The sequence below is a fragment of the Streptomyces sp. NPDC050448 genome (assembly GCF_040655295.1).
Taxonomy (GTDB): Bacteria; Actinomycetota; Actinomycetes; order Streptomycetales; family Streptomycetaceae; genus Streptomyces.
This window is the reverse complement of sequence record NZ_JBFAJR010000003.1, coordinates 72,126-125,776: the sequence shown is the minus strand read 5'-3', so window position 1 is coordinate 125,776 and position 53,651 is coordinate 72,126. Positions and strand designations below refer to the sequence as shown.

Sequence of the window (53,651 nt, the reverse complement as noted above, 5' to 3'; positions counted from 1 at the left end):
TCGCGACGACCGTCGTCCACGGCCGCGAGGACATCGTGGTCCCGCCGTCGGTGGCCGAGTCGTACGTGGCCGCGGCGGCCAAGGCCGGGGAGACCGTGGGGCTGACCCTGCTGGACGACGTCGGTCACTTCCCGTTGATCGACCCGGCGGCGGACGCCTGCGCGGTGGTGGCCGAGGAGATCTCGCAACTGGCCTGGTAGACAAGGCCGACGCGGTACAGCAACAGGGCGTGCACGAAGCGGTCCTCCCGCGTCGGCGGACACCGCCAGGCCAGCGGCCAGGCGCCGTCGAGGGCCGGGACGGGGATGTACGTGGTCCGGCGCGGCCCCGAGGTGAGCCGCGTGAAGCCCGGTGGCCAGACCCGGTACGCGGCGCTCCCGACCGGGATCAGGAAGTACACGGGCCGCCGCCCGTTGGCCTGGACGACGATCGGCCCGGGGTCACCGCCAGTGAGCGTGCCGAGGAGATCGGCCAGGTCGCGTCCCATGTCACCGTCCACACGTACTGCGTCAAATAGCACGCCAGCCTTGCGGATTCCGATACCGGCGGCCGGAATCCAGCTGGGCGTACGGGAGTTGGGCGCGTGACTTTCTGTGTTCATGGCCCAAGCGTGATGGGTCAGGTCTACCGTTTTCTACGTCTCGGACTTGATAGGTGAGAAGTCTGGGGTGGCTGTGCCATGTCGTGGAGACCGTTTGAGTTCGTTTGATTTCGGGGGTGTTCGCAATGCCGAAGGCAGACGCCAACAAGGACAAGGAAAAGGACCGAAGCAGGGACGATGAGCGGCCGACGTCGCAGTACGTCGCCGAGATCGCGCGCATCATCCGCCTCGAGAAAGGCCTGACCCAGGAGGCCCTGGGGAAGATGATCGACTACACGGGTTCGGCGATCAGCGCCATGGAGACGGGCGCGCAGCCGGTGAGCGACCAGATGCTGGAGCGTCTGGAGCCGACCCTCGGCGAGGGGCGCGGCTTCTTCGAGGTGGCGCGTAAGTACGTGCTGATGGAGAAGTATCCCGTCCGCTTCCGGAAGTTCTCGCAGGTGGAAGCGTCGGCCTTCATGCTCTCCTCGTACCAGACGGTGGTGATGGACGGCCTGTTCCAGACCGAGTCGTACGCCCGGGCGGTGTTCAAGGGCAGCTATCCGCCGGTGTCGGACGCGAGGGCGGAGGAGCTCGTGGAGGCCCGGATGGCCCGCAAGGCGCTGTTCGATCGCGACCCGATGGCGATGATCGAACTGATCGTCGAAGAAGGGGTCCTGGAGCGCCCGTTCGGGAGTTGGGACGTCCAGCGGGGCCAGCTTTTGTCGCTCGCGGACGATGCACAACGCGACAACGTATCGGTGCAGGTCCTGTCCAAGCACCGGGGCCTGAAGGGCTCTCATGCCGGGGAGCGCGGCCCGATGAAAGTGGTGGAGACCGGGGATCATCATCACGTCGTCTACATGGAAATCAACGACGAGGGCATCCTCATCAGCAACCCGGCAAAGGTGTCCCGACTCGCCCAGCGGTATGCGAAGATCCGCTCACAGGCACTGGGCCCCGATGAATCTCTGGAACTCATCCAGCGGTTGGCAGGAGAACGGAAATGAGCACCAACACCCTGCAGTGGTTCAAGTCCAGTTACAGCGATGGTGGTGGTGGCGACTGCGTCGAGGTGGCCTACGGCTGGCGCAAGTCGAGCTACAGCGACGGCGGTGGCGGGGACTGCGTCGAGGTGGCGCAGTGCCCCCACGCCGTCCACGTCCGGGACTCCAAGCACCTCACCGGCTCCACCTTCACCGTGGCCCCCACGGCCTGGGCCGACTTCGCCGGCTGGGCCGCGCGCTGAGCGCACGGCCCGGCCAGGGCCCGTCAGGGCAACCTGGCCGCCGGTCGTACGGCACCGGCTCGGGCCCCGGCTCGGCGGCCTACTGGTCGGCGCCGGCCAGGCGGGTGGCGAAGGTGGCGAGGCGCTCGCCCTGGTAGCGGGCCGCGATCAGGGTCTCCTCGCTGACGGCGCCGCTGCTGGCCGGGTGAGAGGTGCCGTACGGGTTGCCGCCGGCACCGAAGACGACCGGGTTGGTGAAGCCGGGCGAGACGATGACCGAGCCCCAGTGGTGGAAGGTGTTGTAGAGGGCGAGCAGCGTGGACTCGTTGCCGCCGTGCGTGTTGTGGGCGCTGGTGAAGCCGGTGGCCGGCTTGTCGGCGAGGGCGCCCTGCTGCCAGAGGCCGCCGGTGGTGTCGAGGAACTGCTTCAGCTGGCCCGCGATGTTGCCGTACCGGGTCGGCGAGCCGATCGCGTACGCGTTCGCCCAGGCGAGGTCGTCCAGCGTGGCGACCTCGACGTCCTTGGTGTCCTCGACGTGCCGGCGCCAGGCCGGGTTGGAGTCGATGGCCGCGTCGGGGGCGAGCTCGGGCACCCGGCGCAGGCGGACCTCGGCGCCCGCCTTCTCGGCGCCCTCTGCCACGGCCTTGGCGAGCTCGTGGACGTTTCCGGTGGACGAGTAGTAGATGACCGCGACCTTGGCACTCATGGTGAGGACTCCCTGCGTAAGCGGATTGCTATCCGGTTCGATGGGTGAGAGTAAATCGGATAGTCATCCGCTTTGCAAGAGTGTCCGGTAGCCTCGGGGTATGAGCCGCATCGAACTCCCCGTCACCGGACAGGCCCCGCCCGAGCGCGCGGACGCCGCCAGGAACAGGCGGAAGATCCTGGACGCGGCGGCGCGGCTGGTCGCCGAGCAGGGGCCGGACACCGTGACCATGAACGCCGTCGCCCATGCCGCGGGCATGGGGGTCGGGACGGTCTACCGCCGCTTCGGCGACGTGAGCAGCCTGCTGTTCGCGCTGCTCGACGATGACGAGCGGCGCTTTCAGGAGGCGTTCATGACGGGGCCGGCTCCGCTCGGCCCCGAGGCGCCGCCCGCCGTCCGGCTGCGCGCCTTCCTGCACACCCTGGCCGAACGGCTCGTCGAGCAGCGCGCCGTGATGGCCGCGGCCGAGGCCGCGTCGCCGGGTGCCCGGTACGCCAGCGGTGCGTACCTGACCATGCACACGCACGTCGCCGTGCTGGTGCGCCAGACGCGCCCGGAGGTCGATGCGGCGGTCCTGGCGCATCTGCTGCTCGCCCCCTTCGTGCCGAGCCTGTTCGAACACCTCACGGCGCGGGACGTGCCGATCGGGCAGATCAAGGACGGAATCGACGCGCTGCTCATGCCCTGAAATGCCGCGGGGCGCCGATACTGGAGCGGATCGAGGACCGGCAGGGCTGAGGCTGAGGGGGACGAATGACCAGGTGGGGGCTGCTCGTCGAGCAGAACCTCGGGTCGGGCAGGACGCACCGGGTGTGGTCGGTGGGCATGATGGGGCACGTTGAGGGCACCCGTGAGGAGGCCCTGGCGGAACTGCGCCGCCGGGTCGAGACGTTCGAGCCGATGCATCCGCACAAGGTGCGACGCCGGGCGGTCTACCGGACCGGGGACGGCTTCCTGATGGTGCTGGAGGGGTCCTGGCAGGAGTTCCACTGCCGGTTCTCGGTGGCCGAGCAGCTCTACGACAGCGCGCCTCCTCCGGAACCGCCCGCCGAGCGCCGTCCCGAGTCCGAGTCCGAGCCGTGGGTCGCGCCCGCTCCCTGGACGGCGCGGGCGAACCCGAAGCCCCCGGCGCCGCCTGCCGCGCCGCCGAAGGCATGGGACGCGGACGTGCCGGCCTCCCCGTCGTGGCTCGACCGGGAAGACCCGGCCTGAGCAGCGGTTTTGCGAATCCCGCCCTGGAGGTCGGCCGGGGTCGGCACTCTGTACCCCGACCTGGATTTCGAACCTGATCAAGGTGGCGGTCCCGTTCCGGCCCGCGGCTACATGCACATGGCGATCTCCCGACCTGTTCGGCTACTACGAGTCCAAGTAGCCGACGGGCCGCCGGTCTGATCCACCGGCGGGTACGACGAAGGGGCGGTGCGCCGTACGGCGCACCGCCCCTTCGCACCACCGCCTAGAGGAACGAGTTGATCTCGATCGTCTCGGTACGGCCGGGGCCGACGCCGATCGCGGAGATCGGGGCGCCCGACATCTCCTCGAGGGCCTTCACGTACGCCTGGGCGTTCTTCGGGAGGTCCGCGAACGTCTTGGCCTTGGTGATGTCCTCGGACCAGCCGGGGAGGTTTTCGTAGATCGGCTTCGCGTGGTGGAAGTCCGTCTGCGAGTACGGGAGCTCCTCGACGCGCTTGCCGTCGATCTCGTACGCGACGCAGACCGGGATCTGCTCCCAGCCGGTCAGCACGTCCAGCTTGGTGAGGAAGAAGTCCGTCAGACCGTTCACGCGGGTGGCGTAACGGGCGATCGGCGCGTCGAACCAGCCGCAGCGGCGGTCGCGGCCGGTGGTCACGCCGCGCTCGCCGCCGATGCGGCGCAGGTCCTCGCCGTCCTGGTCGAACAGCTCGGTCGGGAACGGGCCGGCGCCGACGCGGGTCGTGTAGGCCTTCAGGATGCCGATGACGCGGCTGATCTTCGTCGGGCCCACGCCGGTGCCGGTGCAGGCGCCGCCGGCGGTCGGGTTCGAGGAGGTGACGAAGGGGTACGTGCCGTGGTCGACGTCGAGCAGGGTGCCCTGGCCGCCCTCGAACAGCACGACCTTGTCCTCGTCGAGCGCGTTGTTGAGGATCAGGGTGGTGTCGGCGACGTACGGCTTGATCTGCTCCGCGTACTGGAGCATCTCCTCCACGATCGCGGCGGCCTCGATGGCGCGGCGGTTGTAGAGCTTCGCGAGGAGCTGGTTCTTGCCCTCGAGCGCCGCTTCGACCTTCTGGATGAGGATCGACTCGTCGTACAGGTCCTGGACGCGGATGCCGATGCGGTTGATCTTGTCCGCGTACGTCGGGCCGATGCCGCGGCCGGTCGTACCGATCTTGCGCTTGCCGAGAAAACGCTCGCCGACCTTGTCCAGCGTCACGTTGTACGGCGTAATGAGGTGCGCGTTACCGCTGATGAGCAGCTTGGAGGTGTCGATTCCGCGCTCGTTGAGCCCACGGAGCTCCGACAGCAGTACGGCCGGGTCGACGACGACGCCGTTGCCGATGACCGGGGTGCATCCCGGGGACAGGATGCCGGAAGGGAGAAGGTGCAGCGCGTACTTCTGGTCGCCTACGACGACCGTGTGGCCGGCGTTGTTGCCGCCCTGGTAGCGCACCACATAGTCAACGGATCCACCGAGCAGGTCGGTGGCCTTTCCCTTGCCCTCGTCACCCCACTGAGCTCCGAGCAGCACAAGAGCGGGCACAGGCGTACACCTCTTCCGGATGGGGCATGTCCAAGGTCAGGGGGCGTACGACGATGTACACCGCAGGCTGAGCCGTCGGACCGGTACCCCGGAATAGACGAAGGCCCTGGCGCAATAGCGCAAGGGCCTCTTGCACAAAGATGCTACCCGAGGAAGGACCGAGGTGTCGGCTCCAGAGCCCACCATGAGCCATGCGGGCGCGCCGGTAGGCGGCCTTCTCATGCTCGTCGACCCGGTCGCCCGCCGTCTTGACGGCGAGTCCGTGCGGATCGCGAAGGATGTTCTGTCAGCGGGAGCGGCGGCGAAAATCTGCCTCCCGGATTCGCAGGAGGAGTTTGCGCGGGCACTTGCCCGCCGGGGTCATCGGCAGCCGGTGATCGTGGGCGACGACCGTGCCCTGGTACGGGCCGTCGGGCTGCTGCACCGGGAGCGGGGGTTGGGGGACGGGGCCGTTTCGCTGATTCCGGTGGGGCAGGTGGGCTCGCTGGGGCTGGCCCGGTCCCTGGGCGTTCCGCTGTCCGCGGTGGCGGCGGCGCGGTCGGTGCTGGACGGGTCCGTCCGGGTGCGCGACCTGCTGGTGGACGACAGCGACGGGGTGGTGCTCGGCGATCTGCGGATTCCACCCGTCCGGGCGGTACCGAGGCCGTCCGGGCCGTCGGTGTGGAGCGCGTACCGCTCGCTGGTCCGGACGCTGGTCCCGGTGGGGGCTTCGCTGGGCCACCCGGTGGGCCACCGGCTGCGGGTGGAGGCGGACGGGCAGGTCCTGGTGGACGTGGACCGGCCGGTGGAGGACCTCCGGGTGGTGCCGGGGCAGGACGGCCTGGCGGAGGTGACGGTCCGGGCGGCCGGCGGCCCGGTGGTCCGGGTGCGGGCGGGTTCGGTGACCGTGTCGGGCTCGGACTTCCGCTACCGGGCGGACGCGGTGGTGGCGGGCCCGGTCCGCCGCCGCACGTGGACCGTCCGTCCGGCGGCCTGGTCGCTGACGCTCCCCCACTGATCCCCTGGCCGGGGGAGGTGCCGGGTCCCGGGGCCGGTGGCGGCGGCCCCGGCCCGGGGCTACGGGAGGGGCAGGGTTGCCCGGTGGGCCCGCCAGCGGTCCATCATTCCGAGCATCTCCCCTTGCAGGAACTCGAAGAACGCCGCCGTCTCCGCCATCCGCGCCCCCGCCGGGGTGTCCGCGCCGAGCCCGGCCACGCCGTCGCGCAGGGTCTGCTCGAACAGCGTCAGCACCTGGTCCCGGCGGGTGAACGTCTCGTACCAGAGCTCGTTGTGCAGCACGTACCGGTCCCGCCGCGAGCCCGGCTCCCGCTCCCGGCTGACCATGGTCACCCGCGTCAGGTACGCCACCGCCCCCGACACCGCCGCCGGACTGATCTGCAGTGCCTCGCTCAACTCCGCCGACGTCATCGCCCCGCTGTCGCTCGCGAGCAGCTGCGCGAAGACCCGCGCGGCCATCCGCTGCATTCCCGCCTCGGTGAGCTGCGCGGCGAACCGCTCCACGAAGCGGGAGACCGCTTCCTCGCTCCGTACGTCTCGCACATCCATGTCGTCCGCCACCCTCCCGACTTTACGCGATTTCTTATCTTCATAATTTTGTGAAAGTAGCGTACGTTCAGAAACATGACGAAGGCAATCAGCATCGCCGGACTCCACAAGGCGTTCGGCCGCACCCGCGCACTGGACGGGCTCGACCTCTGCGTCGCCACCGGCGAGGTCCACGGCTTCCTCGGCCCCAACGGCGCCGGCAAGTCCACCACCATCCGGGTCCTGCTGGGCCTGCTGCGCGCCGACTCCGGAACCGCCGAGCTGCTCGGCGGCGACCCCTGGGCCGACGCCGTGGAACTGCACCGCCGCGTCGCCTACGTCCCCGGCGACGTCACCCTGTGGCGCAACCTGTCCGGCGGCGAGGTCATCGACCTCTACGGGCGGCTCCGCGGAGGCCTGGACCGGGCCCGGCGCGCCGAGCTCCTCGAGCGGTTCGAGCTGGACCCCACCAAGAAGGGGCGTACGTACTCCAAGGGCAACCGGCAGAAGGTCGCGCTCGTCGCGGCCTTCGCCTCCGAGGCCGAGCTGCTCATCCTCGACGAGCCCACCTCCGGGCTGGACCCGCTGATGGAGGAGGTCTTCCAGGGATGTGTCGCCGAGGCGCGCGCCGCCGGGCGGACCATCCTGCTCAGCTCGCACATCCTCAGCGAGGTCGAGGCCCTCTGCGACCGGGTCAGCATCATCCGCAAGGGCCGCACGGTGGAGACGGGCACGCTGGCCGATCTGCGGCACCTGACGCGTACGTCGATCAGCGCCGAGCTCGCCGGCCCGCCGAACGGCATCGCGCACCTGCCGGGCGTGTACGACGTGGAGGTGCAGGGGCTGAAGGTCCGCCTCCAGGCCGAAACGGACAAGCTGGACGCCGTGCTGCGCTCGCTCGCCGAGGCCGGTGTGCGCTCGCTGACCTCGACCCCGCCCACGCTCGAGGAGCTCTTCCTGCGCCACTACTCGGACGACGTCAAGGCAGGCGTGTCGCGATGAAGAACCAACTGGCCGGTACCGGGTCGCTGCTGCGGCTGGCGCTCCGCCGGGACCGCGTGATGATGCCGGTCTGGATCACGGTCGTGGCGATGCTGGTGCTCAGCCTGCCCGCCTCGCTCGAGTCGGTGTACGGGACGGCCGCCGAACGGGCCCGCCTGCTCGGCACCATGAACACCAACGGCTCGCTGCGCGCCCTGTACGGGCCGGTCTTCGGCGACTCGATCGGCGCCCTGACCGCATGGCGGGGCGGGGTCTTCGCCGGGGTGCTCGCCGGGATCATGAGCCTGGTCATCGTGGTCCGGCACACCCGCGAGGAGGAGGAGACGGGCCGTCAGGAACTGCTCTCCGCCGCGATGGTGGGGCGCCGGGCGCCGCTGACGGCCGCGCTGCTGGCGGCCCTGACGGCCAATGCGTCGGCCGCGCTCCTGGTGACGGGCGGACTCGCCGGGCGCGGTGCGGGCGGCGCGCCGGCCCTCGGGCTGGGCATCGGTGCCACCGGGATGCTGTTCGCGGCCCTGGCCGCCATCGCCGCGCAGCTCACCGAGAGCGCGCGGCTCGCGAAGGGGCTCACGGGTGCACTGATCGGCGCGGCGTTCGTGCTGCGCGCCGCCGGCGACGCGGGGAGCGCCGGGGGTTCGAGCGTGCTGACCTGGGTGTCGCCGCTGGGCTGGCTGGAGCACGTACGGGCCTTCGCGGCCGAACGCTGGTGGGTGCTCGGCCTGTTCGCGGCGGCCGTGGCGGTGCAGGTGGCGGCGGCGTACGCGCTGGCCGGCCGCCGTGACCTCGGCATGAGCTTCCTGCCGGCCCGGCCGGGCCCGGCGGAGGGCCGGCTCGGCAGCGCGGGGGCGCTGGCCTGGCGGCTCCAGCGGGGGAGTCTGCTCGGGTGGAGCCTCGGGTTCCTGGTGGCCGGGGCGGTCTTCGGCGGGATGACCGACGGGGCCACGCAGTTGGTCGGCGACAACGAGCGGACCCGCGAGATCATCGAGCGGATGGGCGGCCAGAGCGGGATCGCCGATGCCTTCCTCGCGACGATGACCGGGATGCTCGGCATGGTCGCCGCCCTGTACATCGTCTCGGCGGTGCTGCGGCTGAGCGGCGAGGAGTCGGGGCAGCGCGCCGAACCGCTGCTCGCGAACGCGGTCGGCCGGCTGCGGTGGGCCGGCGGCCACCTGGCCGTGGCGTTCGGCGGCTCGGCGCTGATCCTGCTGCTGGCGGGGCTCGGCCTGGGCATCGGGCACGGCCGGGGCCTCGAGGACACGGCGGCGGTGGTGGGTGCGACGCTCGCCCAACTCCCGGCGGTGTGGGTGATCGGGGCCCTGGCTGCCCTCCTGCACGGCGCCGCCCCGAGGTACGCGGCGGCCGCCTGGGCGGTGGCCGGGGGCGCGCTGGTGCTGGGCTGGATCGGCCCGGCGCTGAACCTCCCGCAAGCCGTCCTGAACCTCTCGCCCTTCGCCCACCTGCCCAAGCTGCCGGGCGCGCAGACCCTGGCCTGGGCCCCGCTGCTGGTGCTGACCGCGCTGGCGGCGGCTCTGCTGGCGGCCGGCCTGACCGCACTGCGCCGCCGGGACCTGGCCGCCTAGAACCTCGCCTTCGCCTAGAACTCCACGAGGAGTTCGTCCAGGCCGCGGATGACGTACCCGTCCCGCCACCGAGGCTCCCGTACGAGCTTCAGGGGCGGGACGCCGTCTGCCAGCAGGGCCCCGAACGAGGCGGTCAGCTCCCGCCGCGCGAGCGGAGCGCCCAGGCAGTAGTGGATCCCGGCTCCGAAGCTGAGATGCGGATTGTCGGCCCGTACGAGGTCCAGGGCGTCGGGGTTCTCGAAGCGGGCGGGATCCCGGTTCGCGGACCCGAAGAGCAGCGCGACCTCGGCTCCGCGCGGGATGACCGTGCCGCCGACCTCGATGTCGTCCAGCACCCAGCGCTCGAACATCTGGAGGGGGGTGTCGTAGCGCATGAGTTCATCCACAGCTGTGGACAACTTTTCGGAATCGAGCGAGGCGCGCTGCTCGGGGTGGCGGAAGAGGGTCCACCAGCCGTTGACGGTGGTGTTCACGGTGGCCTCGTGGCCGGCGTTCAGCAGGAGCACGCAGGTGGAGATCATCTCCTGCTCGCTGAGCCGGCCCTCCTCATCGTGGGCGGCGATCAAGCCGGAGATCAAATCCTCGCCGGGCTCCTTGCGCCGCTCGGCGATCAGCTCGCGCAGATAGGCGCTGAACTCCACGCTCGCCCGTACCGCCCGCCGCGCGGTCGCCTCGTCCGGGCGGAGCTCGAACATCCCGCAGATGTCCGCCGACCAGGGCCGCAGCAGCGCCCGGTCCGCCTCGGGCACCCCGAGCAGCTCGGCGATCACCGCCACGGGCAGGGGCTCGGCGACGACGGTGAGCAGGTCCCCGCCCCCGTCGGCGAGGAGCCGCCCCACCAGTTCCCGGGCGAGACGCTCCACGGCGGGCGCGAGCTGCTCCACGGTCCGCGGGGTGAACGCCTTGGACACCAGCCGCCGCACGCGTGCGTGGGCGGGATCCTCCAGGTCCAACAGGCCGTTCCCGTTGAGGACGTGGAAGGGCTCGTGCTCCGGGGGCGGGGCCTCGCGCCCGAACTCCTCGTGCGAGAAGCGGTGCAGGTAGGTCCGGCCCAGCCGGCGGTCGCGCAGCAGCGCGCTCACGTCGGCGTAGTGCGGCACGAGCCACTGCCCGGTGGCCTCCCACCACAGGGCGCGGCCCTGCTCACGCAGCTCGCGGTAGGCGGGGTACGGATCGGCGACAAACGCGGCATCCCACGGATCAAAGCCCATTGCTTCACTGTAGGAGAACGAGCCGGGCGCGGCCGGAAGTCGCCTTGCGGGGGCGGCGCGCCGGGAGTCTGATGAGGCTTCGTTTTGATGCGGTTCCATCTCAGGGGGAAGTGTGGACGCGACAGGGTCACCGACGCCGCAGCAGCCACCGCGGCCGTGGCAGCGGCCGCCGGCACCGCCGACGGCGCAGCCGCCGGCTCCGCAGCACCCGCCGGGTCCGCTCCCGGCCACCGCGTCCGCGCTGCCGGGCAGTCTGGATCTGAGCGTCACCAAGCGGCTGTTGTGGGTGGGCGGGGCGGTCTATCCGCTCCAGAACGTCGCCCGTGTGTACACGTTCGTCCTCCATCCACGCCGCAAGGAAGCGGTGCTGACCTTCCTGAAGCGGATGGCGCTCACGCTCCTGACGGCGATGGGGTTCACCCTGTTCGCCACCATCGCGAACTTCCTCACTCGGGAGAGCGAGAGCTTCGACGGCTTCCTCCAATTCATCTGGATCGCCGGTGCGGTCGGCGCGATCTACTTCTTCGCGGACATGATGTCGGTGCTGACCGCGTCCTCCCACTTCGTGCTGGCCGTCGAGTCGAACGGACAGTCGACCGCCCTGGTCACCGGGGAGACCGGCCACCTGAACCGGCTCGTCCACCAGATCGCCCACGCGATCGAGAACCCGGATACGGAACTCCGCGTGCAGGTGGAGAGGCTGACGATCAGCAACCCGAGCAACTACTACTTCGGCGACGCCGTGAACATGTACGGAGGCTCGAACAACGTGGGGATGGCAGCCGCATGAGCGGGGACAGCTACTACTTCGGCAAGACCGTCAACATGCACGGCGGTACGCGCAACACCGGCATGGTCAACCACGGCTCGGAGCCCGCCGCTGCCCAGCCGGCCGATCCCGCCCTCGCGGAGGCCGTCCGCGAACTGACCGCCCTGCTGCGGGAACTGCGCCAGAACGTGTCCCCGCTGACCGCGCAGTCCATCGACGACTCCCTTCCGGCCATCTCGGCCGACCCGGGCGCGGGGCGGCCGGAGGAGCGGCACCGGGCCCTGATGGCCGTCGCGGGCATCGCCGCCACGGCCGGGGCGATCGGCCAGCCCGTCCTCGACGCCGTACGGGCCGTCCTCGAACTCCTCGCGGTCTAAGGGCCGTCCCGTCATACCCGGCGGGCCGTGGACTACGCCGGAGTGACCAGCCGGGTCTCGTAGGCGAAGACCGCGGCCTGGGTGCGGTCGCGCAGGCCCAGTTTCACCAGGATCCGGCTCACGTGCGTCTTGATCGTGGACTCCGCGACGATGAGCCGGTCCGCTATCTCCGCGTTCGAGAGCCCCTGCGCGATCAGCACCAGCACCTCCGTCTCCCGCTCCGTCAGCTCCCCGACCCCCGCCGGATCCGCGAGCTTCGGCGGGGTCGAGAGCTTCGAGAACTCCAGGATCAGCCGCTTGGTGACCGTGGGCGCCAGCAGCGCCTCACCGGATGCCACCACCCGCACCCCGTCGGCCAGCTGCCGGGCCGAGGCGTCCTTGAGCAGGAACCCGGAGGCCCCGGCCCGCAGGGCCTGGTACACGTACTCGTCGAGGTCGAAGGTCGTCAGGACCAGCACCTTCGCGTCCGTGTCGGCGGCCACGATCTCCCGCGTGGCCTCCAGCCCGTTCATCACCGGCATCCGGATGTCCATCAGCACCACGTCCGGCCGCAGCGCCGCCACCTGGGCGATGGCCTCGCGGCCGTCCACCGCCTCGCCGACCACCTCGATGCCGTCCATCGCGTTCAGCAGGACGGAGAAGCCCTCCCGGACCATCATCTGGTCGTCGACGACCAGAACCCTGATCGTCATGCCGTCTCCTGCGCCTTCTCCTGCGCCCCGTCCTGCCGTCCGCGCACCGGTATGAACACCGCCACCTCGTACCCGCCCGCCGCGGTCTCCCCGGCCGTCATCTCCCCCTCCAGCATGGCCACCCGCTCCCGCATCCCGGTGATCCCGTGCCCGGCGCCCGGCGAGGGCCGCACATCCCCGGTCGCCGCCGCATTGACGACCCGTATGCCCAACCCGCCCAGCACATACGAGACTTCCACCGACGCCGTCGCCCCCGGCGCATGGCGCAAGGTGTTGCTCAGCGCCTCCTGGATGATCCGGTACGCCGACAGCTCGACGCCCGGCGGCAGCTCCCGCACCGCACCCGTGACCGTCTTCTCCGCACTCAGCCCGGCCTCCCGCACATTGGCCAGCAGCCCGTCCAGCGAGGCCAGCGTCGGCTGCGGGGCGTCCGGCGCCTCATAGTCCGCGGAGCGCACCACACCCAGCACCCGGCGCAGCTCCGTCAGCGCCGCCACCGCGTTCTCCCGGATGGTGACGAACGCCGCCTCCAGCTCCGGCGGCGGATTCTTCACCCGGTACGGCGCGGCCTCCGCCTGGATCGCCACCACCGACATGTGGTGGGCCACCACGTCGTGCAGCTCCCGCGCGATCGTCGTCCGCTCCTCCAGCAGCGTCCGCCGGTCCCGCTCGACGGCCGTGACCTCCTGCTGCGCGGTGACCTCCTGCTCCGCCTCCTTGCGTATGTTGCGGACCGTGACCACCAGCAGGGAGACCGCCAGGAGGAAGGCCATGGGAATCACGTCGACCGGCCGCCCCCGGTCGAACAGCACGGGCACCGTGATCCCGGTCCCCAGGGTGATCAGCCACATCCAGCCGGCCGCCCGAGGCCGGATCCGCATCGCGGCGATGGTCACCGTGACGAGGTAGGAGGCGAAGGCGCCCGGCGACCAGGGCCACACGTCATTGGTCTGGGAACCGACCACCGCGAGCACCCCGATGGCGGCCACGGCCGCCCAGAACGCCCCCACGGGGCGCACCAGGGTCATCAGCACCGGGGTGGCCGCGATCAGCCCCATCACGAGCGAGCTGCTCGGCGCGACGAACTCGCCGCTGCTGGTGGACGTGGCCATCGCCACGAGGAACGCCAGGAACCCCACGACCGCATGAGGCAGGTAGGCCATCTGCAGCCGTATCCGCTGCGGGAGCCGCCGCGTCACCGGCCCGTCGGTGTGCATCGGCGGCAGCGGCCGGTACGCGAAGGCGTCCGTGATCAGATCCCGGCGCAGGCTCTCGAACAGGCCGGAGGCCATCCGGAACTCGGGTGTCCGGGGGGTCGCCCCAGAGGTCGTCTCGGTCATACACACACCGTAGGTCGGCCGTCCCCTCGTCCGCGTCGCCGCTGAAGGGGATATCCCGGCATCCCTCTCAGGTACTACCCGGGGCTCTCAGTAGCCCGTCGGACGGACCAGACCCGTCTCGTACGCGAACACCGCGGCCTGGGTGCGGTCCCGCAGGCCCAGCTTCACCAGGATCCGCCCCACATGGGTCTTCACGGTCTGCTCGGCCACGACCAGGTGCCCGGCGATCTCCGCGTTGGACAGGCCCTGCGCGATCAGCGACAGCACCTCGGTCTCCCGCTCCGTCAGCTCGTCGATCCGGGCCTTCGAGGGCGCCCGCGGCGCCCCCATCCGGGAGAACTCGGTGATCAGCCGCTTGGTGATGTTCGGCGAGAGCAGCGCCTCGCCGGCCGCCACCACCCGGACCGCTTCCGCGAGCTGGTCGGCCGAGGCGTCCTTGAGCAGGAACCCGGAGGCCCCGGCCCGCAGCGCCTCGTACACGTACTCGTCGAGGTCGAAGGTGGTCAGCACGAGCACCTTCACCGTGGCGCCCGGGGCGGAGGTGATGACGGAGGTGGCCTCGATGCCGCCCATCCCGGGCATGCGGATGTCCATCAGGACCACGTCCGGGCCGAGTACGGCGACCTTCGCCACCGCGTCGGCGCCGTCCACGGCCTGGCCGACGACCTCGATGTCGGGCTGGGCGTTGAGGAGGACGGTGAAGCCCTGCCGGACCATCATCTGGTCGTCGGCGATCATCACCTTGATCGGGTCGGCCGGAGTGCTCATGCTGCCTCTTCAGTCCTTCTTCGTCTCGGGATCCATGGGGAGCACGGCGCTCACCTCATACCCGCCGCCGGGGCGCGGGCCGGCGGCGAGCTCGCCCCCCAGCATGCCCGCCCGCTCCCGCATCCCCAGCAGACCGTGCCCGGCGCCGTGCGAGGGCGGGGCCGGCCGGGTCGGGGCACTGTTGGCGATGCACAGGTGCAGCTCGCGCGGCCCGTACGCGATGCCGACCTCCACCCGCGAACCGGGCGCATGGCGCAGACAGTTGCTCAGCGCCTCCTGCACGATCCGGTACGCGGTGAGCTCGACGCCCGGGGTGAGCGGCCGCCGGACGCCCGCGATCTCGGTGGTGACGGCGAGCCCGGCGCTGCGCACGTTGTCCACGAGGCCGTCCAGTTCGGCGAGGGTGGGCTGCGGATGGTGCGGGTTCGCCGGATCGTCCGGCTGCTTGGAGCGCAGCACGCCCAGCACCCGGCGCAGTTCCGTCAGGGCCTCCAGCGCGTTCTCCCGGATGCCCGTCAGGTTCTCCTTGAGCTCCTCGGAGGGGTTCTCGACCAGGTGCGGGGCGACCTGTGCCTGGATGGAGATCACCGACATGTGGTGGGCGACGACGTCGTGCAGCTCGCGGGCGATGCGGTTGCGCTCCTCCAGCAGGGTGCGCTGGGCCCGCTCCTCCTCGGTGAGCGTCTCCTGCTCGACGAGCTTGCCGCTGGCCAGGCGCGAGGCACGCAGGGCGTACCCCGTCAGTCCGACGAGGCCGTACAGGAGGAGTGCCGGGAGGACGATGCTCTGGGCGTGCTCCGGCATCCAGAAGACCTCGGCCAGCCCGGTGAGGACGACGGGGACACCGACGGCCGCGATGGTCACCCGCGGCGGCACGCGCAGGGCGACCAGCAGCAGCACCGGTGCGAGGGCGATCAGCCCTCCGGCCGTCCACGGCCAGGTCTGTCCCGCGCCGACATGGCCATAGATCTGCCAGGCGGTCAGGCCGCCGGCCAGCAGGCCGAGCCACCAGCCGGCCATCGGCCGGAACATCGCGAACAGGATCGAGGCGCCGGTCAGGAGCGCCGCCAGCAGCGGCTGACCGCCGCTGACGTGGTAGTGGGAGCCCATCTGTTCCGTGGTGAGGAAGCAGAAGAAGACGGCGACATAGCCGACCGCGACGTGCGGCAGCCGGTTCAGCCGACGCGGCCGGGACATCTTCGGCAGCGGATCCCACTCCAGGGTGAGCAGCTCCCGGCCCAGGGCCAGCAGCCCCCCGCTCCGGGGCGCCGAGGCCCGGCCCGGGCGCGGGACTGGCGCCGGCACCGGGATCGCGGCCGGACTCCGGCCCTGGGCTGCGGACTTGGCCGGGGGCGTGCTCTGCTCGTTCACACCGCCAGCCTAGGCATGGGTGATCTCCTGCGCCGGTACGAGCGGGGAGCGGGCCGCCGGGAGGGAGCCCGGGGCCGTCCGGGAGGAAGCGCTCCGCTTCGGCCGCCGGGCCTGCTCGTGCGTGCGGAACGCGGCCCAGCAGACGCCCAACGCGGCGGCGAACACCGGCAGCCACAGCAGCCGGGCGGCTATCCACTGCGCGGAGTCGGGCACGGTGTGCAGCCCGGGCAGATCGGCGGGGGCCAGCAGCCCGAGGGCGGTGACGGCCATCATCGCGGTCTGGTGCCACAGGAAGATCGTCATCGCGGACAGGTTCATCAGCGCCACCTTCGCCCAGACCCGGGGCCGCCGCATGGCCCGCTCCAGCGGCCCGCGGAGCAGCAGGGCCAGCCCGCACTGGGCCAGGCCGAACGCGACGGCGGCCAGCGTCGGCGGGTTCAGGTTCGATATCGGGGCCCCGGGGACACCGACCATGGACGCCGGATACCCGCCCCACAGCACCAGCGCGGCGGTGGCGGCCCCACCCGCCCCCAGCAGCAACGCGGCCGGGGTGCGCCGGGCGAACGCCCCGCGGGACCAGGCGGCGCCCAGGGTGTAGGGGACGAGCCAGCCGGCGGCCACATTGACCCAGCCGATCCACTCGGGCCCGCCGAGGCCGAACCGCCACACGTCCACGCCCGCCACCACGGCCAGCGGCCACAGCGGGTTGACCCGGGCCACGAGCGGGGTGGCGGCAGTGAGCACGGCGAAGACGAGGAGGAACCAGAGAGGGGAGAGGACGAGTTTGACCAGCGTCCGGACGGTGCTCAGCTCGGCCCCGCCGAGCAGCATTCCGCCCGCCGTCACGGCCCAGAGGGCGAGCACCGCGGCAACCGGCCCGAACAGCCGGGACAGCCGCTGGCCGACCCACGCCCCGTACGGGACCCCGCGCTCCCGGGCCGATGCCTGGCTGCGGGCGGCTACATGGCCGCCGACGAGGAAGAACACGGCGAGCGTCTGGAACAGCCAGGACACCGGTGTCAGCCAGGGCAGGTGGGCCAGCGGACTGGTGGTGCTCAGGCCCCCGTTGGCGGTGGTCATGGCGGTCACCAGCCAGTGGCCCAGCACTACGCCGAGGATGGCGAAGGACCGCAGCGCGTCCACGGTCCGGTCCCGGTCGGCGGGTGTGCCGGCGTCGATGCGGTCCGCGAGGACGGACCAGCGGGCGCGGAGCCTACGCATGGGGGACCTCCGGGGTGGTCGGGGCGGTGCCGAGGACGATGCGGGTCAGGCTGTCGAGGGATGCGGTGCCGGGCTTGAGGTAGTCGCTGTGCCCGCCGGGGCCGGCTTCGAAGGGGCGGGCCCCGAAGGCGGGGTCGACGGGGTCGGTGCCGAAGCCGATCCCGCCCAGGCGGACATGGGGGACATGGCCGATCCAGTCGGCGCCGCCGCGCCCGGCCCAGACCCGGGCGCCGGTCGGCAGCTCGGCGGCGGAGCCGGCGCCCGTTCCCGGACTGCCGAACAGGGCCATGTCGGCGACCTCGGGACCGGTGGCGGTCCGGGCGCAGACCACGGAGCCGTACGAGTGGCACAGCAGGGAGAGCCGGGCGTCGGGTGCGGCGGCCCGCCCCAAACGGTCGAGGAAGGGGCCCAGTTCCGCGGCCGCCGCGTCCGCCCGGTCCGCGGTCAGCACGGTCGTGCTGACCGTGCCGGGGGTGTCGTACCCGAGCCAGGCGACCACGGCGGAGCGCGGATGCTCGGCCTGGAGGCGCTGCTGCAGGGCGACTGCCCCGGCACGGAATCTCTGGTAGGTGTCCAGCGTGGTGTCGGAACCGGGCACCAGGACACCGATCCGGTCGGCGGTCTCCAGATCGCCGAGCACTTCGACGGCCCGCCCCTTGCCACGGCCGTCGAAGGCGAGGAACCGGGCCGTCCCGTCCGCCTCCATGGCGCGCAGCTTCGCAGCGCGGCCGGTGCGGCCGGCGTCCTGCGCCATGCGGGCCGCCTCGGCGAGATTGGCCCGGTTGGCGGCGTACTGGGCCGGGAGCGCGGTGTGTTCGGCGAACGCGACCGGCGCCGGGGCGGGGACGTCGGGGGAGGCGGCGGCGGACACGGGGAGCGCGACGGCCGCGGCCACGAGGCCGGCCAGCAGGGTGCGACGCAGACGGCCGCGGGGGCGTCCGGCGCGGCGGCCTTCGGTGCGGCCCTCGGTGCGACCTTCGGTACGTCCTGCGGGGCGGGTCATGGCGGGTCCCTGTTCCTTCGCTCGATCCAGGCCAGAGGGGTTGAGCTCGCGTCATCTCTGGTCTCGAAGTTAGGAATTGAGGGGCATCGTCGGCGTCCCGCTGTGGAGGGGCCTTTGTGCATGGCTCTCAGGTATGACAGGGGAGACCTGAGAGCCACGGGGCAGAGGGTGCGGTCATCCTCCGGGAGGTGTTCCCGGGGCGGTCGACTAGGGTCCCGGGATGACCAAGGGAGACAACAGCAGCAACGGCAGGCACGGCAGCGCCGGTCACCACGGCAACTGGCGCAACGACCGCATAGGCAGCGCGCACCGGGGGGAGAACCCGACCGTCCTGCGCCGCCTCGACCAGGGATTCGCCGTGATCGGGGACCGGCAGTTCCTCCCCGGGTACGCGGTCCTGCTGACCGACGACCCGTCAGTGACCCGCCTCTCGGACCTGCCCCGCGCACGCAGGACGGCGTACCTCTCCGACATGGAGCGGCTCGCCGAGGCCGTCGAACGGGCCTGCCGCCGGCTCGACCCCGCCTTCCGCCGGGTCAACATCGAGATCCTGGGCAACACCGACCCGTACCTCCACGCCCACATCTGGCCCCGCTACGACTGGGAGCCCGCCGACATGGTCCGGATGCCGGTGTGGCTGTACGAGCAGGAGGAGTACTGGAGGGGGAGCCGGTACGAGCTGGGGGACCGGCACGACGGACTGCGCGTCGCCATCGGGGAGGAGCTGGACCGGCTGGGCGAGGGCTGACGCCCCAAGCCCGGCGCCCCGACTCTGGCTCCCCGAGCCCCGAGCCCGGCTCCCCGAGTCCCGACTCCGGCTCCCCGAGCCCGGCGCTCCGACCCGTACGCCCTGAGGACTACGGCGTCGTCGCCACGCGGATGCCGAAGCCGATCAGGACCACGCCCGTCGCCCGGTCCAGGGTGCGGCGGACCCGCGGCCGGGCGAAGAAGCGCCGGGCGCGCGAGAGGACGTACACGTACGTGCCGAGCCAGGCCACCGTCAGGACGAGGTGGATCAGCACGAGCAGGGCCATGCCGGCGGCCGGGCGGAGACCGGACGGGGCGAGGGCGGGCAGCAGACCGGTGCAGAAGACGGCGATCTTGGGGTTGAGGGCGTTGCCGACCAGGCCCGTCCGCCAGGCGCTGCCCGTGGAGCCGCCGACGGCGGGCGGCTCCGCGCCGGGCCGGCGCAGGGACTGGACGCCGAGGAAGCAGAGGTACGCGGCGCCCGCGAGCTTCACCGCCAGGTACACCTCGGCCGAGGCGGCGAGCAGCGCGGCGAGCCCGGCGACGGTGAGGGCGCCCCACAACAGGAGCCCGGCCGTGATCCCGGCGACGGTGCGCAGCCCGTCGGCGCGGCCGCGGGAGACTGCGCGCTTCGTCACGACGGCCATGTCGGGACCCGGGACGAGGGTGAGCAGGGCCAGGACGCCGGTCACGGCGAGGAGTTGGGCGAGGAGTTGTGCGAGCACGCGGTTCAGTCTGCCGGCAGGGACTCCACGAGCGGTTCGACGAGGCCCGCGCGCCAGCTGGGGGCCGGGTCCTGGCCGGGGCTGGTCCAGTACTCGCGGGCGCCGACGATCTCTCCGTCCCGGACGGTCCACAAGGACACGGCGCGGTAGACGACGTGCTCCTGGGGGATCTCCACCTCGGTGACGACGAGGTCCCCGTCCGCGAGGATGCGGATCAGGTGGACGGATCTCTCGTCGGTGTAGGCCTCGTCGCTGTTCACGGCGATGAAGTTGTCCCGACCGACTATGCGTTCGCCGCTGACGGGCCACTCGATGACGGCGTCTTCGGCGATGAGACGGGATACGGCGGGCCAGTCGCGGGCGTCGATTCGCTCCCACAGTCGGGCTATTACGGTCAACGGCTCCATGTGCGGCAGTGTGCGGTGGAGGTGTCGGGGGCAACAAGCTTTGCTTGCAGGCTTATTGACTTCGACACAATCCGGTGCGCCGCCGCCTCACTCGCCGGCGGGGCCGGATGGGGCGGACGGCGCCATCAGGGTGTCCAGGGCCGCGGTGAGGCGGTCCAGGACCCGGACCGTTTCCGCGAAGGCGGCCTCGCCCAGTTCTTCCGCCAGGCGGGCGGCCAGGGCGGCGTGGGCCGGGGCGATGCGGGCCACCGCGGCGCGGCCCTCCTCCGTCGGGCGGAGCAGCTTCGCGCGGCGGTGGGCCGGGTTCGGGACGTACTCGGCGAGGCCCTCGGCCGCCAGCAGGTCCGCGATGCGCTGGACGCTCTGCCGGGTGATGCCCATGACCCGGGCGATGCCCGCCACCGGAAGGGGCTCCTGAAGCACCGCGCCGAGCACCTGCCACCAGGCCGCGGTCAGCCCGGCCGGCCTGGCCAGTTCCTCCGAGAGCGCGAGGAGGCGGCCGTTCAGCCCGAACACCCCGAGCGCGGTGCGGCTCAGCAGGTCCTGCCGGGCCCGTACGGACGGATCCGGCGGCAGGGTTTCAGGCATCGCCGCGCTCCGAAGCCGCCATCAGGACCGGGAACGCGCTCGCGTCCGAGTCGTGGAACAGGCGGTACCAGGCGTCCAGGACATCCGGCTCGTAGACGCCCAGCCGGGCGAAGACCTCCCGGGCGAACGCCACCGGTTCCGTCGGGCCCGCCGTGATCAGATCGCCGTCCGTCACCGCGTCGGCCTCGACGTACCGCGCGGCGCCCGCGTAGCCCGGCTGCTGCGCCAGGCAGAAGGAGGCCGCGCTGGTGTGGGCGCGTGCGTCGAGCAGGCCCTCCCGGGCCAGGCCGGCCGTGGCCCCGCAGATCGCCGCGACCGGGACCCCGGCCGCCAGGAACTCCCGCGCCTTCGCCGCGAAGGGGGCCAGGTCTTCGCCGGAGTCCCAGAGCGAGGCGCCGGTCAGGATGAGGAGGGAGGAGTCCTCGGGGGAGAGGTCCGCGAGGGCCAGGTCGGGCTGGATGCGGACGCCGCCCATGGTGGTGACCGGCTCTGCGGCGGCGAAGCCGACCGTACGGACCCGGTGGCCGCGCTGGGTCAGGTGCGCGGTGGTGTGGCCGGTCTCCCAGTCCGCGTACGTGTCGTACACCGCGAGGTGGACCGTCCGAGTGGCCGGAGTGGCGCGAGTGGCGCGTGTAGCCGGGGTCGTCGGAGTCATCGGAGTCGTCGTGGTTGTCGGAGTGGTCATCTTCGTCGCCTCCTCCACCTTCACGATATGACAGCAGGCTGTCATATCGCCAGTGGGCCGTCCATCACCGCATTCCGTGCAGACAGACTGCCGAGACCCGGCCCCCACCCACAGACAGTCCGCCGATATCCCTCCCCACCTGCGTACTTTTAGCGTGGCCGCATGACCCCTCACGTCGCCTCCGGCGCGGCCGTCAAGGCCGCCGACCGCGCCCACGTCTTCCACTCCTGGTCCGCCCAGGCCCTGATCGACCCGCTCGCCGTCGCCGGGGCCGAGGGGTCGTACTTCTGGGACTACGACGGCAACCGCTACCTCGACTTCTCCTCCCAGCTGGTGAACACCAACATCGGCCACCAGCACCCCAAGGTCGTCGCCGCGATCCAGGAGCAGGCCGCCCGGCTCTGCACCCTCGCGCCCGGCTTCGCCGTCGACGTCCGCTCCGAGGCCGCACGCCTCATCGCCGAGCGGACCCCGGGCGACCTGGACAAGGTCTTCTTCACCAACGGCGGCGCCGAGGCCGTCGAGAACGCCGTGCGGATGGCCCGGCTGCACACGGGCCGCCCGAAGGTGCTGTCGACCTACCGCTCGTACCACGGGGCCACCGCCGCCGCGATCAACCTGACCGGCGACCCGCGCCGCTGGCCCTCCGACACGGCCGCCGCCGGGGTCGTGCACTTCTGGGGCCCGTTCCTCTACCGCTCGGCGTTCCACGCCACCACCGAGGCCGAGGAGTGCGAGCGCGCCCTCGCGCACCTCGCCGACACCATCGCCTTCGAGGGGCCGGCGACCATCGCCGCGATCATCCTCGAGAGCGTGCCCGGCACCGCCGGGATCATGACCCCGCCGGCCGGCTACCTCGCGGGCGTACGGGAGCTCTGCGACCGCCACGGCATCGTCTTCATCCTCGACGAGGTCATGTCCGGCTTCGGGCGGACCGGCACGTGGTTCGCCGCCGAGAACTGGGGGGTCACCCCCGACCTGATCACCTTCGCCAAGGGCGTGAACAGCGGGTACGTACCGCTCGGCGGCGTCGCCATCTCCGGTGCCATCGCCGAGACCTTCGCCACGCGCCCCTACCCCGGCGGCCTGACGTACTCCGGCCACCCCCTGGCCTGCGCCGCCGCCGTGGCGACGATCAACGCCATGGAGGAGGAGGGCGTCGTCGAGCACGCCGCCCACCTCGGCGAGAACGTGATCGGCCCGGCGCTCGCCGAGATCGCCGAGCGGCACCCGTCGGTCGGGGAGGTCCGGGGCCTGGGCGCCTTCTGGGCGCTGGAGCTCGTACGGGACAAGGAGACGCGCGAGCCGCTCGTCCCGTACAACGCGGCCGGTGCCGCCAACGCGCCGATGGCCGAATTCGCGGCGGCCTGCAAGGCCTCCGGCCTGTGGCCCTTCGTCAACATGAACCGGACGCACGTCGTCCCGCCGTGCACCATCACGGAGGCGGAGGCCAAGGAGGGCCTGGCCCTGCTGGACGAGGCGCTGACGGTCGCCGACCGGCACACCACGACGGCCTGACCCGAAACGGTCGCCGTTCGATCGGTTTCAGCCGCGTTGCCTGGCCTAAGGTGTCCGAAGTTCACTTAAGGAGACGGACCCCTATGCCAGGCAGCGGCGCTGTCACCCGCAACACACTTCGCCAGCAGATCGCGGACGCGCTGCGGGACGAGGTGCTCGCGGGACGCCTGCCACCGGGCACCGAGTTCACGGTCAAGCAGATCGCCGAGCAGTACGAGGTCTCCGCGACCCCCGTACGCGAGGCACTGGTCGACCTCGCGGCCCAGGAGTTGCTGGAATCGGTCCAGCACCGGGGTTTCCGCGTGCGCGTCTACTCCGTGGACGACTACCGGGGGATGATCGAGGCCCGTACGCTCATCGTGGACGGTGTCTTCCGGCAGCTCGTCGAGCGCGGCACCGCGCGCGGCTCCGGCGAAATGCTGGTGTCGGTGCGCCGTCGTGCCGAGGAGGCGTGCCGGGCCGCGCAGAGCGGCTCGCTCGAAGTGCTGATCGGCTACGACCTGCGCTTCTGGAGGGAGCTGAGCGGGCTGGTCGGCAACACGTACATCTCGGAATTCCTGCACCGGATCCGGGTGCAGTGCTGGGTCTTCGCCGTACCGCACCTGAAGGCGGCGCCGGATCTGCACACCGGACTGTGGTCCGGCCACAACGAACTGGTCGACGCGGTGACGCGCGCCGACGCCGACGAGGTACGCGGCCTCATCCACGCGTACAACCAGCACGGTCTGGACTGGGCCGCGGGCCTGAAGGCGGTCGGCGCGTGACCGGCACGAGCGGCATGAGCGCCGGCGCCGACAGCGGAGCCGACACCGGCACCGACAGCGGAGCCGGCACCGCAGCGGCCCCGGCCTGGCTGGGCGCCGTCGAGCTCTCCGTCGTCATCCCCGCCCACGACGACGAGCACCGGATCGGCACGACGCTCGACGCCGTCCGCGAACACCTCGACGCCCGCCTCGGCACCGGCCCCGGCGACTGGGAACTCGTCGTCGTCGACGACGGCTCCGCCGACGCCACGGCCGCCGTCGTCGGGGCCGCGGCCGCCGACGAGCCCCGGATCCGGCTGATCCGCTCCGGGCACCACCGCGGCAGGGGCGCCGCGCTGCGCGCCGGAGTGCTGGCCTCCGCCGGTGAGCGGGTGCTCCTCACCGACGCCGGACTCAGGACGTCTCCGACCGAGCTGGACCGGCTGGAGCAGGCCCTCGGCCAGGGGGACGAGCCCGCGGCCGCCGCCCTCGGCCGGTCCGGAAACCGCCTGGTCCGCGCCCTGGGCATCCCCGGGATACCCGGCTTCCGCTCCGACACCTGCGGTTTCGCCCTCTTCGACGGGGACCGGGCGCGCGCCGCCTTCGGTGCCTCCGTCCTCGACGGCCCGGCCATCGACGCCGAGGTGCTGCGCTGGGTGCGCCGCCAGGGCTGGCAGGTTGCCGAGGTACCGGTGCGCCGCACTGCCCGGCAGGCCGCCCGGCCGCCCCGCCGGACCGCGGGCGACCGGCGCCGCGCGCTCGTGGAGCTGTTCCGGCTGAACGCCGGCGGCCTCGCCGTCGCCGCCGTCTTCCTCGCCCTCTCGGCGTACGTCTTCCACGGCCTGTGGGCGGACCTCGACGGCCGCTACCTCAACGACGCGCTCCAGGACCAGAACCAGTGGGAGTGGTTCGTCGGCGTCGCCACCGACAACATCACCCACCTGCGCAATCCGCTGTTCACCACGGCCCAGGGCATGCCCGACGGCGTGAACCTGATGGCCAACGCGACGATGCTCGGCCTGACCGTCCCGCTCATCCCGGTCACGCTCCTCTTCGGGGAAACCGTCACCTTCGCGCTGGTCCTCACGCTCGGCATGGCCGCCAGCGCCTGGACCTGGTACTGGCTGATCCGCCGCCGCTTCGTGCACAGCCGCTGGGCCGCGGCCGCGGGCGGGGCGCTCGCCGCGTTCGCGCCGCCGATGGTCTCGCACGCCAACGGCCACCCGAACTTCGTCGTCCTCTTCATGATCCCGCTGATCATCGACCGGGCCCTGCGGCTGTGCGACGGCAGGAACGTGGTCCGGGACGGTGTCCTGCTCGGCCTGTTCGCGACGTACCAGATCTTCCTGGGCGAGGAGCCGCTGCTCATCGCCGCGCTCGGCATGCTGGTCTTCTCGCTCGCGTATCTGCTGGTCGACCGGCGGCGCGCCCTCGCGGCCGCGCGGCCGCTGGGCCTCGGCATGGTGGTCGCCGCCGCCGTCTGCGTGCCGCTGCTGATCTTCCCGCTGTACTGGCAGTTCTTCGGCCCGCAGAGCTACCACTCGGTCCTGCACGGGGACAACGCCGGGAACAGCCCGCGCGCGCTGGTCGAGTACGCCGCCCGCTCCCTCTTCGGCGACGCCGAGACGGCGGGCCGGCTCTCGCTGAACACCACCGAGCAGAACGCCTTCTACGGGTGGCCGCTGCTGGCGTTCGGTGTGGCCGTGTGCGTGTGGATGTGGCGGCGTACGGTCGTCCGCGTGCTCGCGATCACCGGCGCCGCGGCGCTGCTGCTGTCCCTCGGGCCGTGGGTGCCCGTCCCGCGTACGGAGGTCGTGCTGCCGGGGCCCTGGCGGCTGATGGTCAAGCTGCCGCTGTTCGAGTCGGTGATCGAGGGGCGCGTGGCGATGGTGTGCGCCCCCGTGCTGGGCGTGCTGCTCGCGCTCGCGCTGGACCGGATCGTACGGGTCCGCACGCGCGAGCTGCGCACGCTCGGTCTGCTCGGGGTGGCGGCCGCGCTGATCCCGGTGCTGCCGCTGCCGCTGGCCGTGCGGGAGCGGGCGCCGGTGCCGGCGTTCATCGCCTCGGGCTCGTGGAAGGGTTACGTCAAGGACGGCGAGGCACTTGTTCCGGTACCGCTGCCGGACCCGGGCCAGGCGGACGCGCTGCACTGGCAGGTCGAGGCGGACTTCGGCTTCCGGCTGGCCGGCGGCTACTTCAACGGCCCGTGGGGGCCCGACCGGATCGGCATCTACGGGGCCACGCCGCGGCACCTCTCGAACCTCCTCCGGGACGTCCGCTACGGGGCGCAGCCGCCGGAGATCACCCCCGAGTGGCGGGAGCAGGCCCGGCAGGACCTGGAGTTCTGGAAGGCGGGCGCGGTCGTGCTGCCGTTCCAGGACCGGGGGACCGAGCTGCGGGACATGATCAGCGAGCTGCTCGGCCGGCAGCCGGAGAAGGTGCTGGACGTATGGGTCTGGAGGGTGGGCCCGGGGCAGCCGTAGCGGGCGGTTCCGCTACAGGTTCTGCGCAGCCCTTCGCGGAGGGTGTTCGGCGCACTACGCTGGCCGAATCGGCGACAACGACTGATCGGAGCCCGCGTGGCCTGTGACCTGTGGCTGGTCCCCCTTGTCGACGTGCTGTGCCACAGCCCCGACAACCCCTTCGCGGAAGAGATCGCCTCGTACGACAAGGCGCTGGGCGAGGCGGGGCTGCCTTCCGTGCCCGTGTTCGCCTACATGCCGGGCCTGAGCGGGGACGTGGCCCCCGTCGCGGGCTTCGACTACGACGCCCTGCACTTTCTGCGGCGGGCGTACCTGCTGCAGATCTGCGGGCTGCCGGTGACACCGGTGGACGAGCTGGGCGGGGACTACGAGCAGCTGCTGGAGATGTTCGAGTCGACGGCCCAGCAGTCGCATCTGGTGTGGCACTACGACCACGCCGGGGCGTACGTGCCGGTGGACTTCGCGGTTCCGCTGGCCAACGAGGAGCTGTTGGCCGGGGGCGGGCCGCTGGGATCGGCGCAGGGGCTGCTGCGCGAGCTGACGGTGGTGGCGCCGGCGATCGGGATCGACCCGGGGAATCCGCCGGTGGCGCCGGTGGCGCCGGGGCGGGCGACGTCGCTGGAGGAGCCGGCAGGGCCGATTCCCTATGACGAGAGTCCGTTCGCGCGGGAGCGGCACGTGTGGCTGGGGCTGCATGCGGCTGCGACGCGGAGCCTGGGCCAAGGCTCGATGATCATCTTCAGCTGACCACCGCCCGGTCCGCCGGTCCGCCGCCCCGGTCCGCCGCCCCGGGTCCGCCGGTCTCCGCCGGTCCGCCGCCCCGGTCCGCCGCCCCGGCCGGCCGGGCTTCGCCCGGCCCTGGAACTCCGCCCCGGACCCCGCGCCTCACATGCCGGCGGGGCCGGATCTGCTCGGCACGGGCCCGCAGGGGTCAGCGGGGCTGCTCCGGGGGGCGTTGGCGGGGCATGTTGGGGCGGGTGCCCGGGGGGAGGGGGAAGCGGGCCGGGGGGAGGCCGGCCTCGGCCCGGGACGACGGGCCGCCGAGGGACTGCATGACCAGCGGCGCCGGGCCCGAGGAGAACTCCACCATCCACTCCGCGGTCTCGGACCGCACCAGCTCCGTCACGTCCTCCGAGAAGCGCCGCAGGACGTTGAGGCAGCGCTCCGCCGCCTCGCTCGCCGTGCCCTCGGTGGGGCCCAGGACCTCCCGTACGTTCTCCGAGGCCCAGTCGAACTGGAGGGTCAGGAGGCGGCGCTGGACCGCCTGCGCCGTCGCCACGGCCCGCATCCAGCCCGACGTCAGGCCGAAGAACCGGTCGCAGGCCAGGCAGGCGGCGCCCAGCAGCAGGGACAGGTAGCCGTACGGCAGCGCGCCCGGGCCGGATCCGGCGAGTTCCAGCAGCGGCATCGAGGCCCCGGCGATCGCCCCCACCGCCGCGCCGACCCGCAGGACCCGCGCGCCCCGGCGCTTCCACGCCCGGTCGGACAGATACCACTCCGCGGTGCGCAGCGCATCGGCCTCGACCCGCCGGTAGAGCTCGTCCAGCCGCTCGGCCGGCTCGCCCCAGTCCCCGAGGGGGAACGGCCCGCCGGTCAGATCGCCCGCCGCCATCGGTCCGCTGCCCTCCTCCCGGGAGTCCCCGGGTTCCCGGGGATCCCGGGGTGGCCCCTCGGGCTGCATCTCCGGCTGGCTCACCCGGCACTCCCTCTGCCTGCGCTGACGTGTGGTGGTGCGCGTGTGCGCAATGATGCGCATGCTCTTCCTACCTTCGAATGGCGGCCGATGGGCGACGAATCCCCGGTTTTCCGCCCGCAAGGAGGTCTCCATCAGGTACGCGCACGCCCTGTCTCTCACTCGAAAGAGTTGGTCCTCACGGCGTAGGGCGCGCCGCGCGGGGAGCACGTAGGCTCGGATTGACCAAGCGTCCCGATGGTACGGAGTGAGTGACCTGTGATTCCCGGTGGTGGCCAGCCCAACATGCAGCAGCTGCTCCAGCAGGCCCAGAAGATGCAGCAGGACCTCGCGGCGGCCCAGGAGGAGCTGGCCCGTGCCGAGGTCCAGGGCCAGGCCGGCGGCGGACTGGTCCAGGCGACCGTCACCGGTTCCGGTGAACTGCGTGCGCTGGTGATCGACCCGAAGGCCGTGGACCCCGAAGACACTGAGACCCTCGCAGACCTGGTCGTCGCGGCGGTCCAGGCGGCCAACGAGAACGCCCAGGCGCTGCAGCAGGAGAAGCTGGGCCCGCTGGCCCAGGGCCTGGGCGGCGGCAGCGGCATCCCCGGTCTCCCCTTCTAGTCCCTTCCCGACCCCCACCCATCCCGAAAGTCCGAAAGAAGGCAGTCCGTGTACGAAGGCGTGGTCCAGGACCTGATCGACGAACTGGGCAGGCTGCCCGGCGTCGGGCCCAAGAGCGCGCAGCGGATCGCCTTCCACATCCTGCAGGCGGAGCCCACCGACGTCCGGCGTCTCGCGCACGCGCTGCTGGAGGTCAAGGACAAGGTCCGGTTCTGCGCCGTGTGCGGGAACGTGGCGCAGGAGGAACGGTGCGCCATCTGCCGCGACCCGCGCCGCGACACCACCGTGATCTGTGTGGTGGAGGAGCCGAAGGACGTGGTCGCGATCGAGCGGACCCGCGAGTTCCGGGGGAAGTACCACGTCCTCGGCGGCGCGATCAGCCCGATCGAGGGCGTCGGCCCGGACGACCTGCGCATCCGCGAGCTGCTGGCGCGCCTCGCGGACGGCGAGGTGACCGAGCTGATCCTCGCGACCGACCCGAACCTGGAGGGCGAGGCGACCGCCACGTACCTCGCCCGCATGATCAAGCCCATGGGCCTGAAGGTCACCCGCCTGGCCAGCGGGCTCCCCGTCGGGGGAGATCTGGAGTACGCGGACGAGGTCACGCTCGGGCGGGCCTTTGAAGGAAGGCGACTTCTCGATGTCTGACGCAACGCTGCACGCCCTGGGGCAGGATCCGGACGATTTCGCCGTCCAGATCGCGGACCAGATCGAGTCCTTCATCGTCGCGGTCACCGAGGTGGCCAAGGGCGAGGACCCGGACAGCGCGGTGCCCTTCCTCCTCCTGGAGGTGTCCCAGCTGCTGCTGGCGGGCGGCCGGCTGGGCGCGTACCAGGACGTCCTGCCCGACGAGCGCTACGAGCCCGACCTCGGCCCGGAGCCGGACGTGGACGAGCTGCGCGAGCGGTTCGCGTACCTGCTGGACCCGGTCGACGTGTACTCCGAGGTCTTCGACCCCTACGAGCCGCGCAAGGTGCCCGTCGCGCACCGGATCTCCGACGACCTGGCCGACGTGGTGGCGGACCTGCGGCACGGCCTGGCGCACTACCGGGCGGGCCGGACGACCGAGGCGCTGTGGTGGTGGCAGTTCTCGTACTTCTCCAACTGGGGCCAGACGGCCTCGGCCACGCTGCGCGCCCTCCAGTCGCTGGTCGCGCACGTACGGCTCGACCAGCCGCTGGAGGCCCTGGACGGCCTGGACACCGATGAGGACCTGGCCGAGGACGACCTCGCCGAGCAGGCCGGACGGGTGATGGCCGAGGAAATCGGTGCCCGGCTGGGTCCGCGCGGGAAGTAGGGAACCCGGAAAGCGGGGAACCCGGGCTTTGATCTGTTCGTCTCATGATGTGGTACGAAGCGGTCGGATCACGGCCGCTCGTTACACTGCACCAGCAATGAGACGGACTGAGCGAGGAGCGCACGTGGGCCTTGTCGTGCAGAAGTACGGAGGCTCCTCCGTAGCCGATGCCGAGGGCATCAAGCGCGTCGCCAAGCGGATCGTGGATGCCAAGAAGAACGGCCACCAGGTGGTCGTCGTGGTATCCGCGATGGGCGACACGACGGACGAGCTGATCGATCTCGCCGAGCAGGTATCCCCGATGCCTGCCGGGCGTGAATTCGACATGCTGCTGACCGCCGGAGAGCGTATCTCCATGGCCCTGCTGGCCATGGCGATCAAAAACCTGGGCCACGAGGCCCAGTCGTTCACCGGTAGCCAGGCAGGCGTCATCACCGACTCGGTCCACAACAAAGCGCGCATCATCGATGTCACGCCGGGCCGTATCCGCACTGCGCTGGACGAGGGCAACATCGCCATCGTCGCCGGCTTCCAGGGCGTGTCGGCGGACAGCAAGGACATCACCACCCTCGGCCGGGGCGGTTCGGACACGACCGCCGTCGCCCTCGCCGCGGCGCTGGACGCCGAGGTCTGCGAGATCTACACCGACGTCGACGGCGTCTTCACCGCGGACCCCCGCGTCGTGAAGAAGGCGAAGAAGATCGACTGGATCTCCTCCGAGGACATGCTGGAGCTCGCCGCCTCCGGTTCCAAGGTGCTGCTGCACCGCTGTGTCGAGTACGCACGCCGATACAACATCCCGATCCACGTCCGCTCGTCCTTCTCGGGACTGCGGGGCACCTGGGTCAGCAACGAGAATCCGCAAGGGGACGAGCAGGTGGAGCACGCCATCATCTCCGGAGTCGCTCACGACGTCTCCGAAGCCAAGATCACGGTCGTCGGCGTCCCGGACAAGCCGGGCGAGGCCGCGGCGATCTTCCGCGCCATCGCTGACGCCGAGATCAACATCGACATGATCGTGCAGAACGTGTCCGCCGCGTCCACGGGCCTGACGGACATCTCCTTCACCCTCCCCAAGGCCGAGGGCCACAAGGCCATCGAGGCCCTGAAGAAGGCGAAGGGCGCCATCGGCTTCGATTCGCTGCGCTACGACGACCAGATCGGCAAGATCTCCCTGGTCGGCGCGGGCATGAAGACGAACCCGGGCGTCACCGCCTCGTTCTTCCAGGCGCTGTCCGACGCGGGCGTCAACATCGAGCTGATCTCCACGTCGGAGATCCGCATCTCGGTCGTGACCCGCCAGGACGACGTCAACGAGGCCGTCCGCGCCGTGCACACGGCCTTCGGCCTCGACTCCGACAGCGACGAGGCGGTCGTCTACGGAGGCACCGGACGATGACCGCGACCCGGTCGACCCCGGCTCCGGCGCTCGCCGTGGTCGGGGCGACCGGAGCAGTCGGCTCCGTGGTGCTCCAGATCCTGTCCCAGCGGGCGGACGTCTGGGGCGGCATACGCCTGATCGCCTCCGCGCGCTCGGCCGGCCGCATGCTGGCCGTGCGCGGCGAGGAGAGCGAGGTGCTCGCCCTCACCGAGGACGCCTTCGACGGCTTCGGGCAGGGCGATGTGGTGCTGTTCCTGACCCCGGCCGAGGTCTCGGCCCGCTGGGCCCCCGTCGTCGTCACGCGCGGAGCCGTGGCCGTCGACCAGTCCGCGGCCTTCCGGGAGGACCCCGAGGTGCCGCTGGTGGTGCCCGAGGTGAACGCCCAGGCCGTACGGATGCGCCCGCGCGGGATCGTCGCGAGCCCGGACTGCGTCACCGCCTCGATGATCGCTGCCCTGGGCGCGCTGCACGCCGAGTACGCGCTGGCCGACCTGACCGTGTCCTCGTACCAGGCCGCGAGCGCGGCCGGCCGGGCCGGCTCCGAGGCGCTGCGCCGCCAGCTGTCGCTGGTCGCCGGGACCTCCCTGGGAGAGCAGACCGGGGACGTGCGCCGTGCCGTGGGCGAGGACGCCGGCCCCTTCGCGGCCCCGCTCGCCCTGAACGTGGTCCCGTGGTCCGGTGAGCTGCGGGGCGGCGGCTGGTCCTCGCACGAACTGGCCGTACGGGCACAGACGCGCCGGGTCCTGCACCTGCCCGCGCTCCCGGTGGCGGTGACCTGCGTACAGGTGCCGGTGCTGACCGGGCATTCGCTGAGCGTACGGGCGCGGTTCGAGGCCGAGGTGGACGCCGCGCACGCCCGGGAGATCCTGGAGGCCGCGCCCGGCGTGGTCGTGGTGGACGACCCGGCGGCCGGCGAGTTCCCGACTCCGGTGGACGCGGCGGGGACGGATCCGGCGTGGGTGGGGCGGCTGCGGGCCTCGCTCGACGATCCGCGCTCCCTGGAGTTCTTCGTGTGCGCCGACAATCTCCGCAATGGGGCCGCCCTGAATGCCACTCAGATCGCGGAACTGATCGCTGGTGAATTCGCGTAATTCACTTTGTAGGATCAGTGCTGATCCCTTGATCAAGGTGATGGCCTGACTGCCGCCTGGACGGGCGGGGCAATCAGGAAGAGCGGGTACGCATGAGGGCAATGGGGATTTTGCTGGTGAGGCTGCCTCGCGCGTACAACCCTGGTGGGGGGACGCGTGTCCAACTGGCGTGGCAGAGGCACTTCTCGACTTCGCCGTCGTACCGGCGCGCAGCGCAATCAGTGCGCCGCGCCGGCCTTCCCGTGTGCCCGCGCCCGGCGGCCACCCGGTGATCGTTCCCGTCCCGCCGTCCATGCCGTCCGCGGCGCCCCCGATCGCCGCGCCCTCCCCGACGCCGTCCGCGACGCAGGTCGCCGCGCCCGCCGCCGTACCGACCCGGGGCGGCCGCGTGCCCGCGCCCCGCGGTAGCGCGGAGGCCGCAGGGAGCGGAGAGGAGGAGTCCGCCGCTGCGGAGCCGGCCGTCGTCGCCGGCACCACCGTCGACCACCTCACCGAGACCTACCAGGCCCACTACCGCTCGCTGCTCGGCCTGGCCGCGCTGCTCCTCGACGACACCGCCTCCTGCGAGGACGTCGTCCAGGAGGCGTTCATCCGCGTCCACTCGGCCCGCAACCGGGTTCGCGATCGGGACAAGACACTGGCGTATCTGCGCCAGACCGTCGTCAACCTCTCGCGCTCCGCGCTGCGTCGCCGCATCCTCGGCCTCAAGCTGCTGTCGAAGCCGATGCCGGACATGGCCAGTGCCGAGGAGGGCGCGTACGACCAGCTGGAGCGGGACGATCTCATCAAGGCGATGCGCGGACTCCAGCGGCGTCAGCGCGAGGTGCTGGTGCTGCGGTACTTCGCGGACATGACGGAGGCCCAGGTCGCCGAGACGCTCGGCGTCTCGCTCGGCTCGGTCAAGGCGTACGGATCGCGGGGCATTGCCGCGCTGCGGGTGGCGATGGAGGCTGCGCAGTCATGATGGACGACCACACTCCGCCGGGCGGGGCGAGCGAGGAACGGGCGCTGCGGAGCCTGCTGCGCGGAGCCGTCGAGGGCCTGGAGCCCTCCGAGGGTGCGCTGGAGCGTCTGCGGTACGCCGTCCCCGTACGCAGGACCCGCAAGCGGCAGGCCCTCGTCGGGGCTGCGGCGGCCGTGCTGCTGGCCGGGACGGCCATCCCGGCGGCCCTGCACCTGCACATCACCGGGGGCGAGGGCGCCGCCACCGACCACTCCGCCATGGCCGGGCACGACGAGGAGCCCGGCGCCACGGCGGGCGGGAGCACCTCCGACCCGCACCAGAACGGCGCGGGCGCCCCGTCCGAGTCGGCGAAGACCGCAGGCAAGGGCATCGAGCCGGGCGGCGCCGGCGTAAAGGCGGACCAGCAGGTCGGATCCCCGACCGGCGGCGGGACGGCCGGCCCGGCCACCGCGGGCGCCTCGGTGGGCGCCTCGGCCGGTACCGGCCCGCTGCCCCCGCCGGCGGCACCCGGCGTGCCCGGATGCAGCGCGGAGCAGCTCGGCGTGCAGGGCAATGCCAAGGCCCCGGAGGCCGACGGCAAGGTGTACGGCAGTTTCAAGGTCACCAACGTCTCGGCACGCGGCTGCACCGTCATCGGCCCGGACAGCGTGACCGCGGCCTCGGTGACGGCCTCGGCGCCCGGCCAGGGCTCGGGGGTCACCGTGGTCGGCCACACGGCGGGGGACCCGGCGGCCGGGCTGCCCGACCCGTCGGCGGAGACTCCGCTGCTGCTGCTCCAGCCGTACACGGCGTACGAGGTCCGCTTCGCATGGGTGCCCTCGGCGCAGTCCTGCCCGGCGGCCTCGCCCGACCCGGGGCCCAAGCCCCCGGTGGGCGGCGCCCCGGACAGCGGGCAGCGCACGTCGGGCGCCGCGCCCGCCGCGACGGGCCCGGAGCCGGGCACCGGCGGTACCGCCCCGGACAAGACCGGGGTGGCGGTGACCCACACGCCGAACACGGCGCTGCCGGGTGCGCCGACCACGCAGACGACGATCCCCGCGGCCTGCGGGGGGACGGTCTACCGGACCGGCGTCATTCCGCTGGACGCGCCGAAGCCGTAGCCGCAGCAGAAGCCGTAGCCGCAGCAGAAGCGTCCGGGGCGGGCTCCGCCGACCGGTCGGCGGGCTCCGGCAGCAGCCCGGCCTCGGCGTCGCGCAGGGTCTCCACGTCGCGGCGGTAGAGCCGGAACCACATGAACAGCACGAAGGCGGCGAAGACGAACCACTCGCCGGTGTATCCGAGGTTCTGGAAGGCCTTCAGGTCGAGCCCGGTGTTGCTCGGCGCCTGCGCGGGCACCGGGGTCAGCCCGTCCGCCGGGGTCTGCACCGTCAGCCAGGCGTCGTACAGCTCGTACGGCACGAGGTTGACCAGCGAGGCCGCCCCGATCACCCCGAGCTGTCCGGCCGGCAGGCCGCCCTCGGCGTGCACGCCCTTGGTGGTGGAGTTCTCCGAGGACTGCAGTGCCCCGGTGACCTCGACCCGCCCGGTCGGCGCGGCCGGAGCCCTCGCCGCGTCCGCCGCGCCCGGCAGCCAGCCCCGGACCACCGGGACGGCCTTGCCGGAGTCGGTCCTGAGCAGGGTGAGGACGTAGAAGCCGCTCTTGCCGTCGAGCTGCCGGTCGGGGACCAGCAGCTGCTCGGCGTACTCGCCGGAGGCGGAGGCGAGGCGTCCGGATGTTTTCGTGTCGACCGGGAGCAGTGACTCCAGCGGCGCTGCCGCCCCGGCTGCGGGCCGCTCGGACGCCGCCTCCCGGTGGGTGGCGACGCGGTCCTCGAAGCGGCCGAGCTGCCAGGTCCCCATGAACAGGCAGAGGGGGACGGCGAGCGCGACGAAGACGTTGATCCCCCACCAGCGCGGGGTCAGGAGAAACCGGTGCACCCCACCACCGTACGGGGGGTGCACCGGATCTTCGGGGCCGGGGCGGGCCGCCGCCCTGCGGCAGCGCCACGGCAGGTGCTGCGGGAGGGCTGCGGCAGGGCTACGGGAGGGCTACGGGAGGTGCTTCTGCACGAACTCGAGCTCCATCCGGACCTGCTTGATCCGCTCCTCCACGACGAGCGAGCCGTGCCCGGCGTCGTACCGGTACACCTCGTGCACCGCCCCGCGCGCCGCCAGCCGGTCGACGTAGTTCTCGATCTGCCGGATCGGGCAGCGCGGGTCGTTGACGCCCGCCGCGATGTGGACGGGGGCCTTCACCGCGTCGACGTACGTGAGCGGAGAGGACGCCTCGAAGCGGTCCGGGACCTCCTCCGGCGTGCCTCCGAAGAGGGTGCGGTCCAGGGACTTCAGCGCCTCCATCTCGTCGTGGTACGCCGTGACGTAGTCGGCGACCGGTACGGCGGCCAGGCCCACGGCCCAGGCCCCGGGCTGCACACCCAGGCCCAGCAGGGTCAGGTAGCCGCCCCAGGACCCGCCGGAGAGCACCAGCCGCGCCGGGTCGGCGAGGCCGGCGGCCACCGCCCACTCCCGGACGGCCGCGATGTCCTCGAGCTCGATCAGGCCGACGCGGTGCTTGAGGGCGTCGGTCCACTCCCGGCCGTACCCCGTCGAGCCCCGGTAGTTGACCCGGACGACCGCGAAGCCGTGGTCCAGCCAGGCCGCCGGGGTCGCCGCGAAGGCATCGCTGTCGTGCCAGGTCGGCCCGCCGTGCACCTCGAAGATCGTCGGGAAGGGGCCGTCGCCGTGGCCGGTGGGCCGCTGCGCGAGCGCGTGGATCCGCCCGCCGGGGCCCTCCACCCACAAGTCCTCCACCGGCACCGAGCCGGGCGGCCGGAACCCCGGGGGATCCAGCACGACCCCGCCCGCGGTGGACCGTACGGCCGAGGGCTCGGCCGCCGAGGACCACTGGTACTCCACCGTGCCGTCGGGGCGGGCCGTCGCGCCCGCGACCGTACCGGGCGGGGTGTCCACCTTGACGAGCTCCTGCGCGGCCAGGTCGTAGCGCCAGAGCTCGCTGCGCGCCTCGAAGCCGTGCGCGATCAGCAGGGCGGAGCCGTCCGGGTACCACTCGGCGCTCACATCGCCCGGCAGCTCGATCGCCAGGTCCTGCTCGGCTCCGGTGGCCACGTCCCACACCATCGGCTCCCAGCGGCCGCGCCGCTGGTGGCCGACCAGCAGCCGGGTGTCGCCGGAGACCGGCGCGAAGCCGAGCACCTCCAGACCCAGCTCCACGGTGCCGCCCCGGGAGTCGTCGAGCTCGGCGACCGTGGCGCCGTCGAGCGTGACCACGCGCAGCGCCGCGTGCATGGCGTCCCCGTGCTCGGTGTGCTCGATCGCGATCAGGGTCCCGTCGTGGGAGAGGTCGCCGACGCCGGCCGATTCCCGGTGCCGGTAGATCACCACGGGCTCCGAGCCGTCCGGCCGCACCACGTGGACGGTCGAGCCCTCCTCGTCGGTGGAGCGGCCGACGACCGACGTCCCGTCGCGGCCGATGGCGAGCCCGCCGGGGTACGAGGGCTCCAGCCCGGGGGTGGCCGGCTCGTCGGGGCCGCCCGCGAAGGGCTGGCGCACCCAGGTGCCGAACTCGTCGCCGTCGGTGTCCGAGAACCACCAGATCCACTCGCCGTCGGGGGAGAGGGTTCCGTCGGTGGTCCCGTTGGGGCGGTCGGTGGCCTGCCGCTGCGTGCCGGTGGCGCGGTCCCAGGCGTAGAGCTCGTACGTGCCGGTGGCGTTCGAGACGAAGAGCGAGCGGTCCGGTGCGTCCTCGGCCCAGTCGGGCAGCCCGACGCGCGGGGCCCGGAAGCGCTTCTCCCAGTCAGGCATGGCCGTGTTGTCATTCATACCCCCCATGTAACCCGATTGGCGCTGCCGGATGGTCGTGAAGAGCGGGAGGAGGCAGCGTGGGCGGGGTCCCACCCAGCCGTTTTCCAGTGAGGAGCGATCATGGCGAAGAAGCGCAAGGAGCCGACTCAGGAGAACCTTCGGTCGTCGGAGTCCAGGACCCCGCAGAAACCGGCGCAGCTGGTCGAGGACGTCCGACTGGCCCAGACGGAGGCCCTGAAGGAAGACCGGATGCGCGAGCAGCGCCGCAAGGGCGGGCGCGGCTGACCCTCGCCCCGGATGCCGCCTCCTCCGAACGGAGGGACAGTGGAGGGCGTAGGCCCTCCGGGTGTGTCCCGAGGAGGAGTGATCATGGCCAAGAAGGCTCGTACCGGCACGTCACAGGCCGCGGAACGCGAGCGTGAGCGGGCGAAGAACACGGCGGCCGAGGCGCGCGCCAAGGCTGCGGTCAGAGACGTGCATTCCGTCTCCGCGAAGACGAGGGGCATGCAGCAGAAGGCTCAGGCCAAGCGCGGCTGAGCCGCTGCCCCCGGATGTCCCGTTCGCCGGGACGCGACACCGGTCGCGGCCCGTGGTTTCCCCCGGAAACCACGGGCCGCGGTCGTACGCTGGCCGCATGCGGATGATCGTCCGGGGCGCCCGGCTGCTGACTGCCCCGAACACTGCGGGCGCCGGCCTGTCCGACGTCGAGGTGGCCGAGGACGGCCGTATCGCGCGGGTGATCCCGTACGACGACCAGAAGGAGCCGCCGGCCACCGGCGTGCTGATCGAGGCGCACGGCGGGCTGCTCTCGGCCCCGTTCGCCGAACCGCACATCCACCTGGACACGGCCCTGACCGCCGGCGAGCCGCGCCCGAACGCCTCCGGGACGCTGTGGGAGGGCATCGCCTGCTGGAGCGAGCGCAAGCGGACCCTGACCCGCGAGGACGTCGTCGCGCGGGCCACGGAGGTGCTGCGCTGGCAGGCGGCCCAGGGCGTGCTGCACGTACGGACGCACTGCGACGTCACCGACCCGGCACTCACCGCGCTGGACGCGCTGCTGGAGGTCCGCGACCGGGTCCGGGAGTTCATGACACTGCAGATCGTCGCCTTCCCGCAGGAGGGCATCGTCTCCTTCCCGGACGGCGAGGCGCTGTTGCGCGAGGCGGCCCGGCGCGGTGCGGACGTGGTGGGGGCGATCCCGCACTTCGAGGACACCCGGGAGGACGGGGTGGCGTCGCTGGGCATCGCCTTCGCGGTGGCCGAGGAGCACGGCCTGCGCGTGGACGCGCACTGCGACGAGATCGACGACGAGCAGTCCCGCTTCGTGGAGGTGCTGGCCGCGCTCGCGCTGCGCACGGGGCTGCGGGAGCGGGCGACGGCCTCGCACACGACGGCGATGGGCTCCTACAGTGGTGCGTACAGCTTCAAACTCCAGCGGCTGCTGGCGCGTTCCGGAATCAACATGGTCGCCAACCCCTTCGCGAACCTCAACCTCCAGGGCCGTTTCGACGGCTACCCCAAGCGGCGCGGGCTCACCCAGGTCAAGGAGATGCTGGCGGCCGGGGTCAACGTGGCCTTCGGCCACGACGACGTGATGGACCCCTGGAACGCGCTCGGCACCGCCAACCCGCTCCAGACCGCCCTCGTCGGGCTGTACGCCGCGCAGCTCACGGGAGCGGACGAAATCCCGCTGGCCTTCGAGATGGTGACGGAGCGTGCGGCGCGGGTACTGGGCCTGACGGCGGCGGAGTACGGCATCGCCGAGGGCGCGCCCGCCTCCTTCGTGCTGCTTCCGGCCGAGACCCCCGCCGAGGCGGTCCGCCGCCAGGTCCGGCCGCGGTACGTCGTCTCGCGCGGGTCGGTCCTCGCCGAGACGCCGCCGGCGCCGACCCGGCTGAACTGGCCGGGGGAGCCGCCGTCGGAGGTGGATTTCCGGCGGCCGTAGGCTCACGCCCATGACGACATGGACACGTGACACCGCATCGGGGCGGGCCGCCCTGGAGATCGCGGCGGAGTACGCGGACGCGAGCCTGCTGAACCACTCGATCCGCTCGTACGCCTTCGGCGCGCAGTACGCGGCCCGGCACGGGCTCTCGTACGACGACGAGCTCTTCTACGTCAGCGCGCTCGTCCACGACCTGGGCCTGACCGCGCCGTTCGACAGCCACACGCTGCCCTTCGAGGAAGCGGGCGGCCATGTCGCCCGCGTCCTGACCGCGGGCCTGGGCTGGCCCGCGGACCGGCGCGCCCGCGCGGAGGAGGTGATCGTCCGGCACATGCGGGACGACGTCACGGCGGCCGAGGACGTCGAGAGCCACCTCCTCCAGGTCGGCACCAGCGCCGATGTCTCGGGGCTGCGCGTCGCCGAGTTCGATCCGGCGTTCACCGCGGCCCTGCTGGAGGCGCACCCCCGGCTGGACTTCGGCGCGTCCTTCCTCGCCCTGGTCGAGGACCAGGCCGTCCGCAAGCCCGACTGCGCGGCGGCGGCCTATGTCGCGGGCGGCGCGGAGCAGCGGATCAAGGCCAACCCGCTCGACAGACAGGGTTGAGGGATCCCCCGACCCTGCGACCCCGCGACCCTGCGACCTCGCTACCCCTGCGACCTCGCGACCCCGCGACCCTGCGCGACCCCCGCGACCCTGCGCGGTGCCCGCGACCCTGCGCGGTGCCCGCGACCCTGCGCGGTGCCCGCGACCCTGCGCGGTGCCCGCGACCCTGCGCGGTGCCCGCGACCCCGCGCGGTGCCCGGGTCCCGGTGACCCGCCCCGCGTCCCTCCCCGGCCACGTCGCCGACCGGGCGGGACCGCCGGCGGTAGCCTGCGCGCATGTCGTGGGACGAGGACGGAACACCGCACCCGCTCGCACTGCGCCGCACCGGCCGCAGCGAGCAGGAGCCGGACCGGCTGCCCGAGGTCCGGGAGCTGGAGGTGCTCGGCTGGGAGCCCGCGCCCGAGGACATGCTGTGGGTGTTCCTCCCGTACGTGTGGCCGCCGGCGGCCCGGACCTGGATCCCGGACCGCTCCACCCACTGGGCGGTGGAGACCCGGCTGGACGGCCACGGGCACATCACCGACGTGGAGGCCGCCCCGCTCGCCGAGCCCGACCTGCACGACCTCGACTGGGAGGCCGAGGAGGTCCTCGCGGAGCTCGGCCTCCCGCACCGGCCGCCGGGCCGCCTGTGGCTGCTGCGCCCGCTCGGCTCCCTCCCCACGGTCGGGGCGGTCCTCGACCACCTCCGGGCGGTGGCGGACGAGCGCGGGGTGGAGGTCCGGGCATCGGCCGCCTTCCTCGCGCTGAGCCGGGCCGAACTCGCCTCCCTGGCCGCCGGGTCGGGGAGCGCCGCGTAGGCTCGCGGCCATGCGTGTGAGCCTGCAGCAGATCGTCGTGGACTGCCGTGAGCCGAGGACCCTGGTGCGTTTCTGGGCCCGGCTGCTCGGGGCCGAACCCGTGCACCGGGCCCGCGGCTGGTCGCACGTGGAGCTGCCGGGGACCGCACGGCTGGCGTTCCAGCCGGTGCCCGAGGGCAAGTCGGTGAAGAACCGGCTCCACCTCGACCTCGCGGTCGACGACATCGCGGCCGCGACCGAGCGGGCCGTGACCCTGGGGGCCTCCCGGGTCGGCGGGACGGTCACCGACGACCAGGGCTCCTTCCAGAGCATGGTCGACCCGGAGGGCAACGAGTTCTGCCTCGTCACCGGTTGAGATCTTCGGCGCCGGTGGCGAGAACCTGCACGCGTCGGCGCGGCGGCCGCGCCTCCACGGGGTGCCACCCGCCGCGGCCGCCGCGGCCGGTGACCGGTGTGAGGATGACGGGCAGCCCGATCTGGGCCCCGTAGCCCGGGTAGACCGCGTCGCCGCCGCAGCGCCGGGCCACGTCGACGATCCGGCCCGCGTGGTCGTACGTCTCCGCGAGCCCGGTGCCCTCGAGGTACTCGCACCCGTCCGCGGCCGGCGTGTGGAGCCGCTGGGGGGCCGACAGGGCGACGACGGCGATCGGTGACCCTCCCCGCGTGCGGAAGGTGTCGACGGCCCGGGCCGCGACCGCACCGCGGTGGGCGATCAGGACTCTTCGTATGGCCTCTCTCAGCGTTCAGGAATGCGGCTGGCCGAGCACCCTGTAGTGCGTGACCAGCCGCCGCCGGTCGTCGAGTACGTGGAACGCCGGCGCCGGGGCCAGCTCGTAGTCCACGGCGGGACGGCCCTCGAAGGGCAGCGGGACGGTCGAGGCGACCCCGGGCGCCACGAGCAGCGGAAGGCCCGCGAACGTCGTGGCCGCGGCGACGTGCGCGTGCCCGCACAGCAGGGCGACGACCTGCGGGTACCGTTCCAGCACGGCGGCGAGGCGCTCCTCGCCGAACTGCCGGACCCGGTCCACGTACGGGGTGTGCAGGTCGACCGGCGGGTGGCGGAAGCAGACGAAGACGGGCAGTTCGGCGCCCTCGGTGGTCAGGGTCCCGTCCAGCCACCGCAGGGTGAGGTCGCTGAGCAGGCCCTCGTCGCTGCCCGGGATCGTCGAGTCGCACAGCAGGAAGACGGCTCCGGGCGTGCGGACGACCTGGTTCAGCTCCTCGTCCTCCGGCTTGCCGTCGAGCAGGCCGGTGCGCAGCGCTCCCCGCCTGTCGTGGTTGCCGGGCAGCACCAGCACCGGGTACGGCAGGTCGAACAGCTCGCGGGCCTGGGTGTATTCGTCCGCCGTCCCGTGGTCGGCGATGTCGCCGGAGACCAGGACGGCGTCGAGGGGGCCGGGGATGTCCCGCAGGTAGTTCATGACCGTGAGCGCGCGCTGCGTGGCGCGCTCCGGGAGGTCCAGGTGCAGATCGCTGACATGGGCGATGACGGTCACGGCAGGTCGTCCTTCCGGGGTTCGGTCGCCGCGGCCTGGAAGCGGGCCCTGACCTCGGCGTCGGAGTGCGCCGACGTCACCCGCGGCGGTGTTTCCCCACCCCCGATGTGCAGGGCCACCGGGTGCGGGCCGGGTAGCCCCTCGATCTCGGCCAGTGGGGAGCTGACTTCCTTGACCGTGCGGCAGACCCGTCCCGTGCGGTATCCGGCCGCGAGCGCCAACTCGCCCCAGCGCACGGCCGAATCGCGGGTGCGCTGCCCGCCGAGGCGCGCAGCGCGTGGTCCGCGTAGATCACCATCGAGACGCCCGCCGCCTGCGCCTCGGCGAGGTCCCGGTGCGGATGGGTGGTCGGTACGACGACCACGGGCGTGCGGGCCTGCCAGGCCTGGAGGACTCGAAGTCCGTGACGCGCACCGCCACCCCCCGGCACCGGGGCGGCACTCCTCGCGGACGCCGCATACGCACTCCGAGGGCTCCGACGTCATTCCCCGCCCCCTGATCACCCGGACGCGGCAGAAAGCGTGGGCCCGATCGGCACCCGGAGCGCGCAGCCCAGGCCGCCTCCGCCCTCGGCGGGCGTCCCCGACGGTGCCTCGGGGGATTCGGGCGCGATCTTCGCCCACATGCAGGAAGGGCCTGATCCGCGATGCGGATCAGGCCCTTGACCTGGTCTTACGAAGTCGGGGTGGCGGGATTTGAACCCACGACCTCTTCGTCCCGAACGAAGCGCGCTGCCAAGCTGCGCTACACCCCGATCGCCGCCTTGCAGTGTTGCTGCCCTGGCGACATCGATTACTTTAGCGGACCCTCGGCCGGAGACGAAATCCGGTTTTCGCGAGGGGCCCGGCGGGAGCGGTTCGCCGTGACCTGGGCGGGCTCGGCGCGGGGGCGGCGGGACCCGGGATCGCGGCGTTCGCGGGGCCGAAGCGGTGCGGGTGGCAGGCGGCGGGCCCCCGGGGCGTGATCAGGACCCGGGCCGCCGGAGCGGGGGTGCGTCGGGTCGGCGACCCCGGGCCGGCGGCGCGCCCGGGGCGTCGGTCATGCCTTCGGGGTCAGCGTCAGGAGGGTCGCCTCCGGGGGGCACGCGAAGCGGACCGGCGTGTAGCGGTTCGTGCCGCAGCCCGCCGAGACGTGGAGGTAGGAGCGGTGGCCGTTCGCCTCGTGCGTGGAGAGCCCCTTCACCCGCTTCGCGTCCAGGTCGCAGTTGGTGACGAGCGCCCCGTAGAAGGGGATGCAGAGCTGCCCGCCGTGCGTGTGCCCGGCCAGGATCAGCGGGTACCGGTCGGCGGTGAAGGACTCGAGGACGCGCAGGTACGGGGCGTGCACGACGGCCATCGAGAAGTCCGCGTCCGCCTCCGGCCCGCCCGCGACCTGCTCGTAGCGGTCGCGCTTGATGTGCGGGTCGTCCAGGCCGGTGAAGGCCAGTTCCAGGTCCGGCAGTTTCAGGTGGCCACGGGTGTTGGTGAGGTTGACCCAGCCCGCCGCGTCGAAGGCGTCCCGCATCTCCTCCCACGGGTTGTGCACGGCGCCGACGACCGGCTTGTTGCCGTTCAGCCCGTGCCGCCCCTGGACCTTCTCGATCAGGTAGCGCCCGGGGTTGCGCAGCCGCGGCCCGTAGTAGTCGTTCGACCCGAAGACGTACACGCCGGGGAAGGACATCAGGGGGCCCAGCGCGTCCAGCACCTCGGGGACGCCCTCTGTGTCGGAGAGGTTGTCGCCCGTGTTCACGACGAAGTCCGGGCGCAGACCGGCCAGGGACTGGAGCCAGGCGCGCTTCTTGTGCTGCCCGCCGACCATGTGGATGTCGGAGACCTGGAGTACGCGCAGCGGGCGCATCCCGGCGGGGAGGACCGGCACGGTGATCCGCCGCAGCCGGAACGACCGCGCCTCGAAACCGGCGGCATAGGCCACACCGGCGGCCCCGACCGCCGCGATCGAGGCGGTGACCTTCAGGGGTACTCCGTAACGCGCACGCATGGCCCCATCGTCGCAGACCCGGGAAACCGGCGGGCGCCACTGCCCCTCCACCTGGCAGACTCAGGTCATGACCACGCTCAAGGCCAAGCTCCAGGAAGACCTCACCACCGCCATCAAGGCGCGCGACGAGCTGCACTCGTCCACGCTGCGCCTGACCCTCTCCGCCATCACCAAGGAGGAGGTCGCGGGCAAGGAAGCGCGCGTGCTCTCCGACGACGAGGTCCTCAAGGTGATCGCCAAGGAGGCGAAGAAGCGCCGCGAGGCCGCGGAGGCCTTCGCTCAGGGCGGTCGTCCCGAGCAGGCCGCGCGCGAGACGGCGGAGGGCGAGTTCCTCGACACCTACCTGCCCAAGCAGCTCAGCGACGAGGAGCTCGGCGCGATCGTGGCGCAGGCCGTCGAGGAGGCCAAGGCCGCGGGTGCCGAGGGGCCGCGGGCCATGGGCGCCGTCATGAAGATCGTGAACCCGAAGGTGGCCGGGCTGGCGGAGGGCGGCCGTGTCGCCGCCGCCGTCAAGAAGCACCTCGCCTGAGCAGAACCGACAGGAGGGGCCCGGTCGCTTTGCGGCCGGGCCCCTCCTTGTTTGTCCATGCGCCTACGGGCCCGCGGGTCCGCCGATTGCGCCCGGTTGCGGGGTGATGTCCGGGAACGGGTTCGTCGGGGTGATGCCGCCCGTCGCACCGCCCGTGGCACCCGCCGCGGTCTGGCCGCCGGGGCGGCCGCCGGGCTTGCCTTCGCCGCCCGGCTTGCCGGGCTTACCCGGCTTGTTCGGGTTCGGGTTGGGGCGGCCGCCGCCGGCCGGTACCCCGGTCTCCGGGATGCTGACCGTGGAGAAGTTCGGCGCCTCCCGGCCCGACAGCGCGCCCGTGACCGCCTGCTTCCAGATCGGGCCGGGCAGCCCGCCGCCGTAGACCTTGTCGTAGTACTCGCCGCCGATGGTGATGTTCTCCATCGACACCTGCTTGGAGCCGCCCGAGCCGACCCATGTCGCGCCGGCCATGTTCGGCGTGTACCCGACGAACCAGGCGTTGTAGCGGCTGTCGGTGGTGCCGGTCTTGCCCGCGTTCTGCCGGTCGGTCAGACCCGCGGCGGTACCCGTACCGGAGTCGACCACGCCGAGCAGCAGCGTGTTGATCGTGTCGGCGGTCTTCTCCTCCATCACGCGGTCGCACTGGGACTTCGGCACGGCCACCGACTTGCCGTGCGAGTCGGTGATGGACTCGAGGGCGACGGGGGTGCAGTACACGCCGCGGTTGGCGAAGGTCGCGTACGCGTTCGCCATGGTCAGCGGGGACATGCCCTCGGTGCCGAGCGCGATCGCCGGGACCTGGGGGAGCTTCGACCCGTCGGCCGGGATCACGCCGAGCTTGGTGGTCATCTCGGTCACGGGGCACAGGCCCGTCTCGGCGATCATCTCGACGAAGTACGTGTTGACCGACTTGGCCATCGCGTCCTTCAGGTTGTACGCGCCGAACTCGGACTCCGACTCGTTCGGCACCCGGGCGTGCTCGGTGTTGACCCAGGGCTTGTCGCCGCAGGTCTGCACTCCGCTCGGGTACTCCATCTCCTGCGGGGTGGTGTACACCTTCGTCGGCGGAATGCCGCGCTCCAGGGCCGCGGCCGCGACGAACGGCTTGAAGGTGGAGCCGGTCGGGAAGCCGAAGTTCGATCCGCCCATCCGCTTGTCCACGGAGAAGTTGATCTGCGTCTCGTTCTTGCCGAAGCCGTACGGCTTGGACTGGCCCATGCCGAGCACCCGGCCGGTGCCCGGCTGCACCAGGGTGACGGCCGTGGCGACCCTGTCGTCCTGGTTGACGTGGTCCTTGATCGACTGGTTGACGGACTCCTGCGACTGCGGGTCCAGCGTCGTGCGCACGGTCAGGCCGCCCTGGTTCCAGAGCTTGGCCCGCTCCTCGCGGGTCTTGCCGAACACCGGGTCGGTCAGGAACGTGTTGCGCACGTAGTCGCAGAAGAAGCCGGCGCCCTTGACCGCGGTGATGCAGCCGTTCTTCGGCCGGGTCACCTTCAGCGTGACCGGCTTCTTCTTCGCCTCGTCCGCCTCCGCCTGCGAGACGTCCTTCATGTCGGCCATCCGCTGGAGGACGACGTTCCGGCGCTTCATCGCCTCCTGCACGTCGTTCACCGGGTCGAACCGGCTCGGCGACTGCACGACGCCCGCCAGCAGTGCCGACTCGTCCAGGGTCAGGTCCTTGGCCGGCTTGCTGAAGTAGCGCTGAGCGGCGGATTCGATTCCGTATGCCTGCTGGCCGAAGTACGTGATGTTGAGGTAGTTCTCGAGGATCTTCTTCTTCCCGAGCTCCTCCTCGACCTGGATCGAGTACTTCAGCTCGCGGATCTTGCGCCCCAGGCTCTTCTCCTGGGCCTCGCGCACCTTTGTCTCGTCGTCGCCGGCCTCCTCGACGAAGACGTTCTTCACGTACTGCTGCGTCAGCGTGGAGGCGCCCTGCGCGGCTCCGCCTTCCTGCGCGTTGCGGTTGACCGCGCGCAGGATGCCCTTCGCGTCGATCGCGCCGTGCTCGTAGAAACGCGAGTCCTCGATCGCGACGATCGCCTTCTGCATGTACGGGGAGATGGCCGTGAGGGGGACCACCTGACGGTCTCGTGAATAGACCGTGGCGATCAAGCCACCCTCGGCGTCCAGAATCGTCGTGCGCTGGCTCAGCGGCGGTGTCTTGAGATTGGCCGGGATCTCGTCGAATCCTTCGACCGTGCCCTTGGCGGCGAGCCCCAGGGCGCCTGCGCCCGGGATCGCGATACCGGCCAGCACAACTCCGGAGAGAACGGACACCCCGAGGAACTTTGCGGCCTGCTGCGGCCCCGTGAGCCCGGCGCCCGAGCGCTTCTTTCCCATGGAGGGCAGCCTACGTTCTCATTCACCGGACACGCGCGAATGCCTTGGCCTAAGCTGTCCCCAACTGTCACAGCAGTGCGGTGCGACATCAACCCCTCGGCTTGATTTTCACCCTTCCCGAATGGGGTGGACATATGTCCGAATCTCGCCCCTCACTCTGACGGTCCTTCACTCATGGTCCGCCGATTCCACCCGAATTGCCGGAATAGTCCGGGATGTCGCCGGATCACTCCGTCGGGTGATCTGCCGCTTACCCATAGTCCGTTCGGACCATTCAAGACTGGGCCCGTCGGGGGTGTTGCGCCGTGCCCGCCTTCCGTAACGTCCTCAACTGGCAGCGGTGAATATGCCGCTACCGCCGTGGGGGAGCCTCGATTCGGGAGAGGACGGCGCCGGGATGGGCTGGGTTACCGACTGGAGTGCGCAGGCAGCCTGCCGCACTACCGATCCGGATGAACTGTTCGTTCAAGGAGCGGCACAGAACAGGGCCAAGGCGGTGTGTACCGGATGTCCGGTGCGGACCGAGTGCCTGGCCGACGCGCTCGACAATCGTGTCGAGTTCGGAGTATGGGGCGGAATGACCGAGCGGGAACGTCGCGCATTGCTGCGCCGGCGCCCCACCGTCACCTCGTGGCGACGGCTGCTCGAAACCGCCCGCACGGAGTACGAGCGCAGTACGGGCATCCTCACCGTGGATGTCGATGCGGAGATCGACGTTCCGTACGAGACGTACGCGGCAGCCGGGTAGACCCACCCGCGCGGTCCCGCGTACGACAGCCTCCGCACCAGGAGGCATCGTACGAACGCCTACGCTCCGGCCGGAACCCCGGCCGCGAGTCGCTCTCCGATGGCCCGTAGCCCGGCGAGGTCGTGCACATCGCCGGGCAGGGCGGCCACCTCGGCCACCGCCACCTCGGGGTGCAGCGAGGTGAAGCGATCGCGTGTGCGCTGTTCGCGCGCGATCACCTGCATCCGTTCGGCGTGCAGGCGCAGCAGTCCTGCGGTGATCTCGTCCACGTCGGCATCGGCGTCGGCTTCCGCTTCGGCGTCTGGCTCCGTGGCTGGGTCTGAGTCGGCATGGGCATCGGCTTCGGGGGAGCCGGTCTCGGTCTCGGGAGCGCCCGTGGTGTCGGCGTCCTCCGCGGCCGCGTCACGAAGTCCAGCTTTCCCGGACTCCTGATCGACAATGCCGCCTTCTTCAAGATTCTCTGCGGCGGCCAACGCCCGCTCGGCGGACAGCTGGTCGGCGCCGCTGCCGTGCACCCGGTTCAGTACGAGCCCGGCCAGCGGCATCTGCTCCGCGGCCAGCCGCTCCACGAAGTACGCCGCCTCCCGCAGTGCGTCCGGCTCGGGCGCCGCGACCACCAGGAAGGCCGTACCCGGAGCCTGTAGCAGCCGGAACGTCGCGTCCGCGCGGGTGCGGAAACCGCCGAACATCGTGTCCATCGCCGCCACGAAGGTCTGCACGTCCTTCAGCAGCGAAGCGCCCATCAGTTTGCTGAGCGTGCCGGTCATCAGGGACATGCCCACGTTGAGGAACTTCATCCCGGCCCGGCCGCCCACCTTCGCCGGAGCCATCAGCACCCGGATGAACTTCCCGTCCAGGAAGGACCCCAGCCGCTTCGGCGCGTCGAGGAAGTCCAGCGCGGACCGGCTCGGCGGGGTGTCCACGACGATCAGGTCCCAGTCGTCCCGGGCCCGCAGCTGGCCCAGCTTCTCCATCGCCATGTACTCCTGCGTGCCCGCGAACCCGGCCGACAGGGACTGGTAGAAGGGATTGGCCAGGATGGCCTCCGCCCGCTCGGCGTCCGCGTGGCCCTCGACGATCTCGTCGAAGGTCCGCTTCATGTCGAGCATCATGGCGTGCAGTTCGCCGCCGTCGACCCCTTTCACCCTGCGCGGGGTGTTGTCCAGCGAGTCGATCCCCATCGACTGGGCGAGCCGCCGCGCCGGATCGATGGTCAGCACGACCACCTTCCGCCCGCGCTCCGCCGCCCGTACGCCCAGGGCCGCGGCCGTGGTCGTCTTGCCGACCCCGCCCGCGCCGCAGCAGACGATGATCCGCGTTCCCGGGTCGTCCAGCAGCCGGTCCACGGCCAGCCGCGGGTGAGTGTCCATGCCGATGCCCGCCTTCGTGCCCGCGCTCACGGTCGTGCTCGTGCCGGCCCCGCTCATTCCTCGCCCGCCTGCTTCCGCAGCTCCGAGGCCAGCTCGTACAGCCCGGCCAGATCCATCCCCGTGCCGAGCAGGGGGAGTTCGTACGTCGCCACGTCCAACTGCTCCAGTACGGTGCGCTGCGCGCGCTCCAGTTCCACCCGGCTCGCGTGCTCGGCGGCCTGCGCGAGCAGCGGGTCCACCAGCCGCTCCGCGAGTCCGCCGCGGCGCGCGCCGCCCAGGCCCGCCCGGGACAGGGCCTTGGCCACGCCGGCGCGGCGCTCGCCAGCGGCGGCGCGCAGGGTGTCCTCGTCCAGGTGGTGCGGCCGCACCATGTTGACGACGACCCGCCCCACGGGCAGTCCGGCCTCCTCGAGCTCGGCGATCCCGTCGGCGGTCTCCTGGACGGGCATCTCCTCGAGCAGCGTGACCAGGTGGACGGCCGTTTCCGGGGACTTGAGCACCTTCATGACGGCCTGCGCCTGGTTGTGGATCGGCCCGAACCGGGCCAGCCCCGCCACCTCGTCGTTGACGTTCAGGAAGCGGGTGATCCGCCCGGTCGGCGGCGCGTCCATGATCACGTGGTCGTAGACGTACCGGCCGGCCTTGTCCTTGCGCCGGACCGCCTCGCACGCCTTGCCGGTCAGCAGTACGTCCCGCAGCCCGGGCGCGATGGTCGTCGCGAAGTCGATGGCGCCGAGCTTCTTGAGCGCGCGGCCGGCGGAGCCGAGCTTGTAGAACATCTGGAGGTAGTCCAGCAGGGCCCGCTCGGCGTCGATGGCCAGGGCGAACACCTCCCCGCCGCCCGAGGCGACGGCGATCTTCCGCTCCTCGTACGGGAGCGCCTCCGCCCCGAAGAGCTGTGCGATCCCCTGCCTGCCCTCGACCTCCACCAGAAGCGTCCGTCCGCCCTCGCGCGCGAGGGCGAGCGCGAGTGCCGCGGCGACCGTGGTCTTTCCGGTTCCGCCCTTGCCGCTGACCACCTGGAGCCTGCTCACAGCGTCTGAGCCTAACCACTCGCCCCTCGGGCTGCGCATGAGCCTCCCCCCAACCTCCGGCCGGGGGGACCCCCACTGCGACAGGCGATACGCTCGCCCCCATGACCAAGAAGTTCGAATACGCGACGGTCCCGCTGCTGGTCCACGCCACCAAGCAGATCCTGGACACCTGGGGCGAGGACGGCTGGGAGCTCGTCCAGGTCGTGCCCGGCCCGAACAACCCCGAGCAGCTCGTGGCCTACCTCAAGCGGGAGAAGGGATGAGCGGCGCCGTCGACGCGAAGCTGGCCGAGCTCGGCCTGACCCTGCCGGAGGTCGTCCCGCCGCTGGCCACGTACCAGCCGGCCGTGCGGTCCGGCGCGTACGTGTTCACCGCGGGGCAGCTCCCGATGGTCAGGGGCAGCCTTTCGCTCACCGGCAAGGTCGGTGCGGAGGTCTCGGCGGAGCAGGCCAAGGAACTGGCCGCGACCTGCGCGCTGAACGCCCTGGCCGCGGTGAAGTCCGTGATCGGCGACCTCGACAAGATCGCGCGCGTCGTGAAGGTCGTCGGCTTCGTGGCCTCGGCCCCGGACTTCACGGGCCAGCCGGGTGTGCTGAACGGTGCGAGCGAGCTGCTGGGTGCGGTGCTCGGCGAGAAGGGCGTGCACGCCCGCAGTGCGGTCGGCGTGGCGGTGCTCCCGCTGGACGCCCCCGTCGAGGTCGAGATCCAGGTCGAACTCGTCCCCGGAGCCTGACCCGCACGACTTCCCCGTCAGCCCCTGCCGACTCCCGGCGGGGGCTGTACGCGTTTCCGCGGGCGGGGATGGGGGCGGGGGAGTGGGCCTCGAACATCGGGCCGGATGGCCGTAGCATCCCGGCATGCCCAACGGTGAGCAGGGACAGCAGCAGACACCCGGAGTATCCGGAGCGCACGGCGCCACCCCCGTCGGCGGGCAGTGGTACCCGCCCGAGTGGCCCGACCGGATCCGCGCCCTCATGGACGGTTCCCTCACCCCGGTGGAGCCCAGACGCGCCGCCACCGTCATGCTGCTCCGCGACACCGCCGCCGGCCCCGTCGTGCACATGCTGCGCCGCAAGGCCTCCATGGCCTTCGCGGGCGGCGCGTACGCCTACCCCGGCGGCGGGGTCGACCCCCGCGACGGGGACCACCTCGTCGGCTGGGCCGGACCGAGCCGGGACGACTGGGCGGCCCGCCTCGCCACCGACCCCCGCACCGCCCAGGCCATCGTCTGCGGAGCCGTCCGCGAGACCTTCGAGGAGGCGGGCGTCCTGCTCGCCGGCGAGACCGCCGACACCGTCGTCGGCGACACCACCGGCGACGACTGGGAGGCCGACCGCGCGGCCCTCGTCGCCCGCGAGCTGTCCTTCGCCGAGTTCCTCGACCGCCGCGGTCTGCGGCTGCGCTCCGACCTGCTCGGCGCCTGGGCCCGCTGGATCACCCCGGAGTTCGAGCCCCGCCGCTACGACACCTGGTTCTTCGTCGCGGCCCTCCCGGAGGGCCAGCGCACCCGCAACGCCTCCACCGAGGCCGACCGGACCGTCTGGATCCGCCCCGCGGACGCCGCCGACGGCTACGACAAGGGCGAGCTGCTGATGATGCCGCCCACCATCTCCACCCTGCGCTCCCTCGAGCCGTACGGGAGCGCCGCCGACGCCCTCACCGCGGCCACCGCCCAGGACCTGACCCCCGTACTGGCCCAGGCCTCGCTGGAGAACGGCGAACTGGTGCTCAGCTGGCCGGGCCACGACGAGTTCACCAAGCACGTCCGCCCCGGAGGCACCCCGTGACAAGTGCCGCCGCTCTGCCCGGACAGCCCCGCGGGATCGTCACTTCAGGGCCCGCCACCGCCCGCGCGGTCAACATCCTGGCCCCCAACGCCTCCGCGATGACCCTGGACGGCACCAACACCTGGCTCGTCTCGGAGCCCGGCTCCGCGGAAGCCGTCGTCATCGATCCCGGCCCCCTGGACGACGTGCACCTGCGCGCGGTCGTGGAGACCGCCGAGCAGGCGGGCAAGCGGATCGTGCTGACCCTCCTCACGCACGGCCACGCCGACCACGCCGAGGGCGCGGGCCGGTTCGCCGAGCTCACCGGCACCAAGGTCCGCGCCCTGGACCCCGCCCTGCGCCTCGGCGACGAGGGGCTGGCCGCCGGCGACGTGATCCGGGCCGGCGGCCTGGAGCTGCGCGTCGTCCCGACCCCCGGCCACACCGCCGACTCGCTCAGCTTCCACCTGCCCGCCGACCGGGCCGTCCTGACCGGCGACACGATCCTCGGCCGCGGCACCACCGTCGTCGCCCACCCCGACGGCCGCCTCGGCGACTACCTGGACTCCCTGCGCCGGCTGCGCTCGCTGACGGTCGACGACGGCGTGCACACGGTGCTCCCGGGGCACGGACCGGTCCTGGACGACGCGCAGGGTGCGGTGGAGTTCTACCTGGCCCACCGCGCACACCGGCTCGCCCAGGTCGAGACCGCCGTCGAGAACGGCCACGTCACCCCCGAGGCGATCGTCGCCCACGTCTACGCGGACGTGGACCGCTCGCTGTGGCCGGCCGCGGAATGGTCCGTACGGGCGCAGCTAGAGTACCTTCAAGATCACGGACTGATCCCGGGGGGACCTGAATGACCACGCTGTTCCTGCTGCTCGCGCTCATCGGCACGGCCGCGTGGATCACCTCGACGGTGACCCTGCGGATGAAGGCCCTGGAGCGGCGCTCGGAGCGGCTGGAGCGGCAGCTGGGCCTGGTCCTGGACCACTTCGGCATCGAGGAGCCGGAGCCGGCCGGACTGGACGAGGTACGGGCGCTCGTGCGCGACGGCCGCACGATCGAGGCCATCCGTGTCTACCGGCGGGTCACCGGGGCGGGTCTGGCCGAGGCGAAGCAGGCGGTCGAGGCCCTGACGGACACCCCCTAGGCCGTCTGGCCGCGCACGTACGTCCGGTACGAGCCGCGGCCCTCCGCCTTGCGAGGCACCGCACCTGGGGGCACCTCCACGGCGGTAGCCGGGGGAACGCCGCGGGCCCACCGGCAAACCTTTCCGTTCACAGCACGAGCCGGCTAGCGGGGCGTCTTCGTTCCGTGCCGTGCCGTGTACTCGTCCGCGAGCCACGGGCCGAGGTCATCCAGGTACGTGTACAGCACGGCCGGGTCCTCGGCCGGATCCAGCGCCACCGCGGCCGCGGCCCGCATCTGCGCCGCTCGCTCCGGGTAGTACCGCCCGAAGATCTCCGCGGACTCGGCGAGATCGCCGGTCCAGCCGCCCCACCGGGGCATCACGAGGGTGAACCCGGTGCGCACCAGGTGTCGCGAGACGTCCCGGCTGAGCTCGCGGTACTCGGCGGGGGTCGACGCGGCCTGCGCCCCGGCCCGCCACCGGGGGAGCACGGTGGCCAGATCGCCGTTGGTCTCACGGGCGAGCAGGCTGTCCGGGCGGTAGCGGGGAAGGTGCTCGGCCAGGTCCGCGCCGAGCAGCGGGGTGCACAGGCAGGCGAGGAACCAGCCGAGGCCGTAACGTTCCCGCTCGCTCAGCAGGGTGTCCTTGCCGTGGAGCAGCATGCCGACGCCGTCGATCTCGGCGAAGTCCTGGTCGAGCCCGCGCGCCAGCACCTCGGCGGTGTCCCGGTCCTCGTCGGCGCACTCGCGGTGCAGGGCGAGCAGCAGGCCGAGGTCCGACCGCCCCGGCCGTGCCGTGCCGCGCGGCACGGACCCGTGCAGGTACGCGCTGTGCAGCCGCTGCCCGTACGCCTCGCCGATCCGCCCGCGCGCGGCGGCGACGACCGGGGCGAAGGCGCCCTGCACCCGGCCGAGCGACCCCTCGCGCTCGACGTACCCGTACGCGTCCAGCCCTCTGCGCTCCATGGCCCCACTGTGCCGAAGATTCAGCCCGCCGGCGTCTGAGGCGCGGGGGGGGGGGGGGGGGGCCGCGCGCCGCGCGCCCCCCCGGGGCCGCGGCGCGGGCGGGGGCGGG

Annotated in this window: 61 protein-coding genes and 1 tRNA gene (1 of these 62 only partly in view); 35 read left to right on the top strand and 27 right to left on the bottom strand. The window is 72.2% G+C overall.

Features of this window, described 5'->3' with window-relative positions:
• Positions 1–200 carry the final stretch of an alpha/beta hydrolase gene (locus tag AB0I68_RS05465; RefSeq protein WP_363175869.1) on the top strand. 685 nt of this gene lie to the left of the window's left edge, so 200 of the gene's 885 nt are visible here — the last part of the coding sequence; its start codon lies off the left edge, out of view; its stop codon occupies positions 198–200.
• Here the strand turns inward: AB0I68_RS05465 and AB0I68_RS05460 are convergent.
• The gene (locus tag AB0I68_RS05460; RefSeq protein ID WP_363175868.1) at positions 125–601 is read right to left on the bottom strand and encodes a hypothetical protein; all 477 of its coding nucleotides are present in this window, start codon (positions 599–601) and stop codon (positions 125–127) included. The genes AB0I68_RS05465 and AB0I68_RS05460 overlap by 76 nt on opposite strands.
• Positions 602–726: 125 nt before the next feature.
• Here AB0I68_RS05460 and AB0I68_RS05455 point away from each other — a divergent pair, with 125 nt between their 5' ends.
• On the top strand, positions 727–1,590 hold the full coding sequence (locus AB0I68_RS05455; protein ID WP_363175867.1) for a helix-turn-helix transcriptional regulator: 864 nt from the start codon (positions 727–729) through the stop codon (positions 1,588–1,590).
• Positions 1,587–1,829, top strand: coding sequence for a DUF397 domain-containing protein (locus AB0I68_RS05450; RefSeq protein WP_363175866.1), 243 nt, complete (start codon positions 1,587–1,589; stop codon positions 1,827–1,829). Before AB0I68_RS05455 ends, AB0I68_RS05450 begins: the two co-directional genes overlap by 4 nt.
• Before the next feature lie 79 nt (positions 1,830–1,908).
• Here the strand turns inward: AB0I68_RS05450 and wrbA are convergent, their stop codons facing one another.
• A complete protein-coding gene (wrbA, locus tag AB0I68_RS05445) occupies positions 1,909–2,514 on the bottom strand; it encodes an NAD(P)H:quinone oxidoreductase (protein ID WP_363175865.1) in 606 nt (201 codons plus the stop codon).
• A 100-nt stretch (positions 2,515–2,614) separates the two neighbouring features.
• On the opposite strand from wrbA, the gene AB0I68_RS05440 reads away from it, so the two are divergent.
• Both AB0I68_RS05440 and AB0I68_RS05435 read left to right on the top strand, forming a co-directional pair.
• Positions 2,615–3,202 carry a helix-turn-helix domain-containing protein gene (locus tag AB0I68_RS05440; protein ID WP_363175864.1) on the top strand — a complete coding sequence of 196 codons (588 nt, stop codon included), beginning with the start codon at positions 2,615–2,617 and terminating at the stop codon, positions 3,200–3,202.
• Between the two features lie 65 nt (positions 3,203–3,267).
• Positions 3,268–3,726 (top strand): hypothetical protein, encoded by a 459-nt coding sequence (locus tag AB0I68_RS05435; protein ID WP_363175863.1) that lies wholly within the window; start codon positions 3,268–3,270, stop codon positions 3,724–3,726.
• Positions 3,727–3,970: 244 nt separating this feature from the next.
• Here AB0I68_RS05435 and AB0I68_RS05430 read toward each other — a convergent pair whose 3' ends face one another.
• Positions 3,971–5,254 carry an adenylosuccinate synthase gene (locus tag AB0I68_RS05430; RefSeq protein WP_363175862.1) on the bottom strand — a complete coding sequence of 428 codons (1,284 nt, stop codon included), beginning with the start codon at positions 5,252–5,254 and terminating at the stop codon, positions 3,971–3,973.
• Positions 5,255–5,438: 184 nt separating this feature from the next.
• On the opposite strand from AB0I68_RS05430, the gene AB0I68_RS05425 reads away from it, so the two are divergent.
• The gene (locus AB0I68_RS05425; protein WP_363176112.1) at positions 5,439–6,251 is read left to right on the top strand and encodes a diacylglycerol kinase; all 813 of its coding nucleotides are present in this window, start codon (positions 5,439–5,441) and stop codon (positions 6,249–6,251) included.
• A gap of 59 nt (positions 6,252–6,310) precedes the next feature.
• Here the strand turns inward: AB0I68_RS05425 and AB0I68_RS05420 are convergent, their stop codons facing one another.
• Positions 6,311–6,799, bottom strand: a complete 489-nt coding sequence (locus AB0I68_RS05420) for a MarR family transcriptional regulator (RefSeq protein ID WP_363176111.1) — start codon at positions 6,797–6,799, stop codon at positions 6,311–6,313.
• A gap of 75 nt (positions 6,800–6,874) precedes the next feature.
• On the opposite strand from AB0I68_RS05420, the gene AB0I68_RS05415 reads away from it, so the two are divergent.
• Positions 6,875–7,780: an ABC transporter ATP-binding protein gene (locus tag AB0I68_RS05415; protein ID WP_363175861.1), complete on the top strand. Its 906-nt coding sequence runs from the start codon at positions 6,875–6,877 to the stop codon at positions 7,778–7,780.
• Positions 7,777–9,360, top strand: coding sequence for an ABC transporter permease (locus tag AB0I68_RS05410; RefSeq protein WP_363175860.1), 1,584 nt, complete (start codon positions 7,777–7,779; stop codon positions 9,358–9,360). The genes AB0I68_RS05415 and AB0I68_RS05410 overlap by 4 nt, the downstream gene beginning before the upstream one ends.
• A gap of 14 nt (positions 9,361–9,374) precedes the next feature.
• Here AB0I68_RS05410 and AB0I68_RS05405 read toward each other — a convergent pair whose 3' ends face one another.
• Positions 9,375–10,571: a cytochrome P450 gene (locus AB0I68_RS05405; RefSeq protein WP_363175859.1), complete on the bottom strand. Its 1,197-nt coding sequence runs from the start codon at positions 10,569–10,571 to the stop codon at positions 9,375–9,377.
• A gap of 112 nt (positions 10,572–10,683) precedes the next feature.
• On the opposite strand from AB0I68_RS05405, the gene AB0I68_RS05400 reads away from it, so the two are divergent.
• Together AB0I68_RS05400 and AB0I68_RS05395 are read left to right on the top strand one after the other, a co-directional pair.
• A complete protein-coding gene (locus tag AB0I68_RS05400; protein ID WP_363175858.1) occupies positions 10,684–11,361 on the top strand; it encodes a DUF6232 family protein in 678 nt (225 codons plus the stop codon).
• The gene (locus AB0I68_RS05395; RefSeq protein ID WP_363175857.1) at positions 11,358–11,717 is read left to right on the top strand and encodes a hypothetical protein; all 360 of its coding nucleotides are present in this window, start codon (positions 11,358–11,360) and stop codon (positions 11,715–11,717) included. Before AB0I68_RS05400 ends, AB0I68_RS05395 begins: the two co-directional genes overlap by 4 nt.
• 32 nt (positions 11,718–11,749) lie before the next feature.
• Here the strand turns inward: AB0I68_RS05395 and AB0I68_RS05390 are convergent, their stop codons facing one another.
• From AB0I68_RS05390 to AB0I68_RS05365, 6 genes are all read right to left on the bottom strand, one after another.
• Positions 11,750–12,409: a response regulator transcription factor gene (locus AB0I68_RS05390; RefSeq protein ID WP_363175856.1), complete on the bottom strand. Its 660-nt coding sequence runs from the start codon at positions 12,407–12,409 to the stop codon at positions 11,750–11,752.
• Positions 12,406–13,749 (bottom strand): histidine kinase, encoded by a 1,344-nt coding sequence (locus AB0I68_RS05385; RefSeq protein WP_363175855.1) that lies wholly within the window; start codon positions 13,747–13,749, stop codon positions 12,406–12,408. The genes AB0I68_RS05390 and AB0I68_RS05385 overlap by 4 nt, the downstream gene beginning before the upstream one ends.
• 87 nt (positions 13,750–13,836) lie before the next feature.
• Positions 13,837–14,517, bottom strand: a complete 681-nt coding sequence (locus AB0I68_RS05380) for a response regulator transcription factor (protein ID WP_363175854.1) — start codon at positions 14,515–14,517, stop codon at positions 13,837–13,839.
• Between the two features lie 9 nt (positions 14,518–14,526).
• Positions 14,527–15,888 carry a sensor histidine kinase gene (locus AB0I68_RS05375; RefSeq protein ID WP_363175853.1) on the bottom strand — a complete coding sequence of 454 codons (1,362 nt, stop codon included), beginning with the start codon at positions 15,886–15,888 and terminating at the stop codon, positions 14,527–14,529.
• A gap of 9 nt (positions 15,889–15,897) precedes the next feature.
• Positions 15,898–17,109 (bottom strand): acyltransferase, encoded by a 1,212-nt coding sequence (locus AB0I68_RS05370; protein ID WP_363175852.1) that lies wholly within the window; start codon positions 17,107–17,109, stop codon positions 15,898–15,900.
• The gene (locus AB0I68_RS05365) at positions 17,102–18,112 is read right to left on the bottom strand and encodes an alpha/beta hydrolase (protein WP_363175851.1); all 1,011 of its coding nucleotides are present in this window, start codon (positions 18,110–18,112) and stop codon (positions 17,102–17,104) included. Before AB0I68_RS05365 ends, AB0I68_RS05370 begins: the two co-directional genes overlap by 8 nt.
• Before the next feature lie 220 nt (positions 18,113–18,332).
• Here AB0I68_RS05365 and AB0I68_RS05360 point away from each other — a divergent pair, with 220 nt between their 5' ends.
• Positions 18,333–18,860 (top strand): diadenosine tetraphosphate hydrolase, encoded by a 528-nt coding sequence (locus AB0I68_RS05360; protein WP_363175849.1) that lies wholly within the window; start codon positions 18,333–18,335, stop codon positions 18,858–18,860.
• 109 nt (positions 18,861–18,969) lie between these two features.
• Here the strand turns inward: AB0I68_RS05360 and AB0I68_RS05355 are convergent, their stop codons facing one another.
• From AB0I68_RS05355 to AB0I68_RS05340, 4 genes are all read right to left on the bottom strand, one after another.
• On the bottom strand, positions 18,970–19,584 hold the full coding sequence (locus tag AB0I68_RS05355) for a LysE family translocator (protein WP_363175848.1): 615 nt from the start codon (positions 19,582–19,584) through the stop codon (positions 18,970–18,972).
• A 5-nt stretch (positions 19,585–19,589) separates the two neighbouring features.
• Complete coding sequence (locus AB0I68_RS05350; protein WP_363175847.1) at positions 19,590–19,991, bottom strand: nuclear transport factor 2 family protein; 402 nt, start codon at positions 19,989–19,991, stop codon at positions 19,590–19,592.
• Positions 19,992–20,078: 87 nt separating this feature from the next.
• Entirely contained in the window at positions 20,079–20,579 is a 501-nt protein-coding gene (locus tag AB0I68_RS05345) for a MarR family transcriptional regulator (RefSeq protein WP_363175846.1), read from the bottom strand.
• Entirely contained in the window at positions 20,572–21,234 is a 663-nt protein-coding gene (locus tag AB0I68_RS05340; protein ID WP_363176110.1) for a DJ-1/PfpI family protein, read from the bottom strand. Before AB0I68_RS05340 ends, AB0I68_RS05345 begins: the two co-directional genes overlap by 8 nt.
• Positions 21,235–21,426: 192 nt before the next feature.
• On the opposite strand from AB0I68_RS05340, the gene AB0I68_RS05335 reads away from it, so the two are divergent.
• From AB0I68_RS05335 to AB0I68_RS05320, 4 genes are all read left to right on the top strand, one after another.
• Positions 21,427–22,782, top strand: a complete 1,356-nt coding sequence (locus AB0I68_RS05335) for an aspartate aminotransferase family protein (RefSeq protein ID WP_363175845.1) — start codon at positions 21,427–21,429, stop codon at positions 22,780–22,782.
• Positions 22,783–22,865: 83 nt separating this feature from the next.
• Positions 22,866–23,546, top strand: a complete 681-nt coding sequence (locus tag AB0I68_RS05330; RefSeq protein ID WP_363175844.1) for a GntR family transcriptional regulator — start codon at positions 22,866–22,868, stop codon at positions 23,544–23,546.
• A complete protein-coding gene (locus AB0I68_RS05325) occupies positions 23,543–26,008 on the top strand; it encodes a glycosyltransferase (RefSeq protein ID WP_363175843.1) in 2,466 nt (821 codons plus the stop codon). Before AB0I68_RS05330 ends, AB0I68_RS05325 begins: the two co-directional genes overlap by 4 nt.
• 96 nt (positions 26,009–26,104) lie before the next feature.
• The gene (locus tag AB0I68_RS05320; RefSeq protein ID WP_363175842.1) at positions 26,105–26,755 is read left to right on the top strand and encodes a hypothetical protein; all 651 of its coding nucleotides are present in this window, start codon (positions 26,105–26,107) and stop codon (positions 26,753–26,755) included.
• 184 nt (positions 26,756–26,939) lie between these two features.
• Here the strand turns inward: AB0I68_RS05320 and AB0I68_RS05315 are convergent, their stop codons facing one another.
• The gene (locus tag AB0I68_RS05315) at positions 26,940–27,704 is read right to left on the bottom strand and encodes an SLATT domain-containing protein (protein ID WP_363175841.1); all 765 of its coding nucleotides are present in this window, start codon (positions 27,702–27,704) and stop codon (positions 26,940–26,942) included.
• A 255-nt stretch (positions 27,705–27,959) separates the two neighbouring features.
• Here AB0I68_RS05315 and AB0I68_RS05310 point away from each other — a divergent pair, with 255 nt between their 5' ends.
• The 7 genes from AB0I68_RS05310 to AB0I68_RS05280 all read left to right on the top strand — a co-directional run bounded on the left by AB0I68_RS05310 (position 27,960) and on the right by AB0I68_RS05280 (position 34,137).
• Positions 27,960–28,304 carry a YbaB/EbfC family nucleoid-associated protein gene (locus AB0I68_RS05310; protein WP_363175840.1) on the top strand — a complete coding sequence of 115 codons (345 nt, stop codon included), beginning with the start codon at positions 27,960–27,962 and terminating at the stop codon, positions 28,302–28,304.
• A 48-nt stretch (positions 28,305–28,352) separates the two neighbouring features.
• Positions 28,353–28,952, top strand: a complete 600-nt coding sequence (gene recR / locus AB0I68_RS05305; RefSeq protein ID WP_363175839.1) for a recombination mediator RecR — start codon at positions 28,353–28,355, stop codon at positions 28,950–28,952.
• Entirely contained in the window at positions 28,945–29,601 is a 657-nt protein-coding gene (locus AB0I68_RS05300) for a DUF5063 domain-containing protein (RefSeq protein WP_363175838.1), read from the top strand. Before recR ends, AB0I68_RS05300 begins: the two co-directional genes overlap by 8 nt.
• 124 nt (positions 29,602–29,725) lie before the next feature.
• A complete protein-coding gene (locus tag AB0I68_RS05295) occupies positions 29,726–31,000 on the top strand; it encodes an aspartate kinase (protein WP_363175837.1) in 1,275 nt (424 codons plus the stop codon).
• Positions 30,997–32,073, top strand: a complete 1,077-nt coding sequence (locus AB0I68_RS05290) for an aspartate-semialdehyde dehydrogenase (RefSeq protein WP_363175836.1) — start codon at positions 30,997–30,999, stop codon at positions 32,071–32,073. Before AB0I68_RS05295 ends, AB0I68_RS05290 begins: the two co-directional genes overlap by 4 nt.
• Positions 32,074–32,242: 169 nt before the next feature.
• Positions 32,243–33,037, top strand: coding sequence for a SigE family RNA polymerase sigma factor (locus AB0I68_RS05285; protein ID WP_363175835.1), 795 nt, complete (start codon positions 32,243–32,245; stop codon positions 33,035–33,037).
• Positions 33,034–34,137: a hypothetical protein gene (locus AB0I68_RS05280; RefSeq protein ID WP_363175834.1), complete on the top strand. Its 1,104-nt coding sequence runs from the start codon at positions 33,034–33,036 to the stop codon at positions 34,135–34,137. Before AB0I68_RS05285 ends, AB0I68_RS05280 begins: the two co-directional genes overlap by 4 nt.
• On the opposite strand, the gene AB0I68_RS05275 is transcribed toward AB0I68_RS05280, so the two are convergent.
• Positions 34,109–34,954, bottom strand: a complete 846-nt coding sequence (locus AB0I68_RS05275; protein WP_363175833.1) for an SURF1 family protein — start codon at positions 34,952–34,954, stop codon at positions 34,109–34,111. The genes AB0I68_RS05280 and AB0I68_RS05275 overlap by 29 nt on opposite strands.
• 111 nt (positions 34,955–35,065) lie before the next feature.
• Positions 35,066–36,865 carry a prolyl oligopeptidase family serine peptidase gene (locus AB0I68_RS05270; protein WP_363175832.1) on the bottom strand — a complete coding sequence of 600 codons (1,800 nt, stop codon included), beginning with the start codon at positions 36,863–36,865 and terminating at the stop codon, positions 35,066–35,068.
• Between the two features lie 93 nt (positions 36,866–36,958).
• On the opposite strand from AB0I68_RS05270, the gene AB0I68_RS05265 reads away from it, so the two are divergent.
• The 6 genes from AB0I68_RS05265 (at position 36,959) to AB0I68_RS05240 (ending at position 40,540) form a co-directional block, all read left to right on the top strand.
• Complete coding sequence (locus AB0I68_RS05265; protein WP_363175831.1) at positions 36,959–37,123, top strand: hypothetical protein; 165 nt, start codon at positions 36,959–36,961, stop codon at positions 37,121–37,123.
• 84 nt (positions 37,124–37,207) lie between these two features.
• Positions 37,208–37,375, top strand: coding sequence for a hypothetical protein (locus AB0I68_RS05260; protein ID WP_363175830.1), 168 nt, complete (start codon positions 37,208–37,210; stop codon positions 37,373–37,375).
• Between the two features lie 97 nt (positions 37,376–37,472).
• Positions 37,473–38,783 (top strand): cytosine deaminase, encoded by a 1,311-nt coding sequence (gene codA / locus AB0I68_RS05255; RefSeq protein WP_363175829.1) that lies wholly within the window; start codon positions 37,473–37,475, stop codon positions 38,781–38,783.
• Positions 38,784–38,793: 10 nt separating this feature from the next.
• Positions 38,794–39,387: an HD domain-containing protein gene (locus tag AB0I68_RS05250; protein WP_363175828.1), complete on the top strand. Its 594-nt coding sequence runs from the start codon at positions 38,794–38,796 to the stop codon at positions 39,385–39,387.
• A 276-nt stretch (positions 39,388–39,663) separates the two neighbouring features.
• Complete coding sequence (locus AB0I68_RS05245) at positions 39,664–40,185, top strand: DUF5956 family protein (protein WP_363175827.1); 522 nt, start codon at positions 39,664–39,666, stop codon at positions 40,183–40,185.
• A 10-nt stretch (positions 40,186–40,195) separates the two neighbouring features.
• Positions 40,196–40,540 (top strand): VOC family protein, encoded by a 345-nt coding sequence (locus tag AB0I68_RS05240; protein ID WP_363175826.1) that lies wholly within the window; start codon positions 40,196–40,198, stop codon positions 40,538–40,540.
• On the opposite strand, the gene AB0I68_RS05235 is transcribed toward AB0I68_RS05240, so the two are convergent.
• From AB0I68_RS05235 to AB0I68_RS05215, 5 genes are all read right to left on the bottom strand, one after another.
• Positions 40,530–40,901, bottom strand: a complete 372-nt coding sequence (locus AB0I68_RS05235) for a biotin carboxylase N-terminal domain-containing protein (RefSeq protein WP_363176109.1) — start codon at positions 40,899–40,901, stop codon at positions 40,530–40,532. The genes AB0I68_RS05240 and AB0I68_RS05235 overlap by 11 nt on opposite strands.
• Positions 40,902–40,928: 27 nt before the next feature.
• Entirely contained in the window at positions 40,929–41,681 is a 753-nt protein-coding gene (locus AB0I68_RS05230) for a metallophosphoesterase (protein ID WP_363175825.1), read from the bottom strand.
• Positions 41,678–41,917 (bottom strand): hypothetical protein, encoded by a 240-nt coding sequence (locus AB0I68_RS05225; protein ID WP_363175824.1) that lies wholly within the window; start codon positions 41,915–41,917, stop codon positions 41,678–41,680. The genes AB0I68_RS05230 and AB0I68_RS05225 overlap by 4 nt, the downstream gene beginning before the upstream one ends.
• A gap of 444 nt (positions 41,918–42,361) precedes the next feature.
• Positions 42,362–42,435 (bottom strand) — tRNA-Pro (locus AB0I68_RS05220).
• A 284-nt stretch (positions 42,436–42,719) separates the two neighbouring features.
• Entirely contained in the window at positions 42,720–43,658 is a 939-nt protein-coding gene (locus AB0I68_RS05215; RefSeq protein WP_363175823.1) for a metallophosphoesterase, read from the bottom strand.
• A gap of 67 nt (positions 43,659–43,725) precedes the next feature.
• Here AB0I68_RS05215 and AB0I68_RS05210 point away from each other — a divergent pair, with 67 nt between their 5' ends.
• Complete coding sequence (locus AB0I68_RS05210) at positions 43,726–44,187, top strand: GatB/YqeY domain-containing protein (protein WP_363175822.1); 462 nt, start codon at positions 43,726–43,728, stop codon at positions 44,185–44,187.
• 63 nt (positions 44,188–44,250) lie between these two features.
• Here the strand turns inward: AB0I68_RS05210 and AB0I68_RS05205 are convergent, their stop codons facing one another.
• Complete coding sequence (locus tag AB0I68_RS05205; protein WP_363175821.1) at positions 44,251–46,527, bottom strand: transglycosylase domain-containing protein; 2,277 nt, start codon at positions 46,525–46,527, stop codon at positions 44,251–44,253.
• Positions 46,528–46,924: 397 nt separating this feature from the next.
• On the opposite strand from AB0I68_RS05205, the gene AB0I68_RS05200 reads away from it, so the two are divergent.
• Positions 46,925–47,275 carry a WhiB family transcriptional regulator gene (locus tag AB0I68_RS05200; RefSeq protein WP_030299276.1) on the top strand — a complete coding sequence of 117 codons (351 nt, stop codon included), beginning with the start codon at positions 46,925–46,927 and terminating at the stop codon, positions 47,273–47,275.
• Positions 47,276–47,334: 59 nt separating this feature from the next.
• On the opposite strand, the gene AB0I68_RS05195 is transcribed toward AB0I68_RS05200, so the two are convergent.
• A complete protein-coding gene (locus tag AB0I68_RS05195; protein WP_363176108.1) occupies positions 47,335–48,645 on the bottom strand; it encodes an ArsA family ATPase in 1,311 nt (436 codons plus the stop codon).
• A 53-nt stretch (positions 48,646–48,698) separates the two neighbouring features.
• A complete protein-coding gene (locus AB0I68_RS05190) occupies positions 48,699–49,679 on the bottom strand; it encodes an ArsA-related P-loop ATPase (protein WP_363175820.1) in 981 nt (326 codons plus the stop codon).
• A gap of 101 nt (positions 49,680–49,780) precedes the next feature.
• On the opposite strand from AB0I68_RS05190, the gene AB0I68_RS05185 reads away from it, so the two are divergent.
• The 5 genes from AB0I68_RS05185 to AB0I68_RS05165 all read left to right on the top strand — a co-directional run bounded on the left by AB0I68_RS05185 (position 49,781) and on the right by AB0I68_RS05165 (position 52,598).
• Positions 49,781–49,942 carry a DUF4177 domain-containing protein gene (locus AB0I68_RS05185; RefSeq protein ID WP_363175819.1) on the top strand — a complete coding sequence of 54 codons (162 nt, stop codon included), beginning with the start codon at positions 49,781–49,783 and terminating at the stop codon, positions 49,940–49,942.
• On the top strand, positions 49,939–50,412 hold the full coding sequence (locus tag AB0I68_RS05180; RefSeq protein ID WP_363175818.1) for a RidA family protein: 474 nt from the start codon (positions 49,939–49,941) through the stop codon (positions 50,410–50,412). The genes AB0I68_RS05185 and AB0I68_RS05180 overlap by 4 nt, the downstream gene beginning before the upstream one ends.
• A gap of 241 nt (positions 50,413–50,653) precedes the next feature.
• On the top strand, positions 50,654–51,466 hold the full coding sequence (locus AB0I68_RS05175) for an NUDIX hydrolase (protein ID WP_363176107.1): 813 nt from the start codon (positions 50,654–50,656) through the stop codon (positions 51,464–51,466).
• A complete protein-coding gene (locus tag AB0I68_RS05170) occupies positions 51,463–52,308 on the top strand; it encodes an MBL fold metallo-hydrolase (protein WP_363175817.1) in 846 nt (281 codons plus the stop codon). Before AB0I68_RS05175 ends, AB0I68_RS05170 begins: the two co-directional genes overlap by 4 nt.
• Complete coding sequence (locus AB0I68_RS05165; protein WP_363175816.1) at positions 52,305–52,598, top strand: hypothetical protein; 294 nt, start codon at positions 52,305–52,307, stop codon at positions 52,596–52,598. Before AB0I68_RS05170 ends, AB0I68_RS05165 begins: the two co-directional genes overlap by 4 nt.
• Before the next feature lie 143 nt (positions 52,599–52,741).
• On the opposite strand, the gene AB0I68_RS05160 is transcribed toward AB0I68_RS05165, so the two are convergent.
• Positions 52,742–53,542 (bottom strand): nucleotidyltransferase, encoded by an 801-nt coding sequence (locus AB0I68_RS05160; RefSeq protein WP_363175815.1) that lies wholly within the window; start codon positions 53,540–53,542, stop codon positions 52,742–52,744.
• Positions 53,543–53,651: the final 109 nt, after the last annotated feature.

Coding starts and splice junctions, on each gene's coding strand:
- AB0I68_RS05460 (WP_363175868.1), bottom strand. CDS start 601: ATGAACACAGAAAGTCACGCGCCCAACTCCCGTACGCCCAGCTGGATT.
- AB0I68_RS05455 (WP_363175867.1), top strand. CDS start 727: ATGCCGAAGGCAGACGCCAACAAGGACAAGGAAAAGGACCGAAGCAGG.
- AB0I68_RS05450 (WP_363175866.1), top strand. CDS start 1,587: ATGAGCACCAACACCCTGCAGTGGTTCAAGTCCAGTTACAGCGATGGT.
- wrbA (WP_363175865.1), bottom strand. CDS start 2,514: ATGAGTGCCAAGGTCGCGGTCATCTACTACTCGTCCACCGGAAACGTC.
- AB0I68_RS05440 (WP_363175864.1), top strand. CDS start 2,615: ATGAGCCGCATCGAACTCCCCGTCACCGGACAGGCCCCGCCCGAGCGC.
- AB0I68_RS05435 (WP_363175863.1), top strand. CDS start 3,268: ATGACCAGGTGGGGGCTGCTCGTCGAGCAGAACCTCGGGTCGGGCAGG.
- AB0I68_RS05425 (WP_363176112.1), top strand. CDS start 5,439: ATGAGCCATGCGGGCGCGCCGGTAGGCGGCCTTCTCATGCTCGTCGAC.
- AB0I68_RS05420 (WP_363176111.1), bottom strand. CDS start 6,799: ATGGATGTGCGAGACGTACGGAGCGAGGAAGCGGTCTCCCGCTTCGTG.
- AB0I68_RS05415 (WP_363175861.1), top strand. CDS start 6,875: ATGACGAAGGCAATCAGCATCGCCGGACTCCACAAGGCGTTCGGCCGC.
- AB0I68_RS05410 (WP_363175860.1), top strand. CDS start 7,777: ATGAAGAACCAACTGGCCGGTACCGGGTCGCTGCTGCGGCTGGCGCTC.
- AB0I68_RS05405 (WP_363175859.1), bottom strand. CDS start 10,571: ATGGGCTTTGATCCGTGGGATGCCGCGTTTGTCGCCGATCCGTACCCC.
- AB0I68_RS05395 (WP_363175857.1), top strand. CDS start 11,358: ATGAGCGGGGACAGCTACTACTTCGGCAAGACCGTCAACATGCACGGC.
- AB0I68_RS05390 (WP_363175856.1), bottom strand. CDS start 12,409: ATGACGATCAGGGTTCTGGTCGTCGACGACCAGATGATGGTCCGGGAG.
- AB0I68_RS05385 (WP_363175855.1), bottom strand. CDS start 13,749: ATGACCGAGACGACCTCTGGGGCGACCCCCCGGACACCCGAGTTCCGG.
- AB0I68_RS05380 (WP_363175854.1), bottom strand. CDS start 14,517: ATGAGCACTCCGGCCGACCCGATCAAGGTGATGATCGCCGACGACCAG.
- AB0I68_RS05370 (WP_363175852.1), bottom strand. CDS start 17,109: ATGCGTAGGCTCCGCGCCCGCTGGTCCGTCCTCGCGGACCGCATCGAC.
- AB0I68_RS05365 (WP_363175851.1), bottom strand. CDS start 18,112: ATGACCCGCCCCGCAGGACGTACCGAAGGTCGCACCGAGGGCCGCACC.
- AB0I68_RS05360 (WP_363175849.1), top strand. CDS start 18,333: ATGACCAAGGGAGACAACAGCAGCAACGGCAGGCACGGCAGCGCCGGT.
- AB0I68_RS05350 (WP_363175847.1), bottom strand. CDS start 19,991: ATGGAGCCGTTGACCGTAATAGCCCGACTGTGGGAGCGAATCGACGCC.
- AB0I68_RS05345 (WP_363175846.1), bottom strand. CDS start 20,579: ATGCCTGAAACCCTGCCGCCGGATCCGTCCGTACGGGCCCGGCAGGAC.
- AB0I68_RS05340 (WP_363176110.1), bottom strand. CDS start 21,234: ATGACTCCGACGACCCCGGCTACACGCGCCACTCGCGCCACTCCGGCC.
- AB0I68_RS05335 (WP_363175845.1), top strand. CDS start 21,427: ATGACCCCTCACGTCGCCTCCGGCGCGGCCGTCAAGGCCGCCGACCGC.
- AB0I68_RS05330 (WP_363175844.1), top strand. CDS start 22,866: ATGCCAGGCAGCGGCGCTGTCACCCGCAACACACTTCGCCAGCAGATC.
- AB0I68_RS05300 (WP_363175838.1), top strand. CDS start 28,945: ATGTCTGACGCAACGCTGCACGCCCTGGGGCAGGATCCGGACGATTTC.
- AB0I68_RS05290 (WP_363175836.1), top strand. CDS start 30,997: ATGACCGCGACCCGGTCGACCCCGGCTCCGGCGCTCGCCGTGGTCGGG.
- AB0I68_RS05280 (WP_363175834.1), top strand. CDS start 33,034: ATGATGGACGACCACACTCCGCCGGGCGGGGCGAGCGAGGAACGGGCG.
- AB0I68_RS05270 (WP_363175832.1), bottom strand. CDS start 36,865: ATGGGGGGTATGAATGACAACACGGCCATGCCTGACTGGGAGAAGCGC.
- AB0I68_RS05265 (WP_363175831.1), top strand. CDS start 36,959: ATGGCGAAGAAGCGCAAGGAGCCGACTCAGGAGAACCTTCGGTCGTCG.
- AB0I68_RS05260 (WP_363175830.1), top strand. CDS start 37,208: ATGGCCAAGAAGGCTCGTACCGGCACGTCACAGGCCGCGGAACGCGAG.
- codA (WP_363175829.1), top strand. CDS start 37,473: ATGCGGATGATCGTCCGGGGCGCCCGGCTGCTGACTGCCCCGAACACT.
- AB0I68_RS05250 (WP_363175828.1), top strand. CDS start 38,794: ATGACGACATGGACACGTGACACCGCATCGGGGCGGGCCGCCCTGGAG.
- AB0I68_RS05245 (WP_363175827.1), top strand. CDS start 39,664: ATGTCGTGGGACGAGGACGGAACACCGCACCCGCTCGCACTGCGCCGC.
- AB0I68_RS05240 (WP_363175826.1), top strand. CDS start 40,196: ATGCGTGTGAGCCTGCAGCAGATCGTCGTGGACTGCCGTGAGCCGAGG.
- AB0I68_RS05215 (WP_363175823.1), bottom strand. CDS start 43,658: ATGCGTGCGCGTTACGGAGTACCCCTGAAGGTCACCGCCTCGATCGCG.
- AB0I68_RS05210 (WP_363175822.1), top strand. CDS start 43,726: ATGACCACGCTCAAGGCCAAGCTCCAGGAAGACCTCACCACCGCCATC.
- AB0I68_RS05205 (WP_363175821.1), bottom strand. CDS start 46,527: ATGGGAAAGAAGCGCTCGGGCGCCGGGCTCACGGGGCCGCAGCAGGCC.
- AB0I68_RS05200 (WP_030299276.1), top strand. CDS start 46,925: ATGGGCTGGGTTACCGACTGGAGTGCGCAGGCAGCCTGCCGCACTACC.
- AB0I68_RS05195 (WP_363176108.1), bottom strand. CDS start 48,645: ATGGACACTCACCCGCGGCTGGCCGTGGACCGGCTGCTGGACGACCCG.
- AB0I68_RS05185 (WP_363175819.1), top strand. CDS start 49,781: ATGACCAAGAAGTTCGAATACGCGACGGTCCCGCTGCTGGTCCACGCC.
- AB0I68_RS05180 (WP_363175818.1), top strand. CDS start 49,939: ATGAGCGGCGCCGTCGACGCGAAGCTGGCCGAGCTCGGCCTGACCCTG.
- AB0I68_RS05175 (WP_363176107.1), top strand. CDS start 50,654: ATGGACGGTTCCCTCACCCCGGTGGAGCCCAGACGCGCCGCCACCGTC.
- AB0I68_RS05165 (WP_363175816.1), top strand. CDS start 52,305: ATGACCACGCTGTTCCTGCTGCTCGCGCTCATCGGCACGGCCGCGTGG.
- AB0I68_RS05160 (WP_363175815.1), bottom strand. CDS start 53,542: ATGGAGCGCAGAGGGCTGGACGCGTACGGGTACGTCGAGCGCGAGGGG.